Below are 57,671 nucleotides of genomic sequence, written 5' to 3'. Positions count from 1 at the left end.
TTTTCTGACTTTGCGGTGTACTGACCTCGACCTCTTTGCCCCGCATCTTCAGCTCGCTGACAATCACCGCCGCCACGATCAGCGCCGCGCCGAACAAGGCAATTGCCGGCAGCCGCTCGCCCGCCAGGCGTCCGGCGATGCCGGCCCACACCGGTTCGCCGGCGTAGATCAGCGTGGCGCGGGTGGGCGAGACGCTTTTCTGCGCCCAGTTCATCGCCACCTGGATTGCCGCGCTGGCCGCTCCCAGGCCGACGGCGCTGGCGAGTAGCAACCAGGAAAAATCCGGGATCGTTTCCTGGGTCGGTACCACCATCAGGAACGCCAATACGGCGGTGCTTGCCAGTTGTACCACGGTGACGCGGCGCACATCGACCTGGCCGGCGTAGGCGCTGATGAGGATGATTTCGGCGGCAATTGCAATGGCGCTGACCAGCGTGGCGATTTCACCGGCGCTGAAATTCAGCGACGCCCCGGCCGGTCCCGACACGAGCATCAGGCCGGTGAACGCCAGCATGATGCCGAGGCTGGGCATCAAGCCTGGCCGACGGCCCAGCACCAGCCATTGCAGCAGCGGCACGAAGGGCACGTAGAGCGCGGTGATGAACGCCGACTGGCTGCTGGGGATGGTTTGCAGGCCGACGGTCTGCAAGCCATAGCCGAGCATGATCGCCACGCCGATGAAGGCGCCGGCCTTGAGTTCGAATAGGGTCAACTCCCGCAGGTGGCGCCAGGAGAACAGCGCGACGAACGCGGCTGCGGCGGCGAAGCGCAAGCCGACGAAAAACATCGGTCCACTGACGGTCATGGCGTGCTGGACCAGGAGGAAGGTGCCGCCCCAGATCATGGTGATCAGCACCAGCACGCATTCGGCTTTGCTGAATCGGGAGAAATGAGGGGAAACCTGGGGGGAGTTCGCCGATGTCATGACCTTGCGCGCCAATTGAGGCGGACGCACAATGCGCCCGAATAGAAGTTGGGCAGTATAATGCGCAACCCCAACCTGTGAGCAATATAGTGCACAAAGAAAACGGCCAGCGGGCCTCCGTCCTGCAACACGTCAGCCAGAATGTCCGGCGCCTGCGTCACGCCGCGCAGCTCAGCCAGAGCGCGTTGGCGGAGCTTTCCGGGGTCAGCCGGCGGATGCTGGTGGCCATCGAGGCGGGGGAGAAGAACGTCAGCCTGACCACCCTGGACCGCGTGGCCGAAGCCCTGGACGTGGCCTTCAGTGATTTGATCCAGGCCCCCGACGCCCGTGATCCGAGCCGCATCAATGAACTGGCCTGGGCTGGGACGATTGCTGGCAGTAAAGCCGTGTTACTGGCCAAGGCCACCGCCAGCCGCGAAGTGGAGCTCTGGGAGTGGCGCCTGGAACCCGGCGAGCATTACTCTTCGGAACCTGACAACGATGGCTGGAGCGAACAGCTCTACGTATTCGAAGGCTGCCTGACCCTGCTGCTGGGCAGTGAGGAACGGCGGATCGCTGCCGGCGAGTTCTTCATGTTCGCCAGCAACCAGCCCCATGCCTATCGCAACGATGGCCCGCTGGCGACGAGATTCGTGCGCAACGTGGTGATTTGATTCCTGGAGAGCGGTATGGAGGCAACGTTGGATCGACAAGGAGACGGCACCACTCGTGAGGCCGATGTGCTGATCATCGGCGGTGGCCTGAGCGGCGCGATGCTGGCGGCACAGTTGCTGCGCCTGCCGGGGCGACGCGAGGTGCTGGTTGTCGAGCCGCGCAGCGAATTGGGCCGGGGCGAGGCCTACAGTGCCGTGGAGCTTGGTCACACGTTGAACGGCAACGCGGCGCGGATGAGCGTCGATCCCGACAACGCCGATGACCTGACCCAATGGCTCACCGCGTTCATCGAGGCCGGTCACTGGCCCGAGTCGGCCCAGCAGTCGGTGCCGATCAGCGAGTTGTTTCCACCCCGGGGAATGTTTGGCCTGTATGTGCAGCAACGTCTGGCCGAGGCTCGTGAGTGGGGAGCACAAAACGGTTCGACGGCCGAGCACGTGCGCGCGCAAGTCGTGGACCTGCGGTTTTGCGACGATGCCGTGGTGCTGACGTTGGACGACGGCCAACGCTTGCGTGGCTGTTTCGCCGTGCTGGCCACCGGCATGTTCGCGGCGGCGCGAACCCCGCAAACCCAATCCAGCGGCTTGAATGCCGCGGCCCTGGATCCCTGGGATGTGGCCGCGATGCGCCAGCTCGATCCGCAGGCCACGGTGCTGATCATCGGCTCGGGGTTGACCATGGTCGACGCCGTGGTGTCGTTGGAACAGGCCGGGCACCGCGGGCCGATCGAAGTGTTTTCCCGCCATGGCCTGTTGCCCCACGTGCGCCGCCAGCCGCCTGCCTGGGTGGATTTTCTGGCCGAGGATCACAGCCTGCGTTCACCCCGCCAGTTAATGCGGGCCTTGCGCGAGCAGTGCCGCCAGGCCCAGGCCCAGGGCATCGATTGGCAGGCGCCGCTGGACACGGTGCGTGCACACATCGGGCGTTTGTGGAGCCAGGCCAGCGACGTGCAACGCCGGCAGTTCGTGCGGCATGTGCGGCCCTGGTGGGAGAGTCATCACCATCGCTCGCCACCGTTGAGCGCCGAACTGGTGGCGCGTCTGCATGAAGAGGGGCGATTGCGGATTCACGCGGCGTCGTTCAAGGGGCTGGCAGCGTCCGAACAGGGAACGTTGAGTATCAGCATTCGACGACGGGGCGAAAGCGGGCTGACGGTGGTGCAGGGCGCTGCGCTGATCAACTCCAGCGGCATTGAATATGACTGGCGGCGGGTGGCGCGACCCTTGCCACAACAATTGTTGGCCCGCGGCCTAGTCCAGCCCGGCCCATTGGCCCTGGGCATCGCCGCGCGTCCCGACGGCGCGGTGCTGGATGCCCGGGGCGAGCCCTCCAGTCGCTTGTTCGCCATGGGCCCGCCGCTGCGCGGGATGTGGTGGGAAAGCACCGCCGTGACTGATGTGGCAAGCCAGGCCAAGGCGCTGGCGGCGCGGTTGGTTGAATTGCAAACCCAATCTTGAGCTTTGGGGTGAAGGCAAGATGGCCATCGCGAGCAAGCTTTGCTCCCTCAGCGGGCCAAACTGGATGCCTGATTTGCGGACAGTGGCAACCCTGTGTGGGAGCAAAGCTTGCTCGCGATGACACCAGTCCAGGCACCGCAAATCCCATGGCGAGGGAGCGCTAGACGTTACAGCTCATTGATGGTCACCCACCGCGCCTCCCGCGCCGCCAGCCGAATCGCCGCCGCCAGGCGCTCGACTTCCCAGGCTTCTTCGAAATCCGTTCCACCGCCACCCTCACCAGCGAGGGCCATGACCAGTTCCTGTACTTCGAGTGTCTTCAGTTCGTTGTACCCCAGCTGATGCCCGGCCGCCGGGCTGAACGCGGCGTAGCCCGGTAGCTCCGGGCCGGCCAGCAGACGCTGGAAACCCGGCTGGCCGGCGCGACACAGACGCAGCTCATTGAGGCGTTCCTGATCGAACGCCAGCGTACCCAGGGTGCCGCTGATTTCGAAACTCAAGTGATTCTTGTAGCCGTGCTTGAGCCAACTGCTGCTCACCGTACCCCGGGCGCCATGGGTGAAGCGCAGCAGGGCGTGGACCTGGTCGTCCACGACAATCGCGCGTCGCTCGGGATTGCCAACGCTGACGGGGCGTTGGTTATGCACGGTCTGGCTGTCGGCGCACACTGCCTCGACATCACCCACCAGGTGCCGGGCCATGGCCAGTAGGTGGCTGCCTAGGTCCGCCAGTGCGCCACCGGCGTGGGCCGCTTCGCAGCGCCAGGACCACGGCGAGGTCGGGTCGGCCATGAAGTCTTCGCTGAATTCGCCTTGGAAGCTGATGATCCGCCCCAGCTCCCCACGCTGGATCATCTCCCGCGCCAATTGGATGATGGGGTTGTGCTGGTAGTTGTAGCCGACCCGGGTCACCGCCCCGGCAGCCTTGGCCGCTTGGCGCATCCGCTCGGCTTGTTCCAGGGACACCGCCAGGGGCTTTTCGCAATACACCGGTTTGCCCGCTGCCAGCGCCGCCATGGCCATCGGAAAGTGCAGGTGGTTGGGCGTAGTGATGGCGATCAGGTTGACCTGTGGGTCGTCGATCAACCGTTGCCAGTCGCTGTGGGCCGTTTCGAACCCCCAGCTTTGCGCGCATTGCCGGGCCCGTTGCGGATCGGCGTCGGCCAGGGCCGCGAGCTTCAGGTTCAGGGGAAGGTCGAACACCGCTTTGGCATGGTGGAACGCCAAGGCATGGGCACGGCCCATGAAGCCGGTGCCAATCAGACCGATGCCGAGTTCGCGCATGAGAAAGAGCCCTTTGAAATTCTGTTTTCAGGAGGATTATTTATGGAATAAATATTCCCAAAATACAAGTTATGGAATAAATATTCATTTATGGGGCTGAAGTGAATACCGGCTGTTTTCGCGGAGTGCCACCTGGTGCTGGTAAGCAATCCCCTACGCCGCTGCGATATTTGCCCAGGCCAATATAGGCCTGGGCCGATGGTGCCGAAATCAGGAATGAGGCAGTCTGCCACCACTCTGTGCAGGAGCGGTTCACTGCGAGTTGTCTGTCAAATTGCGACAGATAATCCGCCGGTTTGAGCTTATGCAGCACACTGACATCGGCCCCCTGAAGCAGGATGGATCCGAACACCCAGACTTCAGCGCCAAGGCCGAGAGAGTCAAACCCAGACATGCCATCACCGCCCCACGATCCGCCCTCATCCCGGCCTGCCTTGCAGCGCTTGCGGGGATCGCTTTGCGTGTCGGGCCTGTGGTGGGTGTCGCAGGTGGCGGCGGCCCAGGACCTGACCAGCGTCCCGTTCGAGCAATTGCTCGAAACCAAAGTCGTCGGCGCGGCCGAGTTCTCGCAGCAGCTCACCGACGCGCCCTCGGCTGTCTCAGTCATTACGGCCGAGGAAATACGCCGTTTCGGCTACAGGACGCTCGGCGAGATCCTGAACAACATGCGCGGCCTGAATGTCGGTTTCGATGGTGCCTATTACTATCTGGGCGGCCGTGGCTACGGGGCACCAGGCGACTACGCCGGGCGCGTCATGCTGCGGATCGATGGCCAACCCGTCGCCGACAATATCTTCAACCAGCTTTACCTCGGCGAGGACGGTTTGCTCGACACCGAGATGATCGAGCGGGTCGAGTATGCGCCGGGGCCTGGATCGGCTCTGTACGGCAATGGTGCATTCCTCGGCGTGATCAACGTGGTGACGCTCCGGGGGCGCGATCTGAATGGCAGCCAGGTCGCCATGACTGCCGGCTCGAGCCGGGATCGTAAGGTGCGCACCAGCTGGGGCACGCGGCTGGACAACGGTGCCGAGTGGTTGGTTTCAGCTTCGGCATCCCAGGCCGATCTGCCTGATATTCAACTCACCGAGGATGTCCTACGCGATGACATGGGCGCGCACCGGCTGTTTGTCAAAGGCTCGCAAGGCGCCTGGAGCGTCGAGGGAGCATTTGTCGAGCGCAAGCAGCAAGAGCTGACGATCCCGCTGAATGCCGACTTGAATTTCTCCGATCGCAACGACTTCCTCAAACTCGGCCACGACGCCGATTTTGGCAGCTTCCGAACCTCTGTCCGGCTGTCCCATGGCGGCTATGCTTATCGCAACGCCTATCGTGAACCCATCGATGACGGGCGCCACTTCACCGAGGACCTTACTGCCGACGGTCGTTGGTGGGATCTGGAGGGCACCGTCAGCAGTGTTGCCTTCAGCGGACACCGTCTGGTGCTGGGCAGCGAGTATCGCGACGACTACCGCCAGGATCAGCAGATACGCCGGTATTTTCCCCGGCGTGATGAGCATTTCGAGCATCACACCTGGAGTGACTCCCAGACTGTCAGCCTGTATGCCCAGGACGAGATCGCGCTGCGTCACGACCTGAGCCTGAACCTGGGCCTGCGCGCCGACCGGCGCAGTGCCGAGAACTCGCAACTGCGTACCAATCCCCGGACCGCCCTGGTCTATACCGGGCTGGCAAATACCAGCCTGTCGCTGTCCCATGGCAGTGCCACCCGCTTCGCAAGCCGCAACGAGGTGACCTTCAACGAACTCCCAAGCGTCGAGTCGGAGCGTGTGACCACCACCGAGTTCGTGGCCGACCATCGCCGGGGTGATTTTCGTTTGCTCGGCACCCTCTATCGCTACCACATCACTGACCCGATCAAGCGTATCGGGGAACCGGTGCTGGAGCGGATCGATACCCAAGGCGCCGAGCTGGAAGCGCAATGGCAATGGCGTGACGTTGAACTGCGAGGGAGCCATACCTGGCAGCATTCGGAAGATGACCTGGGGCGCGAGCTGATCAATTCACCGCGCAACCTGACCAAGCTGCAGGTATCGGTGCCGATGGTTGGCGAGCGTTTGCGCGCGAGTCTGGCGGCGCGCTACGTGGGCAGGCGTCTGGTCGGCCCCGAGACCCGAGCGGCTGGATATACCCTCACCGACCTGACCTTCACCAGCCAGGAAATCGTGCCGGGTGTGAGTGTCACGGCGGCGGTGCGTAACCTCTTCGACCGCCGCTACAAGGATGCCGCGCTCTTCGCGCTCGAAAACGATGCCGCGTTGTCCGAGCGCGGCGAGCGCAGCGTTTGGCTGACCCTGGGGTACGCGTTCGAATGAAGACCGCCGCCCTCCATCTACTTGTCCTTATCACTCTGTACCTGTCCAGCCCTGTGGCGAGGGCCGATACCGAGGTGGTGGATGAGCGCGCCATGAAGGCGGCCTACCTGTACAACTTTGCCTTGTTTGCCCAGTGGCCGACGCTGCCCGATGCCGATTTCCAATTGTGCGTGCTCGGTACCACGCAATTGGACGCAGAACTTGTCCGCCTGCAGGGCAAGCGTGTCCAGAACGGCCTGCCGATAAAAATGCGCTGGGTGTTGCCCAATGATCCGCTCACCGGTTGCCAGGTGCTCTATATCGACGAGCACAACCGCCGGTTCCTCGATGAGCTGTTGAAACGGCTTGCCGCCACGCCGGTGCTGACCATTACCGACGCGGCGGGCCTTGCCGACCGGGGTGTGATGATCGAGATGCGACGCCAGGAGCAGCGCATCGTCTTCGACATCAACCTGATCGCGGCGCAGCGTGCGCACCTCAATTTCAGCTCGCGGCTGCTCAAGCTCGCCAGCTTCGTGGCCTACAGGTCCTAGGCCCATGCATCGCGTACCCTTCAAGGACCGACCGCTGCGTGACAAGCTCACCCAGACCGGCTTTCTCTTGACCAGCGCCGCGATTGTGCTCCTGTTGATCACATTGCTGGCCTATCAACTGGTGATGCAACGCCGGGCGCTGGCCGAAGAGATGAGCGCCCACGCCATGGTGGTCGGCAGCAATGGTGCCGCGGCGATCATGTTCGGCGATGCTGGCGAGGCCTATGAAACGCTGGCCTCCCTGAAACACATTCCGGACATTACCTGGGCGGCATTCGTGCTGCCCAATGGGCAGGAACTGGCGGTCTATCAGCGTGAGCCGATGGAGCTGGGCGAGAACCATGCCGGCGCCGAAGACATCGGCTGGCGTTCGCTGCTGGTACGTCGGCCAGTGGTGCTCCATGGGCAGCTCATCGGCAGCGTAGCGGTGCACGCCAGCCTGGCATCCCTCTACCATGGGCTGGCGTTGCAGGCCTTGTTCGGTGGCTTTGCCGCCATCGTGGCGTTGTCCTTGTCGCTGGTCTTCTCGCGGCGGATTGCGTTCGGCATCGCGCGACCGTTGTTGAACCTGGTCCACCTGACCGAGCAGGTGCGTTCCGAGCAGGACTTCAGCCTGCGGGCCACGGTCTACGGCAACGACGAGACCGGGCGCCTGGCCCGCAGCTTCAATGACATGATGGTGCAGCTCGAACGTCACGATGTCCGGATCAGCGCCGAGTTGCAGCAGCGGCGGCTGGCCGAACGGCAACTCAATGAGCTGGCCTATCACGACCCGGTCACCGGCCTGTACAACCGGCATTATTTCAAGGAAAAGCTCGAAAGCGCCGTGGCGGTGGCGTTGCGTTACGCCACCTCTTGCGCGGTCATGTTCATTGATCTCGATGACTTCAAGATCGTCAACGACACCCTCGGCCACGAGACCGGCGACCAGTTGCTGGTCCTGGTCGCCGAGCGCCTGCGGGACACCTTGCGCAGCGATGATGTGGTGTGCCGGATCGGCGGCGATGAATTCGCGGTCATCCTGGAAAACGGTCCCGGTGCCACCCAGGCCAAGCGGGTGGCGGCCAATATCGTCGCTGCGTTGTCCAGTCCGTTCAGCATCGACGGGCGACAGATCGGCGTGGGGGCCAGCCTGGGGATCAGCCTGTGCCCCGAGCATGCATCGGACACGGCCAGCTTGCTGCGTAACGCGGACATTGCCATGTATCGCGCCAAAGGCAGCGGCAAGAACAACTACCACCTGTACGAGCCGGAAACGGATAACGCCCACCCGTGATGCCGATCACTCAAGAACCCTGTGGGAGCAAGGCTGTGGGAGCAAGGCTTGCCCGCGATGCAGGTAACGCAGTCCTTCGACAACGGATTGCCTGTATCGCGAGCATGCTTTGCTCCCACGAATCCTTTCGCCTCAGGTGTTATGACAAAGACCCAATCGATGCAGCATAATCGTCTGACTTATTTTGCAACAACTTGCGCCGCTACTCGCTGAGCCGCCGACAAGTCCCTTTCTCCATAAGCCACGATGAGCGGTGCGTAGATGATGCTCTCTATGGAAATGGACGCTTCAACCCCATGGATGGCGCCACCCCGACTGTTCGATGCCACTTTCGACCTGGTGTCTTGTGCTTTGGCCTTGCTGGACGGCGAGGGTCGGATCCTGAAGGTCAATAGGCCGTTCGCCGAGCTGTTTGGCTATGCCTTGGCGGAACTGCCGGGTGTCGCGTTCCAGGGGCTCATGCATGAGGTTGAAGGCGAGGGCCTTGCCGCTTGTTTCGCTGTGCAGCCCCGCAAGCTGCTTTATCGGCGCAAGGACGGCAGTCTGTTACATGGGCGCAGCAAGCTGAAGGCTGTCGACGAACTGCTGCTTGTCGAAGTCGCCCCGTTGGACACCTTCCAATGCCTGGGCAGATGCCTGGAGCAGGATCGATGGTTGCAACGGATCGTCGAAACCTCGCCGGGTATCATCGGCATCTTGCGTCTTGGCGTCGATGGCAAGGTGTCCATGCCTTGGGCGTCGCCGGGTTATGAAGAATACTATGGCGTGACCTCGGCTGAGTTGATGAGCGACGCCACTATCCTGTTCGAGCGCATTCACCCCGAGGATCTCGCGCAGGTCCAGGCCTCCATCAATGCATCGGCCCGTACACTGTCTCCCTGGCAGTGCGAGTACCGGGTGCACCACCCGGTCAAGGGCGAGATCTGGCTGGAAGGACGATCCCGGCCGACGCTGGAGGCGGACGGTTCGATTATCTGGTTCGGCTTTCTGCATGACATCAGCGAGCGCAAACGTATCGAGCAGGACTTGCTGGAAAGCAAGGAGCGTTTGTCCCTGCTGGACTTTGCCCTCAGCCATGTGCATGAAGCGGCTTTCCTGATCGACCGTCAGGCGCGTCTGTGCTACGTCAATGATGAGGCCTGTCGCAGCCTGGGTTTCAGTCGTGCCGAATTGCTGGGCATGACGCTGGAGGAAATTGACCCGGATTGGACCAACGAACAGATACTGGCCGACTGGAACGACGCCCCGGAGCACCCGCCAGAGATCATCGAGAGCCGTCACCAGACCCGGGATGGTCATGTCTTTCCAGTGGAAATCAGCGTCACCTATCTTGAAATCGACGGTCAAAGCTACAGTCTCGAGTTGGCCCGCGACATCACCGAGCGGCGACGTCTGCAAGCGGCTCGTCAGCAAAGCGAAAAGCGCTACCGGGAAGTCTTCGACAATTCTTCGGACTGCCTCTTTCTGCTGGAGGTGGTGGGAAACGATCAGTTCCGCTACATCGAGGTCAACGCCGCATTCGAGCGCTCGTCGGGGCTGGATCGGTGCCAGTTGATCGGTCGCTGCCTCGGCGATGCCGTCCCGGAGGCCGGCAGTAGGGTCATGGCCGAACTCAGGAAATGCCTGGCCCGCGGTGAAATCACCGAAAGCTGGGCCGAGCTCGATTTGCCGGCCGGGCACATCGCCCTGCATTCGACCTTTGTTCCCGTGCGCGACGAGCAGGGCGATATCTACCGCATTGTCGGGATCAGTCGCGACATCAGCGAACGCAAGCACATGGAAAACCGGCTGCTGACCAGCGAGCAGCAGTTCCGCGCGCTGGCGGAGAATTCGCTGAACCTGATCATCCGCTACGACCTCGATTGCCGGCGCATCTATGTCAACCCGGCCTTCGAGCGCGAGAGCGGCATACCGGCGGCCCGCGCCCTGCAGATGCCCTTGGAGGAACGCTGGACCGCGGACATGCCGGTGGCGCAATACAAGGCGCTGTTGCGCCAGGTGATCGTCACCGCAGAGCCGCTGGAAACCGTTCTCGAATGGCCGAACGGCGAGGACGTGGCGGTGCACGCCATCCAGATGATCCCCGAACACGGTGCGGACGGCGCGGTAGTCAGTGTGCTCGCCAAGGGCTACAACATTACCGCGATCAAGCACCATGAGCGGTTGTTGCTCGAGAGTGAGCAACGTTACCGACAGATTTTCGATCACTCACCCGATTGCATGTTCTTGCTGGATGTCACTGAAGACGGCGATTTTCGCATCATCGAAGTCAATCCGGTCCTCGAGCGCAAGCTGAACCGGGGGCGGGCCGAAGTGCTCGGCCGGACGATCGAACAGTTGCTGTCGCCATCTGCCGCCGCTACGTCCATCGCGCTGTATCGCCGGTGCGTGGAAGGTGGGATTGCGATCGATGAGGAAGTCGAGCATGAGCTGCCTACGGGGCGTGAGATTTTTCATGTGACGCTGATTCCGATACGAACGGCTTACGGGCGCATTCAACGGATTGTCGGTATCTGTCGCGACATTACCGAGCGTAAGCACGCGGAGCGTGTACTGCATGCTCGCGAACAGGAGTTTCGCGCCTTGGTGGAAAACACTCCGGATGTCATCGCCCGTTTTGATCCGCAATGCCGCTACCTCTATGTCAACCCGGCGGCGCAATGCATGCTGGGGCGGTCGGTGACCTTTTTACTGGGCAAGACTTCCAGCCAGGCCGCGCCGTTGTCCCAGGCGGCGCGCTCGTTCCAGTGCAAGCTCGAACACGTCCTGCGAACCGGCGAGGCCGTTGAAACGGAATTCGTTCTGGATATGCCGCCAGACCAAGGTGCGCAAGCCGCCTGCTACCAGGTCCGGCTGGTGCCCGAACGCGATCAGTCCGGAGGGCTTGTCAGTATTCTTGCCGTGGGCCGCAACGTCAGTTCCGAGCGGGCCGCCGAGCGGCGTCTGAAAGACTCCCATGCCCAATTGCGCCTGCTCTCCAGTCACCGCGAAACCACGCGGGAGGAGGAGCGCAAACACATTGCCCGGGAAATCCATGACGAACTGGGCCAACAGCTTTCCGCCCTGCGCATGGGGATTTCATTGCTGCGCCTGCAATTTGGCGCTGACCAGCCGCTGCTGGTGGATCGGGTCCAGGCGTTGATGATCCGGGTCGACGAAATCATTCAGGTGGTGCGCAACGTTGCCACCAGCCTGCGTCCCTCCGCGCTCAACATGGGCCTGACCTCGGCCCTTGAATGGCTGGTTTCCGAGTTCAGCCAGAATACCGGCATCGGTTGCCAACTGAGCGCGCCACCGGTTCGATTGTTGCTCGACGATGAGCGCGCCACGGCGATTTTCCGCGTGATCCAGGAATCGCTGACCAACGTCAGCCGCCATGCCCAGGCCAGCCGGGTGGAGATTCATCTGGAACACGATGCCGAGCACCTTCAGATCGAAGTGCGCGACAACGGCAAGGGCTTCGACCCCCGACAGTTGCCCAAAGGTACGCTGGGAATGCTCGGCATGCGCGAGCGCGGGCACATGTTCGGCGGTACGGTTACGATAGACAGCACACCCGGGCAAGGCGCACGCGTGCGGGTGAACATTCCCTTTCAAGCAGGTCCAGCGCTCCTATGATTCGACTGATGATTGCCGATGATCACGCCATTATGCGCGAGGGTCTGAAACAGCTGTTTGCCCTGGCCGGCGACTTGCACGTCGCCGCTGAAGCGGAAAACGGCGCCACGCTGCTCGAACGACTGCGCCAGGGTGGCATCGACCTGTTGCTGCTGGACATGAGCATGCCCGGCATCTGTGGCGACGATCTGGTGGCGCGTATCCGCTCCCACTATCCGCAACTGCCGATCCTGGTGTTGAGCATGCACAATGAAGTGCAGATCGCCCAGCGTGCGTTCAGGTCGGGGGCTTCGGGCTACCTGACCAAGGACCGCGACCCCGAGACACTGCTCGCAGCCATCCGCCGGGTGGCGGCGGGCGGACGATACATCGACGCCGGCCTGGCCGAGCAAATGGCCTTCGCCGCCAGCGGCCTGGGCCCGTACAGCCAGCATGACGGCCTCACCGACCGGGAATTGCAAGTCATGCGGCAGCTCGCCCAGGGCCTCAGCGTCTCGCGGATCGCCACGGAGCTGGCCATCAGCCACAAGACTGTCAGCACCCACAAGGCGCGTCTGATGGAGAAAATGAGGTTCACCAGCACGGCCGATATCGTTCGTTATGCGATGACGCAGGGGCTGCTCTGAACAAGACGCCCATCCCCTGCGGGGCTTGCTCGCGAATGCGCGGACCCAGCCAACACATGACGCAGAGGTCGCTAGCTTTTGCCCCGTGTGGGTGATGGGGTAGGGCGATTCCTACTCGAGTAGGCGTTATTCCTACTTAAAATCAGCCGAAGACCCATGGTTCGCCGCGCCGATGGATTGCATCATCTGTTGGCGTTTTGCCATCGCTGTCCTCGGGCAAGGCGCACTGCTCGATCGATAAGGCCGATCGGCCTGTACGCGCTGGACACCAGCGGTGTGATTCTTTTTGTCATCAAGACCGAACAGGCAAGCGATAAGGCTGCCTCGGATCTCTGCGGGCGAAATTCGCAATTGTAGTCATTTGCCCGGGTGGGAAGGGGAAGTACGCTTGAGTCAGGTCACCTTGGCCATCCCGTCTCTTCGGGATGAGCAAATACAGTTGCGTCAAGGTGGTTTGTATTGGGTAGCCCTTGACCAGCCGAGCGATGCGCAGGTGCTGGCACTGCAATTCCTGGTGGCGTTGTCCGCCCAGCACCGGGCCACGCTGGTGTGGTGCGGCTCAAATCCCGAGGACCGGATCGGCGCCCTGGACGATCAGCAGGGCCCCGGGCAATTGAGGGTGTTCGAAGTCCCCGTGCCCGCCATGCGTTCGGCACTCGAATCGCTGCCTTCGGAGTTGAGGCGCGCGGCGGTGGCGCCTGGCAGTCAGGTGCTGTTGATGCTGCCCGCCACCAGTTGGCAATCTTTCGATACCCTCCAGTTGCAGCAATGGTGTGAGCGCATGAGGCACTGGTTGCGCGAGCGCGGTTGCACCCTGCTGGTGCTGTGCCATGGGCAGGCGTCGTCGTTGCATGCAGAGCTGGTCCGGCTCAATGAATGCCTGTCCGGGTTGGCGCAGTTGTACCGTCATGACGGCGGGATTCGCTATCAATTGCATTTCTGGCACAGCGAACAGGGCGTTTGCGGCGCCCAGGCATTCGAACTCCAGTCGCTGGCCTCGGGCTTTGGCGTGGTCCGTGACGAACAGGCCCGGCCAGTGCCGACACGCACCGATGATCAGCGCCTCTATCTTGCCCAGCGTTCCGTGCTGGAAAGCACCTCGACGCTCTCCCGGCAATGGAAGGTTTTCGAGCGGCGTATCGACCTGCTGCAACAGGCTTCGCTGGCCCGCGCCGCAAGCGTGCTGATCGCGATCGAAAGCGACCAGCAAGTGGAAGTGTTGTCACGGGATCTGTATGCCTTGCGCGAGCGCTGCGGGATGGCGCTGAAAGTCGTCGTGCGGGAAATGGAACCTTGCCTGCGCTATCGCGACGAGCGTCTGTTGATGTCCTGCGGGGCGAATATCATTGTGCCTTTTGGCGTCTCGTTGTCCCGTTTCTTCAGTCTGGTCGACAGCGTGCAGGGGCAGCTCTGGAACCGCGGGCGTTCGGGCAACGACCTGGAATCGCTGCTCAAGCGCCTGCGCGCCCCGACGATGCGCGGTCTGTTGCCCCCGCGGGAGTTCCTGTCGACGCTGGATCAGATTTACGCGGACGCTTGCGGCGAAATCGAGCACCAGTTGCTGCGGTTGCAACCGCCACCCTCGCTGACGATCGAACAGTGCCTGTACCAGGTCACCCTGCGCCGCTTCGGCGATATCGCCACGGTGGTGGAGGGCGTGTGCTACGTCTTTCTTTTCGCCTGCCGCAGCGATGGCCTGGAGTCGGCGTTGGGCAATATCTGTCGCTTGCCATGGCGCAGTCTGTTCAGTGATTGCCAACCCCTTGCCGATCTGGGCGAGTTGCCGCGTGTCGCGTTCCTCCATGCACTCGCGCTGCCGCACGAGTTTCGCCTGGCTCCGGATCGGACCGAGGCCACGCCTCGGGCACGCTCCGACCTGAATGCCTATACGCCACGGCAAACCAGCCCGGCGATCACGGACTATTGCGAATGAGTTATTACGAGTTACTCCAGGTCATTGCCGCGAGCAGTTCGCTGACGCTGGCGCTCGCCTGGCTGCTGCGTACTTTCTGGCGTCGGGCAATGGACGGATTGCAAAGGCTTTTGCCGCCTCGCTACTTGAAGTCACGCTCTGTGCATCGGCGTACTTCCAGGCGCTTACCCGCGAGTACGCCCCATGAGTAGGTTCGAGTCCGAAATCCCCGTGAAAGTCGCGCGGGCCTGGCCGGGCCTGGGCCACTGGAACCTGTACTTCATACTCAAGCTGGCCTTGCACTGGGGCGGCTATCTGAGCATCCAGGTGCTGCCCAATCTGTTGTTCGCGGCCTTTTTGCTGATGCCACTGGGCAGCCGCTTTACGCTCATTGCCCGTCGGTCGATTGCCGTGCCAATGGCTATGGCACTGTTCTATCGAGACACCTGGCTACCTGCGTTGAGTTTCCGGGCGCAATGGCCGTCGGTGACGGAACTTTCCTCCGGCCATCTCTTGGCGCTGGCCGAGCGGCTGATCGATTGGAATTTCTGTGGCTGGCTGCTGGTATTGGTGCTGGCATATGCCTATATCCATCCCTGGTTGCGAATGACCACCTTGAGCCTGGCCGGGCTGCTCTGGTTGGGCTGTACCAATCTGTTGGCACCCCAGCCGGACGATGTATCGGATGCAGCCCGAATCACTGCGCCGGGGCACAGGGGTAGCCAGTCCGGGGTGGCTCTCGACAGTTATCTCCAGCAGTTCTACGCCGTGCAGGCTGAGCGACGAATCGCGTTCGAGCCGTCGACGGCTGCCGCCCAGCCCTTCGATCTGTTGCTGATCAATATCGACTCCATGGCCTGGGACGATCTCGAGCTCAGCGATCTGCGCGAGCATCCGCTGCTGCGGCAGATGGATGTGCTGTTCGACCGCTTCAATTCTGCCGCCTCCGAGCGAGTGCCGGCCACGCTTCGACTGCTACGTGCCGGCTGCGGCCAGACACCTTTGCAGCAGCTCTATGCCCCTGCGAGCGAATCCTGCCTGCTGTTCGATGAGCTGGGTGAACGGGGATTCGTCAGCGCAACCTTGCTCAACCATACGGGCCAGCAAGAGGGCTTTCTCAATGCGGTGCAGAGCCTGGGTTCGGTGCCCGGTCCGCAGACCGATCTCAGCCATTTGCGGCCCGCGCTGTCGGGGCCGGACGGCTCGCCGATATGGCGTGATGGCGAGGTCTTGGACCTGTGGTGGAAGCGACGTCAAGAGCAGCCCGGGTCGCGCGTAGCGCTGTTCTACAACTCGCTGACGTTGCATGAGGGTAACCGGATCGTGACGGCTGATGGCGCTAGCCGTCGCGCCGATTACAAGGCGCGGGCCAAGACGCTGCTGGACGACTTGAGCGGTTTCATCGCGCAACTGGAGTCCAGTGCTCGCCCCGTGGTCGTGGTGATGATTCCGGATCACGGCGCGGCCCTGCGCGGCGACCGCATGCAGTTCCCCGGCATGCATGAGATACCCAGTCCGTCGATTACCCAGGTGCCGGTCGGTATCAAATTGATCGGCATGGGGCGTAATCCTCGTTCCACGCCTTTGCATGTCACCGAACCCAGCAGCTACCTGGCTCTGGCGCAGATCATCGAGCGCCTGTATGCCGCGCCATCCCGGGCCGAAGGCCTGCAACCGGACTGGCAGCCGTTGCTGGCGGACTTGATGCAAACCCCTTTGGTGTCCGAGAGCGAAGGCAGCGTCGTGCTGGACTACGCCGCCACGCCTTATGTACGGATCAAGGAGAAAGACGCATGGCAACCTTACCGGCCGGTGACTCCATGAGCACCCGGTATTCGATGCGCTCGGAACGGGCCGATGACATCGCCCGATTGAAGGCTGAGTTGCAGTTGCCGGCCCTGAAGTACATCGACGTGTCAGTCCAGAGGGCGTTGCGACGAGCCTTGCAGCGCTGGCCCCTGCTGGCCGAGTTCGAGCAGACGCAACAGCCGATCGGTGTGCGGGACTCACAGGTACACCCCGAAGAAACGCAGGTGAGCGCGTGACTACGCTGGGTTTGCACGGCTTGCGTGGCGGCACTGGCAGCAGTTCATTGCTGGCGGCGCTCGGATACGCTCTGCATTCCCTGGAACAGCGCGTGCTGCTGGTGGATATGTGCCCGGACAACTTGCTGCGCCTGCACTTCAATCTGGCGGTCGCGCAGACCGGCGGCTGGGCGCGGGCCTGGCTCGATGGGCAGGACTGGAAAAACGAGTTCTGGGAAGTTGCGCCGAACTTGAGTCTGCTGCCCTACGGTCGCCTCGCCGGCACCGAGCAGGTGCATGTGACGCGAGAGCTTAGCCTCCAGCCTGAGCTCTGGGCCCGCCGTATCGATGCCCTGGCGATGGGTTTTGACTGGATTCTGTTTGATTTGCCCCAGCGCTCGCCCTGGCATGACAGGGCGGTGTCCTGCCAATTGCAGATTCAGGTGATCGAAGCCGATGCGGCCTGCCATGTCCTGTTGCAACAGCAGCAAGCGCGTACGGATTACCTGTTGCTCAATCGTTTTGATCCGGCCAGCCAGATCCAGCGCGATCTGATGCTGGTCTGGCGTCAGCACTATGATGAGCGGCTGTTGCCGGTGATCGTGCACAGTGATGAAGCGATGCGCGAAGCGTTGGCCTGCAAGCAGCCGGTGGGCCGTTATGCACCGCGCAGCCTGGTGGCCCAGGACGTGCTCAGCCTGGCAATCTGGTGCCAGAGCCGGCAAGGGGCGCCGGCATGATCGCGCGCTGGTTCCCCTACCGGTCGTTGCGCGACGATTACGATTGCACGCCTTTGGTCGCGTTTTTCCTGGCCTTGTCGAGTGGCTTGGCCTGGTCGGTGTTGCGCCTGGAGTCGACGACCTGGCGACGGCTGCTGGAGCAGCGACAACGCTGGTATCCGCAGTTGGCCGACAAGAAGCCGAGCCTCGGCGATCCGTTGCGTTATGTCCTGCAAACCGCCTGGTTGCTGCTGATACGCCCCGTCGCGCCAGCACAACGCTCCGGCACCTGGGCGTGGTGGTCGCGCACCGCGACCTCGTATCGAATGTTGCGTAGCCGCCTGAACAAGGTGCTCAGGCAACAGGCCCGACGTATCCGTGATCACTCACGCGTGGATCAGGGGGTCCACTGGTGGAAAGGCCTGGAGCGGCACCGTCAATGGTGGCTCGGCGGCTTTCTGATCGCGCAATTGGTTCTGTTGACAGTGTTGTGCATCACCGAACCGTTCGGCTATCTGGAGCAACTGGTATTCGGGCTCTTGCTCTGGGGACTGGCCATGCTGGTGCGGGGGATCCCCGGTCGTTTCGCGACCCTGTTGATGGTGGTGTTATCCAGCATCGTGTCTTCGCGTTACCTGTGGTGGCGCTACACCTCGACACTGAATTGGGACCAACCCCTGGACCTGCTGTGTGGCCTGGCGCTGCTGGCGGCGGAAACCTATTCCTGGGTCGTGCTGATCTTCGGTTACATCCAGACCTGTTGGCCCCTGAACCGCGAGCCGGCGCAACTGCCGGAGGACAGCCGACACTGGCCCACGGTCGATCTGTTGATCCCCACCTACAACGAGGATCTCTCGGTGGTGCGAGGTACGGTCTATGCCGCCATGGGCATTGACTGGCCGGAGGACAAGCTGCGCATCCATGTTCTCGATGACGGCAAGCGCGAGGCGTTCCGCCAGTTCGCTGCCGAAGTCGGGGTTGGCTACATCATTCGTCCAGACAACCGTCACGCCAAGGCCGGCAACCTGAACCACGCGCTGGGCCAGATAGACGGCGAACTGGTCGCGCTGTTCGATTGCGACCATATGCCGGTTCGCTCGTTCCTGCAGTTGACGGTGGGCTGGTTCCTGCGCGATCCGAAGCTGGCGCTGGTGCAGACGCCCCATCACTTCCTGTCCGCCGATCCGTTCGAGCGTAATCTGGCGGTGTTTCGCAACAGGCCGAACGAGGGTGAGCTGTTCTATGGCCTGATCCAGGACGGCAACGACATGTGGAACGCCGCATTCTTCTGCGGCTCGTGTGCGGTGCTGCGGCGTTCGGCGCTGGATGAAATCGGTGGCTTCGCGGTGCAGACCGTGACCGAGGATGCGCATACCGCGTTGCGCCTGCATCGTGCGGGATGGAATTCGGCCTACATCCGCATTCCCCAGGCGGCCGGCCTGGCCACGGAAAGCCTGTCCGCCCATATCGGCCAGCGCATCCGCTGGGCCAGGGGGATGGCGCAGATTTTTCGTACCGACAATCCGCTGTTGGGCAAGGGCCTGACGGTGTTCCAGCGGATCTGCTACGCGAACGCGATGATGCACTTTCTCGCCGGTTTGCCGCGGCTGATCTTCCTGGTCGCGCCCCTGGCATTCCTCCTGCTGCATGCCTACATCATTTATGCCCCGGCGTTGATGATCCTGTTGTACGTGTTGCCACCGATGCTTCATGCCAGCCTCACCAACTCGCGCATGCAGGGGCGCTTCAGGCAGACGTTCTGGGGCGAGGTCTACGAGACCGTCCTGGCCTGGTACATCGCGCGCCCGACCACGGTGGCGCTTTTCAGCCCGAACAAAGGCACCTTCAATGTCACCTCCAAGGGGGGGCTGATGGAGTACGACCGGTTCGACTGGAAGATCGCCCGCCCGTACCTGATCCTGGCGGGCCTGAACATCCTGGGGCTGGGTTTTGCCTGCTGGCGTTTCTCCACGGGGCCGGCCAATGAAGTCGGCACGGTGCTGGTGAGTTCCCTGTGGGTGATCTACAACCTGTTGATCCTGGGTGCGGCGGTGGCGGTGGCGGCCGAAGTGCGCCAGGTGCGCCAGACGCATCGCGTACAGACCCGGTTGCCGGTGTCGGTGCGCCTGGAGAGTGGGCATTGCTATCCGGGCACGCTGCTCGATTATTCCGATGGCGGCGTTGGCGTCCAGGTCGATGTGCCGTTGTCGTTGCCGGTCGGTGGACGTATTTCGTTGTTGATGCAGCGTGATTCCCGCGAGTTCCTGTTTCCCGGTCTGGTCAGCCGCAGCCACAAGCAATTCGTCGGTATCAACTTCGCCGAGTTGTCCACCCGGCAAAAAATCGATTTCGTGCAGTGCACCTTCGCCCGCGCCGATGCCTGGCTGAACTGGGGCGAGAACTATGTCCCGGACAGGCCCCTGTACAGCCTGATCGATATTTTCAAACTGGGTGCCAAAGGCTACTTCCAGCTCTACGAATACCTGCCGTCGTGGGTCCGGCGTCTGGCCGGACCGCCCCTGCGACTGGTGGGGTGGTTGCTGAGTTACCTGCCACGGATGCCGGCCTCGTTTTTTCCTCTTCCTCTTGGTCATTGAGTGCTCTATGAGTCGCTATTTCAGTAGATCCCTGGTTGCCGGTGTAGCGCTCCTGGTCGTCGGCAGCGCACAGGCACAAGGCCTTGCTACGCCAACCGCGGGCAGCACGCCGCCGCCCGAGGCCATCCCCAGCTGGAGCAATACCTATAACTTCGGGCAGTTGGGGCATGCCAGCGACAGGCTGCTGCTGGGGATTCACGACAGTGAGCAGATCGAGTTTTCATTGCGCCGTGACCGGATCGCCAGCGATGCCAGGTTGCGGTTGGAGTACACCCCGTCTCCGGCGTTGCTGCCCGTGCTGTCACATCTGCGGGTGTATCTCAATGACGTACTCGTCAGCGTGTTACCCATCGAAAAGGAGCAGCTCGGGCACAAGACATTGCGCCAGGTGGCGCTCGATCCTCGCCTGATCACGGACTTCAACCGGGTACGCCTGGAGTTTGTCGGTCACTACACTGACGTTTGCGAAGATCCGGCCAACAATGCGCTGTGGGTCAACGTCGGCGAGCGCAGTGAGATCGAACTGCAGGAGCAGGCGCTGTCGCTGCAGAACGACCTGGCTTATTTTCCCCTGCCATTCTTCGACACACGGGGGCAGGACAAACCAAAAGTGAGCATGGTTTTCGCCGCGTCGCCAACACCGGGCGAACAGCGTGCGGCGGCCGTCCTGGCGTCTTATTTCGGCAGCCAGGCCAATTGGCGCGCAATGCACTTCCCGGTGCTGTTCGATCGTCTGCCAGGCAGTGAAGGCGCGGAGCCGGCCGCGCCTGCCATTGTGTTTGCCACCAACGACCGTCGCCCACCGTTCCTGGCCGACGTGGAGCGGTTTCCAAAGGTCCAGGCACCGGTACTGCAGATCATCGACAACCCGCAGGCGCCTTACAGCAAGGTGTTGCTGGTCCTCGGGCGCGACGAGGAGGATCTGCTCGTCGCGGCGCGTGCGCTGGCGTTGGGTGGGGACCTGTTGCGTGGTCCGCGGGTCACGGTGGACAAGGTCCAGCAACTCAGGCCGCGGCAACCCTACGATGCGCCCAACTGGATTCGCACCGATCGTGCGGTTCGCTTCGCCGAACTGATCGGCTACCCCGAGCAGTTGCAGACGGGTGGGTTACGGCCGGCACCGATCGGTCTCGACCTGAACCTGCCGCCGGACCTGTTCGTCTGGCGCAGCCAGGGCATTCCAGTGCAGCTCAACTATCGCTACACCCCCAGTCTGGTCACCGACGAGTCGCGGCTGAACATCAATCTCAACAATCAATTCATCAGCAGCTTACCGCTGCCCGGCAGCGATGGTTCGAAGCTGCAAAAGCTCAGGCTGGCGGTGTTGTCCACCGACCCGGCCAATCCAGAGGAAAAGGTGTGGGTGCCTGCGCTGAAAGTCGGCGAGCGCAACAACCTGCGCTTTGACTTCAACTTCGCCAGCACCCTGGGCAGCGCTCAACGCGACCATTGCCAGACGACGCTGCCGGCCAGCAACCGGGCGGCCATCGACGAGTCCTCGACCATCGACTTGTCCGGCTTCCATCATTTCATTGCCATGCCGGACCTGAAGGCCTTTGCCCGTAGCGGCTTCCCGTTCAACCGCATGGCCGATCTGTCGGAAACCCTGGTCATGGTGCCGGCCCAGGCCAGCGCTACGCAGATCAGCACATTGCTCGAAACCCTGGCGGCGATCAGCGCACGTTCGGGGGCGCCGGCGCTGAATCTGCAATTGTCCTCCGATTGGAGCGTGGCAGCCCGCGCGGACGCCGACCTGCTGGTGTTGGGTGGAATGGGCGCGGGTGTCGGCGACAGTCCGGACGTGAACCTGATGCTCGATCACCTCCAGGATTGGTTGCTGGAGCCGTCCAGCCAGACGCTCAACGGCTCTGCGGCGCAGGCTGGGCAGCTCGACGATGTCCGCAACCAGCCGGCCCATCGGGTCGAGGTCTCGGCCCAGGCACCGATTGCCGCTTTCGTTGGCCTCAAGTCTCCCTTCCATGAGCAGCGCAGTGTCGTCGCGCTGCTGGCCAACAATGACGGCGCTTATCAACTGCTGCGCGATACGCTCGGCGACAGCCGGAAAATGGAGGCCGTAGCGGGATCCGTGGCCTTGGTACGCAGCAGCGGCGTGGAAAGCAGCCAGGTCGGGGAACAGTACTTCGTGGGGCATCTGCCCTGGTGGCTGTTGCTCTGGTTCCACCTTTCCGAGCATCCGGTGTTGCTGGCGGCCACGGTGGTGTTGATCGTGTTGCTGATCGCCTTCATGTTGTGGCGCTCGCTCAGTTGGATCGCCCAGCGGCGATTGAAGGGCCAGGCATGATTCGGCTGAAAGGTTTCGTTGCGCTGCTGTTGACGCTGACTATCGCGGGCCCGGCCAGTGCGGCGCAGTGCGGCTGGCCGGCGTGGGACAGCTACAGGCAGGCGTTGGTGAGCCCTGACGGCCGCGTGATCGATCCGTCCACCGAGCAGCAGGTCACGACATCGGAAGGGCAGGGCTATGGCCTGTTCTTCGCGCTGCTGGCCAATGATCGGACGACCTTCGCCCGGTTATTGCGCTGGACCCAGGACAACCTGGCCGGCGGCGACCTGTCCCGCCGGCTGCCAGCCTGGCAGTGGGGGCGTGACAAGGACGGGCACTGGCAAGTGCTCGACCCCAACAATGCCAGCGATGCCGACCTGTGGATCGCCTACAGCCTGCTGGAAGCAGGAAGGCTATGGCGCCAACCGGGCTATGAAAAGCTGGGACTGGATCTCCTCTGGCTCAGCGCGGCACACAGCGTGCGCCCGCTGCCAGGCCTGGGCCTGATGCTGCTGCCGGGAGGGCAGGGGTTCGACAACGCCAACGGTTGGCGCCTGAACCCCAGCTACCTGCCGCCGCAGCTGCTGGCACGTTTTGCCTTGGTGGCACCGATCTGGGGTGAACTGGCGAGCAACACTCAACGGTTGTTGATGGAGGGCGCTCCACAAGGGTTCGCGCCTGACTGGTTGCTGTGGCAACGCGGGCAGGGCTGGGCCGTCGATAACGTGACCGGTGCCAAGGGCAGCTACGACGCGATCCGGGTCTACCTATGGCTCGGCATGCTGGCCGAGGACGCGCCGGGCAGGTCTGAATTACTCAAGCATTTCCAGCCTATGGCACAGATGACCGCTCGCCTGGGGGCCGTGCCGGAACGGCTCGACACCCATAGCGGCGCCGATAGCGGAAAAGGCCCCGTGGGCTTCTCGGCGGCGTTGCTCCCCATGCTTGCCAGTGTGTCCGATGGGGCGGACATCTTGAACGCGCAACGTGAACGGTTGCACCGGGAACCGCCCGCGCCCGACGCCTATTACAACCGTTCGCTGCTGTTGTTCGGCCAAGGTTGGGATGAGCGCCGGTATCGCTTCGACAGAAACGGACGGTTGCTACCGGTTTGGGCACCTGCATGCAAAAAATAACCGGATGGACGCTGTTGTTGGGATGCCTGTGTGGGCCCGCCCTGGGCCAGTCGGCGAGCCAGGTCGACCAGCAACAGCGGTTCCTGGAGCAGATGCGTGTCGGCGAAGCACTTTACCGCGAGGACCTGGTCCGTGGTGCGTTGGCACGGCTGAACCTGATCGCCCCGGATCTGCCGCAAGTGTTGGTCGCGGGGATCCGTCAGGCCCTGCTGCAGCAGGATCGGGTGCAGGCCGAGCGGCTATTGGAAAAACTGCAAAACCAGGCGCCGGATTCCCCGCAGTTATTCCAGGCACGAAGCCTGATGAAGCTGCAAAGCGCGCAGGGGCAGAAAGATTTGCAGCAGGCGCGGGTACTGGCGCAAGCGGGAAAAGCCCAGGACGCCGTCGGGGTGTATCGGCAACTCTTCGGCGATGCGCCGCCGGATCTTGCCAGCGCCCTGGAGTATTGGCAGGCTCGCGGTGCCCTGGCCGGGCAGCAGGCAACGGCCATCGAACAGTTGCGGCTATTGGATCGTCAGTATCCGGGAAATGTGGGGCTGCAAGTGGTGCTTGCCAACCTGCTGTTCAGCGAGAAAAAAGACACCGAAGGCCTGGCGATCCTGCATCGCCTGGCCAGCGATCCACTGGCGCGCGATGCCGCCGTCGAGCAGGAATACCACTACCTGAGTCGCCAGCCGGTTGGCCCGGCTGGCGTGAAGGGTTGGCAGGATTTTCTCGCTCGATACCCCGATTCGTCCCTCAGGGACAAAGCCGCCGGGCAGCTACAGCTTCAGCAACAGCGATTGGCCGACCCGACGTTGCGGGCCACGGTCAAGCCCCGGCCATACGTCGACCCTTACTGGCATCTGTTGCGCCAGGGCGATCAGGCCATGCACCGCAAAGACTGGGTCAGTGCAGAGAAGGCGTACAGGCAAGCCGGCAAGCTGAAACCCAAGGAGGTCTGGGCGTGGGTCCGGCTGTCTACCGTTGCCCAGGCCAAGACGGATGACCTTGCTGCCGAGGCCCTGCTGTTGCAGGCGCACCGATTGCAACCGGCGAACGCGCCGGTGTCCCAGGCGCTGGTGGGGTTCTACCAGGCACGTGCGCCGCAAAAGCTTGAAGCCTTCCTGGATACGCTGCCGCCTGCCCGACAGAGTGAGTTCGGCGCGTTGCGCCAACGCCTGGTCCTTGCGCGCTTGAGCGATCAGGCCGATGTGGCTGCGCAGCGCGGCGATTGGATGCAGGTCAGCGATCTATTGCTCAAGGCCCGGACGCTCGACCCCAACGATCCCTGGCTGGCCTTCCGGTTGGCCAAGGCTCAGCAAGCACTGGGTCAGGCTGGTGCGGCAGACGCCACCATGAGCGACCTCATGCAGCGCCAGGCGCATAATCCCGAGGCGCTTTATGCCCATGCGCTGTACCTGTCTGTCACGGACCGCGACGGGGCGGCGCTGGACACGCTGAAGCGCATTGCGAAATCGGCCTGGAATCAGTCCATGGGCGATCTGGACGGCCAGATACGACACCGCCAGGCACTGCAACAGGCCGAAGCGCAATTGGGCGCGATTGAAATGTTGATCGTCAACGGCCAGACGCGCTCGGCCCAGCAGAAGCTGGAGCGACTGGCAGAGCCACCCGCAGAGCCCGACTACCGGCGGCGACTCGCCAACGCCTGGGCCGCCGTCGGCCAATCGGAAAAAGCCAAGGCGTTGTTCGATCAGCTGTTGAGTTCTCCCCAGACCGATCCGCTGGTGTACCGCGACGGCGCCCGGCTGCTGGCCGAAGAACAACCGCAACGGGCGTTGGATCATTACGCCCATGCGATGGCGGCGGCCGGGTTGCTTTCACCCGCTCAGGCCGAGCCGCGGGACGACCGCGCGCTGACCCGCGCCAGTCGCAAGAACGACGCCGACGATGGGGTGTCGGGCAGCCTGCGCAGTGAGGTCGACACGCTGTACCAGCAGCAGAATCCGACCGTGAATCTCTACCATGACTTTACCTGGCGCACCGACGACAACACACCGGGGCTCTCCGACCTGACGACCCAAACCACCTTCCTGCGCATCGATGCCCCCATCGGCGCGGGCCAGGGCTTTGTCCAGGCGGAAACTGTCGCGCTCGAGGCCGGTGCTTTCGACACCGATGCCGACGGCTTGCACCGTCAGCCCTTCGGCACCTGTGCGATCCGCTTGCGCAACCGCACCACGGGCGCGGTGCAGCCCAACGGTTGTCCGGGTGATACGCAAAGCGCACAGGGCAACGGCTTGGCGCTTGGCTGGCACGACGATCATTGGACGCTGGACGTCGGTCATTCTCCCGAGGGCTTCGAGGTTTCCAATTGGCTGGGCGGCGTCAGTTTCGCCAACACCTGGAATACCCTGGGCTGGAAGCTGACGGCGTCCCGTCGACCACTGGGCAATTCGTTGTTGTCCTATGCCGGGGCGGTCGATCCGGTCACCGGCATTCGCTGGGGCGGCGTCACCGCCAATGGCCTGACCCTCGATCTGAGTCATGACACCGGTGAGGTGGACGGTGTCTGGGCCAGCCTCGGTGCCCATTGGCTGCGAGGCGAAAACGTCGCCGACAACCAGCGGCGTTCGGCGCTGGCCGGTTATTACTACAAGCTGATCGAGCGCGCCGACGAACAACTGCGCACCGGCCTGACCGTCATGTACTGGGGCTATGACAAGGACCTCGGTGGCTACACCTTGGGACAAGGCGGCTACTACAGTCCGCAGCACTATTATTCGATAGGCGTTCCGCTCAATTACGCCTGGCGCAATGCCCAGTGGTCGGTGCGGCTGGAAAGCTCGCTTGGCTGGTCCTACGCGAAGACCAGCGCCAGCGAACGCTACCCGCTGGAGGGCGAGGCAATGCAATGGTTGAACCGTGTCGAACAGGCCGGTTTCGAGATCGCCGATGACCGTACCCAGGGTGCCACCGTCACCAGTGGCGCCAACGTGCGCTTGAAAGGTTTCGTCGAGCGGCGGCTCTCGGATCATCTGGTACTGGGCGGCGGCTTGACCTGGCAGCACAGCGAAGACTACGCGCCGAGCCGCGCCCTGTTGTATCTGCGCTATGCCTTCGACCCATGGCAGGGCAACCTGCCGTTACCGGTCGAACCGCCATCGCCCTATGCGGATTGGCGTTGAACGCAGGGCCGTCAAGAACGTTGAAAGATGAGGATGTGGGTAGTCATTTGCCTACCCGTCATGGCGCTTGCCTACCTAAAAACCAGCAGGCCCTGATAGCTGGGCTCAGTAGCGACATGCCAACCTGAAACCCGTTTGTCTCTGTCGCCACCCGGTTCGTCCAGTCAACGCGTGCATCATCCATGACCAAGAAAATCCGTCTGCTGATTGCCGATGACCACGCCATCATGCGCGAAGGGCTGAAGCAACTTTTTGCCCTGGCGGACGACCTGCAGGTCGTGGCCGAAGCCGAAAACGGTGTCATGGTGCTGGAGCGGTTGCAGCGCGGTGGCGTCGACCTGTTGCTGCTCGATATGAACATGCCCGGCGTCAGCGGCGCCGATCTGGTAGCGCTGATCCATGCGCAATACCCTCATCAGAAGATGCTGGTGCTGAGCGTGCACAACGAACCGCAGATCGCCCAGCACACCCTAAGGGCCGGGGCGACCGGGTATTTGTGCAAGATGTGCTCGTTGCCGACCCTGCTGGATGCGATCCGCCGTGTGGCCGGCGGCTTGCGCTTCATCGATCCGCAGATCGCCGAACGCATCGCCCTTGAAGTCAGCGGGCTGAAACAGCAGCCCCATCAGAACACCCTTACCGAGCGCGAATTCCAGATCCTGCTCCTGTTCGCCCGTGGCGCCAGTGTGACCCGCATCGCCGAAACGCTGAGCATCAGCCACAAGACCGTCAGTACCCATAAATCGCGGCTGATGGAAAAAATGGGGTTTTCCAGCAATGCCGAGATCGTGCGGTTCGCGGTGAGCCAACGCCTGATCGAGTAAGGACGCTTGCAAACCCTTGTGGCGAGCGTCCTTGGACGGCCCGTTCTGTCGCGGTCACTTCAATACGCGCTACTTCATCAAGTAGGGCGAAGCCTACACAGGACACCGGAGTGCCTACCAGAAAACCAGCAATGCCCGATGGTTGCTGTCGCACCTGCCCGGCATCATCGGCGAATGGCATTTTGATGCCGGTTTCTTTGACGCAAGACTTTTGACGCAAGACTGCTGGCGTCCGCCTCTGCCAGCAGGGCCGGTCACGGACGGAGACTTTACCTTGAGCGCAACAATCGAAACCCCCAATCCTGGCCTGCCCGTTGCTTTCCTGGCCTTGTCGATCCTGGGGGCCACCAGCGTACTGATGGTCGGCGCAACGGATGCCGTGTCCATAGGGCTTGTCGTTCTGCTTCTGGCAACGGGCGCGGCTGCCGCCTTCTATTGTCGTTCGCATCATCGAGTTCTGCGCCGGGCTCTGGAACTGGCCGGCAAGCAACCACAGGCATCGGCTGCCCACGGTGAAGCATCCGCCAGCGGCGGCCTGGAATCGGTATGCCGGGGGGGTGTTGCCGGTCTGGTCGGGGCAGATCGAAGTTGCCCGCAGCCTGACCGAAGACTCCATCACCTCGCTGGCCGCGCGTTTTGCCGACATTTCCCAGCGGGTCGAACGCGCAGTGTCGAGCACCCGTAACGATGCCGACGAGGAGGGCGGGCTGGTCGAGCTGTTCGGTGCCAGTCAGCGCGAACTGGATGCCATCGTCGCTTCGCTGCGTGCCGCCCTGACGACCAAGGAAACGCTGCTGCACGAGGTCATGGTGCTTGCCGGTCTCACCGAGCAATTGCAATCGATGGCCCAGGATGTCGGCAATATTGCCAAGCAAACCAACCTGGTGGCCCTCAATGCCGCCATCGAGGCCGCCCGTGCCGGTGAGATCGGTCGCGGCTTCGCCGTGGTAGCCGATGAGATTCGCAAGCTGTCCAGCCTCTCCGGTGACACCGGCAAACGCATCGCGGAAACCGTGGACACGGTGAGTGCGGCCATTACCAGCACCCTGGCGATTTCCCGTCAGTATGCCGAGCAGGACGAGGCCACCGTGAGCCATTCCAGCCAGGTCATCGAGCAGGTGATCCAGCGCTTTCGCAGCGCCACCACCGAACTCTTCGATTCCTCCCATGAGCTGCGCCAGGAAAGCCAGTCCGTTGGCCGGGAAATCGCCCAGGTACTGGTCGACCTGCAATTCCAGGATCGCGTCAGCCAGGTGTTGAGCCTGGTGCGCAACGATCTGGAAAAACTGCACGACAGCCTTGCCCAAGGGCAGCGCGACCGCGAGGCCGGGCGCCCGTCGAGTGCGCTCGACGCCGACGCCTGGCTGGAGCAACTGGCCCGCACTTACACCATGCCCGAACTGCATGACGTGCACCGTGGCAACGCCCAGAACACCGCCAGCCAAGAATCCGAAATCACCTTTTTCTAGGAGCCCCCATGGCCAAGACCATCATGATCGTCGATAACTCCGCCTCCCTGCGCCAGGTTGTCAGCATCGCCCTCAAAGGCGCCGGCTACGACACTGTCGAAGCCTGCGACGGCAAAGACGCCCTGAACAAACTCGACGGTCGCAAGCTGCACCTGATCATCAGCGACGTGAACATGCCGAACATGGATGGCCTGTCCTTCGTTCGCGCCGCCAAGCAATTGCCGGCCTACAAGTTCACCCCGGTGATCATGCTCACCACCGAAGTCAGCGACGCCAAGAAACAGGAAGGCCAGGCGGCAGGCGCCAAGGCCTGGGTGGTCAAGCCTTTCCAGCCGGCACAGATGCTGACGGCGGTTTCCAAACTCGTGCTGCCATAAGCCGATCCGGGGTCCGAAGCCAATGAACACCGCCGTTCATCAGCGTATCGCCATCGAGGGCGAGCTGAGCATCTACACCGCAGTCCAATGGAAGAAACGCCTGGACGAGCTGATCAGCGAGGGCGCCAGCCTGGAACTGGACCTCAGTGCCGTGCAGGAGCTGGATACCGCCGGCTTGCAGCTGTTGATCATGGCCAAGAAAACCGTCGCCGCCCGCAGCGGCCAGTTGCGCCTGAGCAATCACAGCCATGCGGTGCTGGAAGTGTTCGAGCTGTGCGGCATGGCCGCGTTCTTCGGCGACGCGATTGCGCCGCAACCGAATCGCTTGTGAGTAGGCCGCGACCATGAACCTGGATGATGCCCAACAGACTTTCATCATTGAAAGCCTCGAACTGCTGCAACAGATGGAAGATGCGCTGTTGTACATCGAGAACGCCCCGGACGACCCCGATACCATCAATGCGATTTTCCGTGCGGCGCATACCATCAAAGGCTCTGCCGGCCTGTTCGGCCTGGACGACATCGTCGCCTTCACCCATGTGGCCGAAAGCGTGCTGGACCGCGTGCGCGACCGGCAGTTGCACTTCGATAAAGCCTTGACCGCGTTGTTCCTGCAAGTGTGCGATCACATCGGCGTGTTGGTGAAGCTGGCCGCCGACCACACTCGGGCAGAGCCGGCCGTGCAGGGCAATGGTGTCCATCTGCTGGGCGAACTGCGCGCTCTGCTGGGCGCTGTAACCGACTCGACACCGGGCAACACGGGTGAGCCTCAGGGCTCGCCGTCCCGGTTACATGAACCTGATGACGAGCGTAGTGGCGATCCGTTGGAAAGCGATCACTGGCACATTTCCTTGCGCTTCGGCCGTGACCTGCTGCGCAACGGCATGGACCCGCTGTCGTTCATTCGCTACCTGACGACGCTGGGGCGTATCTGCAACATCGCCACCCTCACCGACAACCTGCCGGATGCCGGGGAGATGGACCCGGAGAGCTGCTACCTGGGCTTTGAGATCGGTCTGCACAGCGATGCCGACCAGGCCACCATCGAGGGCGCCTTCGAGTTCATTCGCGAAGACAGCCAGGTGCACATCCTGCCGCCGCGCAGCAACACCGAGCAGTACCGGCAACTGATTCAAGCGTTGCCGGAGGAGAACCTGCGCCTGGGCGAGATTCTGCTCATTCGCTGCGGCACGCTCTCGGTCGCTGAACAGGACGATGTCACCCACGAACCGGCCGTGGCGTCGTTGCCGATCGCAGCGGCGCCCGTGCGTGCGCCGGTGGTCGAGGCCGCGTCGAACGCGCAATCACCGACCAAGGACAGCGGCAGGAAGGACAACAATCTGATCCGTGTCGACGCCGGCAAGCTCGACCAGTTGATCAACCTGATCGGCGAATTGATCATCGCCGGTGCCGGTGCCAACCTGGCGGCCCGCAATGCCGGTGCCAGCGACCTGGTAGAAGCCACTGCCGTTCTCGCTCGCCTGGTGGAAGAAGTACGCGACTCGGCACTGACCCTGCGCATGGTGCAGATCGGTTCCACCTTCAACCGTTTTCAGCGCGTGGTGCGCGACGTTTCCAAGGAGCTGGGCAAGGACATTCGCCTGGACATCAGCGGCGGTGAAACCGAACTCGACAAGACGGTGGTCGAGCGCATCGGCGATCCACTCACGCACCTGGTGCGCAACGCCATGGACCATGGCATCGAGCCCGCCGAAATCCGCGTGGCCCAGGGCAAACCGGCCCAAGGCACGTTGAGCCTGAACGCCTACCACGATGCCGGCAGCATCGTGATCGAGGTCGCCGACGACGGTGGTGGCCTGAACAAGACCAGGATCCTCGCCAAGGCCGTCGAGCGCGGCCTGGTCAGCGAGGGCCAGCACTTGGCCGACAAGGACATCTTCAACCTGATCTTCGAACCCGGCTTCTCCACCGCGCAACAGATCAGCAACCTCTCCGGTCGCGGCGTCGGCATGGACGTGGTCAAGCGCAACATCACCGCCCTGCGCGGTAGCGTCGAGCTGGACAGCGTCGAGGGACAGGGCACCACGCTGCGCATCCGCCTGCCGCTGACCCTGGCAATCATCGACGGTTTCATGGTCGGCGTCGGCAGCGCCAGCTACGTGATTCCCCAGGACATGGTGGTGGAGTGCATCGAGTTGCCTGCCAACGACGGTCTCGATTACCTCAACCTGCGTGGCGAGGTACTGCCGTTCATTCGCTTGCGCGAGTTGTTTGCCGTCGACGGCGTTCCGCCCCGTCGGGAGAACGTGGTGGTGGTGCAGTTCGGTGGGCAGCGCGCCGGGTTCGTGGTGGATCGCCTGTTGGGTGAGTTCCAGACCGTGATCAAGCCGCTGGGCAAGGTTTTCGGGCAGATCGGCGGGATAGGGGGGTTCACCATTCTTGGCAGCGGCGAAGTAGCGTTGATCCTGGATGTCTCGGGACTGATCAGGCAGGTCGTCGGTAGGCGACAGCGGGCCGTCACTGATGGTTGGCGTTCGTGAGTGACTCCACAGGTATCGATCTCCCCCAGCGTTCCAATAAAAAGAGAATCCAATAATGAGCACTTCTTCCGGTATGAAGGTCGGCACCAAACTGGGTTTGGGCTATGCCGGTATGCTTTTGATGATGTTGATGCTGGCTCTCAGCAGCATGAGCGGTCTGTTCAACGTGCACATGATCGTGGACGACATCACCGGCAATGCCTATCCGAAGGTCCAGGTCAGCAACGAACTGAACAACGGCATGATCGATACCAGCACCACGCTGCGTGACCTGATCCTCAAGACCGACGAACAACAGCTCAAGCCGCTGCGCGATCGTTATCTGGCGATCCGCAAGGAGCAGTCCGGGCGGATGGACACCCTGGAAAAACTGTTGGACAACCGCCAGGAACAGGACCTGTTCCGCGATATAAAAAGCGCCCGTGTGAGCTATAACCAGAACGTGGATCGCCTTGTGGAGCTGGCATTCGCCAACCAGAAGGGGCAGGCCACCGAGGTACTTTATGGAGACCTGGAGCGGGCACAAGCGGATTACGCCAAGCTGATCAGCGACATGATCGAGCTGCAGGAAGCCTCCTTCTCGGATAACGATAAACAGGAGCAAAGCGAATACGACCGCACGCGCCTCATTTCTTTTACCCTGCTCGGCGGGGCGTTGATCTTTGGCATTGCGCTGGCTCTCTGGATAACCCGCAGCCTGGTCCGGCAGTTGGGCGGTGAGCCGCAATTCGCCGCCGACATTACCCAGCGTATTGCCGATGGCGACCTCAGTGTGGTGATTCCGTTGCGCCCTAACGATAGCGGCAGCTTGCTCGCCGCCATGAAAAGCATGGTCGACAAGCTGTCGCAGATCATCGGTGAGGTCCGTGGTTCGGCCAATGCCTTGAGCAGCGCCTCGGAGGAGGTCTCCGCCACCGCGCAATCGATGAGCCAGGCCACCAGTGAACAGGCCGCCAGCGTCGAAGAAACCTCCGCATCGGTGGAGCAGATGTCCGCTTCCATCAAGCAGAATACCGAGAACGCCAAAGTCACCGACGGCATGGCCGGCAACGCCGCCAGACAGGCCCGCGAAGGTGGCGAGGCGGTCAAGGACACGGTGGTGGCGATGAAGAGCATCGCCGAGAAGATCGGCATCATCGACGACATCGCCTACCAGACCAATCTGCTGGCGCTCAACGCCGCCATCGAAGCCGCCCGCGCCGGCGAGCACGGCAAGGGCTTTGCCGTGGTCGCCGCCGAGGTGCGCAAGCTGGCCGAGCGCAGCCAGGTCGCGGCCCAGGAAATCGGCGAAGTCGCCAAGAACTCGGTGGCGTTGGCCGAACGCGCCGGCAGCCTGCTCGACGAAATCGTGCCCGGTATCGCCAAGACCAGCGACCTGGTGCAGGAAATCGCCGCTGCCTCCGAAGAGCAGTCCAGCGGGGCCAGCCAGATCAATACGGCGATGAATCAGCTCAACCAGATCACCCAGCAGAACGCCTCGGCTTCCGAGGAACTGGCCGCCACCGCCGAAGAGATGAGCGGCCAGGCCGAGCAGCTGCAACAACTGATGAGCTTCTTCAGCCTCGCTGGCAATGGCGAAAGCGAGCGCAACAACCGCAGCAAGCCGACCGCGATTGCGTCTGCGTCGGTGCCGGGCAAGGCGACCGCCCACCTGCGCGAAGCGGCCGTGCCGGCCGGCTTCGTCCGTTTCCAGGAGTGATGCCATGAGCCTCTCGAACAAGATGAAAAGCCCCGACAACGTGCCGGAAACCCGGCAGTACCTGACCTTCACCCTGGCCGGCGAAACATTCGCCGTGGGGACGCTCAGCGTCAAGGAAATCATCGAGTACGGCCAGCTCACTGGCGTGCCGATGATGCCGCCGAGCATCCGTGGCGTGATCAACCTGCGTGGCGCGGTGGTGCCAGTGATCGATCTCGGTGCGCGCTTCGGTGGCCGGCAGACCGAAGTCGGCCGACGCACCTGCATTGTCATCCTGGAAGTGGACCACGCCGATGAACAACAGGTGATCGGTGTGCTGGTGGACGCGGTGAACGAGGTGCTGGAAATCGCCCCGGCGCAGATCGAGCCGCCGCCGGCCTTCGGCGCCCATATCCGGACCGATTTCATCCAGGGCATGGGCAAGGTCGGCGGCCGCTTCGTCATCCTGCTGGACATCGGCCGGGTGCTTTCGGTTGACGAACTCGCCGTGCTGGCCCAGGTCGCCGAAAGCCCGACACCCAACGAGTAAGGCGACACCCCGTTAGCGTTTCCTGCCACTTAGAAATGGAATGACCATGTTCAAGAATATGCGTGTCGGCGTTCGTCTGACCCTGGGTTTCACCGCTGTGCTGATCCTTACCGCCATGCTCGCCTATATGGGTATCCAGAGCATGCAAGACATCAAGAGCGACCTCGACGAAGTTTCCAGCCTGCGCATGAACCGCATCCTGCAGGTCTCCACGCTGCGCAACCAGATGAACATCGTCGCCCGTACCAGCCGCGACATCATTCTGACCCGCGATCCGCAGCGTATCCTCAACGACAACGAACGCCTGCGGGTCGCCCGCGGTACGTTCGACAAGGTGCTCGGTGAAATGGAAGGCGACGTGTCCACGGACGAAGCCAAACAGATCTCGGCCGAGATCCGTGCGCGGTTCCAGAGTGCGGTGCCGCTGCTGGACAAGGCCTTGAAACTGGCTGCCGAGAACCAGCATGAAGAGGCCGTCAACGTCCTGACAGGCGAGGTGACGGCGGCGCAGGATGAGCTGTTCAGGACGCTCGACGCGATGATGGCTTACCAGCAACGCAAAACCGAGGAGGTCGTCGGACAGTCCGCGCACAACTACAGCCGCAGCGTCCAGGTGATGCTCGCCCTGCTGGGGTCTGTCATCGTGCTGGGCGGCTTGATCGCGTTCATCATCACTCGCTCGATCACCCGCCCGCTGCACGAGGTCATGAGTGCCGCCAATCGCCTCGCCGATGGCAATTTGAGCAAGGGCAGCAGCAGTGACCGTCGTGACGAGACCGGTTTGCTGAACAACGCCATCCAGCGCGCCTGCACGGGGTTGCAGACCCTGATGGCCGAAATGAACCGGATGTCCGCCGAACACGACAAGGGCGATATCGATGTGATGGTCGATGCCACCCAGTACCGCGGTGCCTACAAGGACATGGCCGAAGGCGTCAACACCATGGTGCGCGGCCACATCGCCGCCAAGCAGAAGGCCATGCAATGCGTCAAGGAACTGGGCAACGGTAACCTCGATGTGTTCCTGGAACAGTTGCCCGGCAAGAAGGCTTTCATCAACGAGGCCATCGAAACCACGCGTCAGCAGTTGAAGAGCGCCGCTGCCGCCGCCGATGTCGCGACCAACCTCAAGACCACCCTGGACAATGCGTCGGTCAACGTGATGATGGCCGACAACGACGGCATCATCCGCTACATGAACCGTTCCACCGAAGCCCTGATGCGCTCATCCGAAGCCAACATGCGCAAGGTGCTGCCGCAGTTCAGCGCCGACAGGATCATCGGCGCGAACTTCGACATCTTCCACAAGAACCCCAGCCATCAGCGCAACCTCTTGAGCAGCTTGCGCGGCACCCACGTCGCCCAGGTGCCGGTCGGCGACATGGTTTTCAGGCTCAGCGCCAGCCCGATCTACAACCCTGCCGGCGAGCGTCTGGGCACAGTGTTGGAATGGATCGACCGGACTTCGGAAGTGAACGCCGAACAGGAAATCGTCAAGGTGGTCGCGGCCGCGGCCGCGGGTGACTTCTCGGGCCGGGTGGCCAGTGAGGACAAGAGCGGTTTCTACAAGCTGGTCGCCGAAGGCATGAACCAGATCGTGAGCACCGCCGACAATGCCCTCAAGGATGTACTGCGCGTGCTCAATGGCCTGGAACGGGGGGATCTGACCCAGGGGATCGACAAGGAGTATCAGGGCACGTTCGAAGCCCTCAAGAGCGCGGTCAATAACACCATCGCCACGCTCTCGAGCATCATCGGCGAGGTCAACAGCACCACCGGCCATATCGCGTCGGCCAGTGAGGAGGTCAGCTCCACTGCACTGTCCATGAGTCAGGCTGCCAGCGAGCAGGCTGTCAGTGTCGAGGAAACCTCCGCGTCGGTGGAGCAGATGTCCGCCTCCATCGAACAGAACAGCGAGAACGCGCGGGTCACTGACGGCATGGCCGGCAATGCCGCGCGGCAGGCGGTCGAAGGCGGGGAGGCGGTCAAGGACACGGTCAGTGCGATGAAGAGCATCGCCGAGAAGATCGGCATCATCGACGACATCGCCTACCAGACCAACCTGCTGGCGCTCAACGCCGCCATCGAAGCCGCCCGCGCTGGTGAGCACGGCAAGGGCTTTGCCGTGGTTGCCGCCGAGGTACGCAAGCTGGCCGAGCGCAGCCAGGTCGCGGCCCAGGAAATCGGCGAAGTGGCCAAGGGCTCGGTGGCGCTGGCCGAACGCGCCGGCAGCCTGCTCGACGAAATCGTGCCCGGCATCGCCAAGACCAGCGATCTGGTGCAGGAAATTTCCGCAGCCTCCGAGGAGCAGTCCACCGGCGTCAACCAGATCAACACGGCGATGAACCAGCTCAACCAGATCACCCAGCAGAACGCCTCGGCTTCCGAGGAACTGGCCGCCACCGCCGAGCAGATGCGCGGTCAGGCCGAGCAACTGCAACAGCGGATGAGCTTCTTCAGCCTGACGAATCAGGATGACGACGAGCGTATGGCCGCACCTGCCGCGACCCTGAACAAACCCGTCACCGCCGCGGCGGTCGGCAGGGTGCTCGGCACGCGTGGTGTGACCCTGCCCGCGGGCTTCGTGCGCTTTCAGGAATAATCAAGGTGTACATCTGCAATGAAGCGTTTTAAAGACCTGACGCCGGGTGCCAGATTCGGCTGGGGTTGTGCCACGCTGGTGCTGCTGGTTGCACCGGCTGTACTCATCGATTGGATTGGATTGCCGTACTGGCTATGGCTGGCGTGGGTGCCCTGTATCGTGATGCTGGTCATTCTGGTACTGACCCCGGCAGCCATCGACATCCGCCCGAGTACGCTGGTCGAGCCACCGGCCGAGGTTGCCTGCCTCGAGCCAGAGCCGCTGCACAACTCGTCCATCGAGGCGAAACACAACGCGAGCCGGACGCAGGATTTTGCCCAACTCGCGGACAAGATGCAGCACCTGGCGGATTTGACCACGCACATGCTGGAGAGAAGCCAGGCGCTCACCCATGCCGTCGTCGATTCGCCGTTGGCGATCAACGATACGACACTCGACAGCCAGTACCTTTCGCTGGTTGTCGACGGCACGGCGTTCGCGGTGAGCATGTTGAATGTGCACACGCTCATGGAGGCCACCCAGCTCATGCCCAGACCAGGCCAGTCATTACCGGCGCGTAGGGCGATCAGGTTGGGCAGTTCCCTGGTGCCGGTGATTGACCTGGGGCTCCACTTCGGCGGACGCCCCGTCAAGATCGGGGCAAGCACCCATATCATCATCGTCGAAGTACCGGTAGGTGATCATTGGCAAAGGGTCGGCCTGGTGCCCGATGCGGTCGGCAGGATCCTCGACATTCCCTGGGGGCAGATAGAAGCGCCTGCAACCTCGGGCGCCGGGTTCATTCTGGGGACCACCCTGGTCAGCAGCCATCGAGTGATGTTGCTGGACATCGAGCGGCTCCTGCTGGCAAGCGGGTCCGTGGGGCTGCGTACGCAACCGCGTCCTGTCGAACAGCAAGAGGTGCCGACATGAGTATTCGCCACCGCCGAGGAAATGAGCGGCCAGGCTGAGCAACTGCAACAACTGATGAGCTTCTTCACCCTGCACAGCGCTGCGGGTCCAAGCCCTGCGAATTCCCTCCAAATGCGCCGAGAGGCCACCTATGCAAGTACTTGATCGATTGTCTTTACCCGGCAAGTTCTCGATGCTGGCGTTATTGTGCCTGGTGCTGATCGCTGCACCGACCACCCTGTATGTGTCAGGCGCCTTGAATCAGAGCCGCCAGGCCGTGCAGGAGTTTCGCGGTATGCAACCGGTGCAGGATTTATTGCAACTGGTGCAGTTGACCCAACAGCACAGTGGTCTTTCCTCCGCCGTGCTGGGGGGCAACCGTGCGTTGCTCGAGACACGGCAGAAAAAACAGGCCGAGGTGGAGCGGGCCTTCGAGCAAACCGAACGTGCATTGCAGGAGTCCCAGGTGCCCGCCAGCCTTGTGACGGCCTTTGGGCAGGTGCGCCGGCAATGGGACGAGCTGGCCAGGCAGGTCTCAAGCGCAGGTATCGACGGCACCCAGAGCCTGGCGGCGCATGTGCGCTTGATCGCGGCCGCGCTGCAGGTCGAGGACGGGTTGCTCGATCATTTCGAGCTGTCGCTGGACCCGATCTTCGAAACCTATTACCTGATCACTGGTGCGCTGGTCGAACTGCCGCAGACCGGCGCATTGCTGGGCCAATTGAGTGCGACCGGCGCCCTGCATCTGGCGCAAGGGCGGATCGAGCCGGAGCAACGTGCGGCCCTGACCGGTCTGACGACCCAGGCCCTGAACAGTTTCGACAAGCTGACCCGCGCTTTCATCAAGGTCAACACCGCCAGCCCAGCGTTCAATGCTCAGCTGAGCGGCCCCCTGGCGACCCTGGGGCCCCAGGTCGAGCAAGCGCTGAAGCTGACGGACACCCAACTGATCGCGACCGCTGCGCCCAACTACCCGGTGGCCGACTACATCGCGACCTATGCCCGGACCGTCGATGCCTTGTACGCCTTCAACCGGCCGGCGCTGGCCGCCCTTGCCGATGCCCTCGAGGCTCGTCGCGACAGCGCCTGGCAGGACATCCTGCTGATGTCTGGCGGCTTGCTGGTGGCGTTGCTGTTGGGGGCCACGCTGGCGACCTTGATGGTGCTGCGGTTGCTCAAGCAAATGAATCTGGCGCTGAAGGCCGCCGAACGTATCACGGCAGGCGATCTGAGCCATGCTGTCGACTCGTCTGGTACGGATGAGCCGGCCCGCTTGTTGCTGGCCTTGCAACATATGCAGAAAGGGCTGCGCGATACTGTCCAGCGCATCATGAGTTCTGCCAGGCACCTGGCATCGACGGCTGCCCAGTTGAGTGCCGCGACCCATGATGCCAGCCACGGCCTGACGCGCCAGAGCGGTGAACTGGATCAGGCCGCCACCGCCGTCACCGAACTGACCAGCGCCATCGAGGACGTGGCACGCAATGCCGTTTCGGCGTCCCAGGTGTCCGAGTCTGCCGACCAGCGTTCCCGCCAGGGCCAGGAGAGCGTGGGGCGCACCGTGGGCGCCATCGAGGTGCTGGCCGGCGATATCGAACACACCACCGATGCCTTGCAGACCCTCGCCGGGAATATCGGTGGTATCACGTCCGTGCTGGATGTCATTCGCGGCATCGCCGAACAGACCAACATGCTGGCCTTGAACGCAGCGATCGAAGCGGCGCGGGCCGGCGAAAGTGGGCGCGGTTTCGCCGTGGTGGCGGACGAAGTCCGGGGGCTGGCGCAGCGAACCCAGGAATCGACCCGGCAGATTGAGAGCATCATTGACTCGGTCAGGACCGGCAGCGAACAAGCCCTCGGTTCCATGCGCAACAGCAACGGCAAGACCCGGGAAACCCTCGAAGTCGCACGCGAAGCGGGTGCCGCGCTGGAAGCGATCGCCCAGGCCATCGTGCAGATCAACGAGCGCAACCAGAGCATTGCCAGTTCCACCCAGGAGCAGTCTCATGTGGCCCGCGAAGTCGACAGTAACCTGCTCAGCATCCGTGATGTGTCGACACAGGCCAGCGGCGTTGCGAACCAGACCCACGCGTCGAGCCGGGAGTTGGCGCAGTTGGCCGACGAGCTGGATGCCATGGTCAAGCACTTCATTGTCTGAGCACATCATGAGCCGCCTGCGAGGAACCCGTCGGGATGAATAATCTGGTGCTCTGCGATAAGGAGTTCGCGCAGTTTCGCGACTTGATCTTCGAGATCGCCGGTATCCGCATGTCCGATGCCAAGAAGCCGCTGGTCAGCGGCCGCCTGGCCAAACGTGTCCGCGCGCAGGGATTGTTCAGCTATGGCGATTATTTTCGCCTGCTGCTGAACGAGCGCACGGAGTTGCAGGTGGCGGTGGATCTGTTGACCACCAACGAAACCTATTTTTTCCGTGAGCCCAAGCATTTCGCCTTCCTGCGCGAGCAGATTCTGCCGGAACCGGGCAATCGCTCCAGCGTGCGAGTCTGGAGTGGTGCCTGCTCCTCCGGCGAGGAACCCTACAGCATCGCCATGACCCTCGCCGAAGTGCTGGGCAACCGACCCTGGGAGGTGCTTGCCTCGGACCTCAGCCTGCGGGTGCTGGAAAAGGCCCGTAGCGGCCTGTACCGCATGGTCGATGCCGAGGATATCCCGCGACCGCTGTTGACCCGGTATTGCCTCAAGGGGATCGGCGAGAACAGCGGCAGCCTGCTGATCGACCCGGCCCTGCGCAACCGCGTGAGCTTTCGCCAGATCAACCTGAACACGGCGTTGCCGGACCTGGGGCAGTTCGAGGTGATTTTCCTGCGTAACGTCATGATCTATTTCGACCTTGAGACCAAGCGTCAGGTGATGCAGCGCATGCTGCCGTCGTTGAAGCCAGGCGGCTATTTCATCGTCAGCCATTCCGAAAGCCTGAACGGCGTCTGTGACGAATTGAAAGTCGTTTCCCCCTCCATTTATCGGAAACCCCATGCGTAGACCCGAGAGCATCATCGAGATTTTCCTGCAACCCGGGGAACTGTATTTCGGCGATCGTCATACGCGTATCCACACCCTGCTGGGGTCCTGCGTGTCCCTGGTGTGCTGGCATCCCACGCGGCTGATCGGCGGCATGTGCCATTTCATGCTGCCGACCCGGCCACACCTGCCGGCCGGCGGGTTGAACGGCCGTTATGGCGACGAGGCTATCGAACTGATGTTGCGCCAGGCCCGTCGCCATGGCATTTCACCCATGGAGTTTCGTATTCACCTGTTCGGCGGCGGCAACATGTTCCCCGCGATAGATCGGCAAAAGGACAATCGGGTGGGCCGCAAGAACGTCGACGCCGCCAGGCAATTGCTGCTGGCCCACGGCCTGAACTGCAGCGGTGCCCATGTGGAGGGCGCCGGGCATCGGAGCCTGATCTTCGACCTGTGGAACGGCCAGATCGCTATCAGGCATATTCCGCCTACGCTGGAGATACGCCAGGGTAGACGCGCATGAAAGCCATCAAGGTAATGATCGTCGATGATTCCGCCGTCGTGCGTCAGGTGCTTTCGGCCATGCTCGCCGAACACCCGCAGATCGAGGTGATCGGGGTGGCCGCCGATCCACTGTTCGCGTTGGAAAAAATGCAGCGCCAGTGGCCCGATGTACTGGTATTGGACGTGGAAATGCCGCGCATGGATGGCATCACGTTCCTGAAAAAACTCATGGCCGAACGGCCGACGCCGGTGGTGATCTGTTCCACGCTCACCGAGGCCGGTGCACAGACCACCTTGCAAGCGTTGGCGCAGGGGGCGGTCGGTATCGTCTGCAAGCCCCGACTGGGGCTCAAACAGTTCCTTCACGACGCCGCCGATGAGCTGGTCCGGGCGATCCAGAGCGCGGCACGGGCCAATTTGCGGCGCCTGGCGCCCCAACCTGTGGTCAAGACGCCCGCCGCCGACGTGCTGCCGGCCGTCGGCCACGCCATGACACAGACCACCGAGAACCTGGTCGCCATCGGCACCTCCACCGGCGGCACCCAGGCGCTGGAGGCGATCCTCACGCGTCTGCCACGGGTGTGCCCGGGGCTGGTCATCGTCCAGCACATGCCGGAGCGCTTCACGGCGGCGTTTGCCGAACGCCTGAATCAGCTGTGCCAGATCGAGGTGCTCGAAGCGCGTAATGGCGACCGGGTCATGCCGGGGCGGGCGCTGATCGCTCCCGGCGGTCGACACATGCAGCTCACGCGCAGCGGTGCCCAGTATCAGGTGGAGGTGCGCGACGGCCCCCTGGTCAGTCGCCATCGCCCTTCGGTCGACGTGCTGTTGCGTTCCACGGCCCGTGTGGCCGGCGCCAATGCCCTGGGCATCATCATGACCGGCATGGGCGACGACGGTGCCCGTGGCCTGAAGGACATGCGCGATGCCGGCGCCCGCACCGTGGCCCAGGACGAAGACAGTTGCGTGGTCTTCGGCATGCCGAAAGAGGCCATCAAGCTGGGCGCGGCAGAACGGGTGCTGGCGCTCCATGACATTCCCGCGGCGATCCTCTCCAGCATGACCGGCTGGCGCTGAAGATGGTCCTGTACCCAACCGATCTGGAAAGCGTTTATCAAGTGCGACAACTGTCTTATCAGGAAAACCGAGGTGGCGAACATGAATGAACAGCTGCCCTTGAACCACTCACTCGATGCCGGTGTGCCTGACGGGCAAGGCCATGCCGATGAAGAACCGTCCCTCAATGATCAGTCGGCCTTTCGTACCCTGGCCGAGAATACGCCGGATACCATTGCCCGCTATGACCGCCAATGCTTGCGTGTCTATGCCAATCCGGCCTTCGCCCGCATGGCCGGGGTCTCGGTGGCGACCCTGCTTGGCAAGAAACCCAGTGACATGAACCATTCACCTCAAGTGCTGGCGTATGAGGCAGTGTTGATGAAGGTGCTGCACAGCGGCCAGCCCGACGATTACGAACTGGCCTGGCTGGGAGCCGATGGCCACCTGATCACCAGCCATATCCGCATCGTTCCCGAGTGCACGGCCGATGGCGAGGTGGTCAGCGTGCTGGCGGTGGGGCGCGATATCACGCCACTGCGTCGTACTGAACAGGAACTGCGGATCCGGGAGCAGGAGTTCCGCACCCTGGTGGAGAACTCGCCGGACGTCATCGTGCGCTACGACCTGGAAGGCCGGCGCGTCTACATCAACCCCGCTTACGAGCGGTTGTATGGCATTCCCGCCGAAGAGGTGCTGGGCACCCTCAGCACCCATAGGAGTCCGCTGCCGGACGGCGTGTCGATGCGTTATCACGACGGCCTCCTGAACGTCCTGCGCGGCGCCCGTCCCGAAGCGGTGGAGGCAACCTGGACCAAGGCCAATGGGGAGCAGATCGTCCAGCATGTCCAGGCCGTGCCCGAGTTCGACCAGCATGGCCAGGTCATCAGCGTACTCACCATTGCCCGCGACATCTCCGCGCTCAAGGATACCGAGCAGCGTCTGGAACAGGCCGAGGCCATGGCTCGCCTGGGCCATTGGCAACTGGATTTCCAGCGCGGAACCCTGCGCTTGTCGGCAGAGCTGTGCCGCATGCTCGATCAGCCGCGCGGCTGGGCACCTTGCCCGAAAAGGATTCTTGCACTCATTGTCCTTGAGGATCGCGGGCGAGTGCTCAGGCGTATTCATCAAGCCTTGTCCGAGCGCAGCACCGCCCTGGTGCTGGAGTACTGCGTCGCGGTCGGCGAAGAGCGCCTGCACCTGCATTCGCGCCTGAGCGTGGAATACGCCGCTGACGGTACGCCTTTGCAGATGCTCGGCACCGCCCAGGATGTCAGCGAACTGAAGGCATACCAGACACGCCTGCACACGCTGGCTTTCTACGATGCGCTGACCGGCCTGCCCAACCGTGAACTGTTCAAGGAGCACCTGCAACATGCGCTGCTCCAGGCCGAGCGCAGTGGCCGTCAGGTGGCGGTGGGGATTCTCGACCTCGATAACTTCAAGGTGATCAATGACACCCTCGGTCACGGCGCCGGTGACGAACTGCTGCGCGAAGCCGCCAGACGCCTGCGTGACTTGCTGCCTGCCACCGATACCCTGGCCCGCCTCGGTGGGGACGAGTTTGCCCTGATCCTGCCGCAACTCGCCGGCACCACCGACCTGGACGATCTCGGCAGGAAAATCCTGCAATCGATCACCGGTATCTATCAGATCCAGAGCCGTGAAATTTTCGTCTCCGGCAGCCTCGGTATCGCTCGTTATCCCGTGGATGCCGACAATATCGTCGAGCTTCTGCGCTATGCCGACTCGGCCATGTACTACGTCAAGGCCCGTGGGCGCAACAACGTCCAGCTCTACTCGGCGCGCCTGGCCCAGCAGACCACCGAGCGCCTGGCCATGGCTGCGAGCCTGCGCCATGCCCAGCAGAACGGCGAACTGACATTGCACTATCAACCACAGATCGATCTCGCCAGTGGACGCCTGGTCGGCGCCGAGGCGCTGCTGCGCTGGAGCCATCCGCAGCACGGACAGGTTGCGCCGGACACCTTCATCCCCATTGCCGAGGACACCGGGTTGATTGTCGGTATCGGCGAATGGGTGCTGGAAAATGCCTGCCGCCGCGCTGTCGCCTGGAACCGCGACGGTCGCAGCCCACCGCTGAAAATAGCCGTCAACCTGTCGCCACGGCAGTTCCAGATGAACGACCTGCTGGCCTCGATCCGCAGGATTCTGCAAGAGACCGGTTGTGCACCGACCTGGTTGGAACTGGAAATCACCGAAGGCTTGCTGCTGGACAACAACATCCTCGTCCAGGACACCCTGGAACAACTCGATGCCATGGGTATCTCCATCGCCATTGACGATTTCGGCACCGGCTATTCGGCGCTCAGCTACCTGAGTCGCCTGCCCATCGGCACGCTGAAGATCGATCGCTCCTTTATCCACGACATCGAACACAACCGCGACAGCGCCGAGCTGGTCAAGGCGATCATCTCCATGGCCCACAGTTTGCGCCTGTCGCTGGTTGCCGAGGGGGTCGAGGAGACGTCCCAGCAAGCGTTCCTGCAACGCTACGGCTGCCACAGCGCGCAGGGCTGGCTGTACGGCAAACCCATGCCGCAGGAGGATTTCGGCCACCTGCTGACGCACCTTCCGGGCGATACAAACGTCTGATCCCGATGAAATAACCTAACGAAAAAATGAGAGTCGCACCCTTAAGATGAAGAGTTTTCGCAATATGCCCATCAGTCGCCGTCTGTGGATGGTTCTCCTGCTCGCCATGACCATGCTGGCTCTACTTGGCCTGCTGATGCTGCGTCAGATCTATATCGAGGAGTATGGCGCCAAGGTCGGCAAGACCCGGGATGTGGTTGAAACCACGATGAGCGTGCTCAAGTATTACAACGGCCTGGAGAAGGCCGGGGTGCTGAGCCGCGAAGAGGCGCAGAAACAGGCCCTGGTGATTGTTCGCGAGCTGCGGTACGAAGGTAACAACTATTTCTGGATCAACGATCTTGCCCCCAGGATGCTCATGCACCCGACCAATCCCAAGCTCGATGGGCAGGATATTTCCGGCTTCAAGGACCCGGACGGCAAGGCGCTGTTCCTGGACATGGTCGCCGTCGCCAAGAGCCAGGGAGGCGGCGTGGTGGCGTATCGCTGGCCGAAGCCTGGCGCCGCCGAACCGGTTGAAAAAATCTCCTATGTGGAGCTGTTCCAGCCCTGGGGATGGGTGCTCGGTTCCGGCACCTACATCGATGACGTGAAGGCTGCCTTTCGCGCCCAGCTCTGGAGAGCTGCCGGCATGCTCCTGGGGATTGGCCTGCTGATGGGATCGTTGGTGGTGTTCATCAGCAAGAGCATTACCCGGCCACTGAACGAAACCGTGCGGGCCATGGCCGACATCGCCGGTGGCGAAGGCGACCTTACGCGCCAACTGGACGCTCGGGGCAAGGATGAGCTGGCGGCGCTGGCCGCTCATTTCAATGATTTCACCGCCAGGCTGCGCAATGTCATCGGCCAGTCGCTGCAGGCGGCCAAGGCGTTGAACCAGGCCTCCGTTTCGCTGGACGCCATCGCCAGTGAAGGCCAGGGACACAGCCAGAAGCAATCCCAGCAGATGGACCTGGTGGCCATCGCCATCAATGAAATTACCTTCGGCGTTCAGGATGTTGCCAGGAGCGCCGAAACGGCGACCAGTGAGGTACGCGACGCCGACGAGCGTACTCAGCGCGGCCAAAGCAACATCGGTAACTGTTCGCGCCAGGTCGAACAGCTCTCTGGAACCATCCAGCAAGCGGTAGACGTCATCCAGACCCTGGCCAAGGAAAGTACCCGCATCGGTGGCGTGCTGGAGGTGATCCGCTCCATCGCCGAGCAGACCAACCTGCTTGCTCTCAACGCCGCCATCGAAGCGGCGAGGGCCGGGGAACAAGGGCGGGGATTCGCCGTGGTGGCGGATGAAGTCCGTATACTGGCCCAGCGTACCCAGCAATCGACCACTGAAATCCACGGCATGATCGAGACCCTGCAACGCAACTCAGAAGCCGCCGTCAGTGTGATCACCGAAAGCAGCAAGGGCTCGCAACTGACCATGGAACAGGCCGGCCTCGCCAGCCAAAGCATGGACCAGATCGGCCAGGCCCTGCGCAATCTCGCCGGCCTGAATGCTTCCATCGCCGGCGCCACGCTGCAACAGTCACAGGTGGTCGAAGACATCAATCGCAACATCACCCAGGCCGCGGGCCTTGCACAGAACAACGTCCAGGCTTGCGAGCGGACCAGCACGGCCAGTCAGAGCTTGCGACAACTGGCTGATCAGTTGAATGGGTTGTTGCTACAGTTCAGGATCTAAGGAGCGGGCAGCCTAAAAATCACTGGATGAAGGCAGCAAAAACTCCCACAGCTCTTGGCAGTGCAAATTTCTGAAGGGACTCCCGCAGTTCAATCTAGACTGCGCGTCCCTTCCAGTCAGAACCATCGCGGATCATCGCGTTGAGGCGTATCAGCAAAACGCGCATACAAGCGATGAGAGCCACTTTGGCGCATTTGCCTTTCTCGCGAAGCGCTTTGTACCGCGCATTGAAGTCAGGCTGAAACCTGATCACTGACCAGCAGGCCATGTACAAAGAACGCCTGGCGGCGAATCTGCCGCCGGGGATGGCGGACTTGCCCGCGATGGCGGTGGCAGCTTCGATACAGCTGGCACCGTCGCGAGCAAGCTCAGTTCCCACGCAGAAGGAGCTATCGCGTCAGGAAAGGAACCCCCCATCCACATTCAGCGCCACACCCGTGGTGTAGCTCGACGCATCGCTGGCCAGGTACAGCACCGCGCCGGCCATTTCGCTCGGGTCGGCCACGCGCTTGAGCGGGATCTGCGCCAGGGCGGTTTTCAGGATCGCGTCGTTCTTGACCAGCGCCGAGGCGAACTTGGTGTCGGTCAGGCCCGGCAGCAGGGCGTTGCAGCGGATGCCGAACTGCGCGCACTCCTTGGCGAACACCTTGGTCATGTTGATCACCGCGGCCTTGGTCACCGAATAGATGCCCTGGAAGATCCCCGGCGAGATGCCGTTGATCGACGCCACGTTGATGATGCTGCCGCCGCCGTTCTCGCGCATCAGCTTGCCGGCTTCCACCGACATGAAGAAGTAGCCGCGAATGTTCACGTCGACGGTTTTCTGGAACGCCCCCAGGTCGGTGTCCAGCACGTTGCAGAATTGCGGGTTGGTGGCGGCGTTGTTCACCAGGATGTCCAGGCGCCCGAACTGCTCGCGAATGCCGGCGAAGACCTGGCTGATCTGCTCCATTTCACCGATGTGGCAGGCGATGGCGGTGGCCTTGCCGCCAGCAGCGATGATCGCATCGGCCACGTGCTGGCAACCGTCGAGCTTGCGGCTGGAGACGATCACGTGGGCGCCTTGCTGGGCCAGCAGTTTGGCGATGGCCTCGCCGATGCCACGGCTGGCGCCGGAAACGAAAGCGATTTTACCGTCGAGGTCGAACAACTGGGTCTTGGACATGCTGTTTCCTTGTGAAGGCGCTCAGAGCGTGGATTGGCCGATGACCTGCAGGCTCATTTGCTCCAGCAGCTTGTTCATCTGAACGAACTGCGCAAAGCGTTTGTCCTGGGTCTGGCCGTGGAAGAAGCGGTAGTAGATCTGCTGCACGATGCCAGCCAGGCGGAACAAGCCGTAGGTGTAGTAGAAGTCGAAATTGTCGATGCGGATCCCGGCGCGTTCGGCGTAGTAATCCACGAATTCGCGACGGGTCAGCATGCCGGGCGCGTGGCTCGGCTGGCGGCGCATCAGCTGCACCGGCGCCGGGTCGGCGGCCTCGATCCAGTAGGCGAGGCTGTTGCCCAGGTCCATCAACGGGTCGCCAATGGTCGTCAGTTCCCAGTCCAGCACCCCGATGATCTGCATCGGGTTGTCCGGGTCGAGGATCACGTTGTCGAAGCGGTAGTCGTTGTGGACGATGCTCGAAGTCGGGTGGTCGGCGGGCATCTTGTCGTTGAGCCAGGCCTTGACCGCTTCCCACTTGGGCGCGTCGGGGGTCAGGGCTTTCTCGTAGCGGTCGCTCCAGCCACGGATCTGCCGGGCCACGTAGCCTTCGGGCTTGCCCAGGTCGGCCAGGCCGCAGGCGTGGTAATCGACTTGGTGCAATTCGACGAGCCGGTCGATGAAGCTCTTGCACAGCGCCTCGGTGCGGGCGGCGTCGAAACCCAGTTCCGGTGGCAGGTCGGAGCGCAGGATGATGCCCTTGACCCGTTCCATCACATAGAACTCGGCACCCATCACCGACTCGTCGGTGCAGTGCACGTAGGCTTTGGGGCAGTACGGGAAACCGTCGCGCAATTGGTTGAGGATGCGGAATTCACGACCCATGTCATGGGCGGACTTGGCCTTGTGGCCGAACGGCGGGCGGCGCAGGACGAATTCCTGTTCGGGGTATTCCAGCAGGTAGGTCAGGTTCGACGCGCCACCGGGAAACTGGCTGATCTGCGGCTTGCCGGTCAGGCCGGGAATGTGGGCCTTGAGGTACGGGTCGATCAGGTTGGCATCGAGTTCTTCACCGTCGCGCACGCGGGTGGACTGATCAGTAAACGCCATGCTTATCCCTTCTGCTTATTCTGGAGGCCATCGATCAAAGCCTAATGGCGCGTGGGAGGCGTCACAAGCACGCCCGGGTCTTATAGGTTAGCGTGTTGCCGGATAATCAGCGGGCTTGATGTGCTCGGGTGAGCTATGGTTTCAGGGTCGCTCTTGAAGGAGGAGTCACGGCGATGGGATGCCCGCAAGTCTGTAGCACCGCGACCTTGCAATGCAGCTTCGGCGTCGCCCCGGCGGTGCTCAATGTGCTGCCGGTCAATCGGATGCTGACCGGTGGAATGCCGGCGGCGAACATCATGGACCACATTCCTCTGGTGAACATCACCACCTTCGGCATGTGCCAGAGCCTGGCGAACCCGACCGTGGCCGCCGCCACTGCCGCCGCACTGGGGGTGCTGACTCCCATGCCCTGCATCCCGGCCACCGCCGCGCCGTGGATTCCTGGCGGTGCGCCGACCCTGCTACTGGGCAACATGCCGGCCATCGATGCCAACAGTACCTTGATGTGCACCTGGGCCGGGGTGATCAAGATCGTCGTGCCGGGGCAGGTGCAGATGTTGATTCCCTGACTGGGCGGACCAGGATCTTGTTGACCGAGTGCATATCCATTGCTGCGGTAATGGCTGCTTAGGGTTCCGCCCTGACGGCGGGTCACTTTTGAAAAGCGCAAAAGTAACCAAAACGCTCTTGCCCCACCACTCGGCACCTCGCCTAGGCGAGGTGTTCCCTCACTCCGGCATTGCTCCGTGGGCCCGCCGCGAAGGGCCCTCCATGGCCCAGCGCGGCTATCCCGGCCTCCATGCCGGGATGCCCACTACGCAATGCCTGCGTTCGGCCAGCGTGGTTTAACGGGGCGCCCAACAGCAAAAGCAAAAGCAAAAGCAAAAGCGAAAACAAAAAGTTAGGCGGCCTTACAGCCGACCTGGTTCTCCCGGTTATATATCGATCCCACAGGGAGTTCCGGTGGCTTCAGGTCTTGTGTCCGCGCAAAGTCCAGCAGAAGCAAGGAGCTCAGGCCTGCGCCGGATCATTCCAACGCCTGAACCACCAGCGCACCCGGGAGATCGGTTTGCCTTCGGCGTCCAGCGGGCGGCCGTCGTCGGCGTAGGCCTGGGCCGGTTCGAGCAATTGACCGTTGAGGTAGCGTGCCTCGACGGCGGGCTTGCCGTTGGGATGCAGGCGGCGGTAATGGCCGTCGCGCACGCCGTCGCGATAGCACTCGGTTTCGGCCAGTTGCCCATCGGGGAAGTAATTGTTGGCCTCGCCGTGGAGTAACCCGCCGCGATAGGACGCCTGGCGCTGCAAGCCCCCTTCGACCGAGTAGAAGCTCGCCACGCCGTGCAATTTGCCTTTCATGAATGGCAACACCGCCGAGACTTTGCCATTGGGGTGATACAAGGTGCTGGTGCCTTGCAGTTCACCCTGGCCGTAGTGGAGCTTCGCTTGCGGGCGCTGTGCCTCGTCGATCTGCAACGGGCCGTCGAGCCTGCCGTCGACCAGTTGCCCGTCGAGCCGGCTGTCGCCACGTTCCAGGTCCAGTCTTTTTGAGGCCATCGCCGCGCTCCTGTCAGTTGACCTTCACCAGGCCGCCCTTGATGGTCAGCATGCCGCCGCCGTCCACGGTCTGTTCGGCGGCGGCCTTGTTCACCAGGCTGATACCGGCGTCGTTGGTCAGGGTGGTGCCGGCCTTGTTTTCCAGCGACGTACCCGCCTGGTTGTTCAAGGCCGTGCCGGCTTTCTGGCTGATGGAGGTGCCGGCCTGGGCGGCCAGGTCGGCGTCGCTCTTGATCGAGAAACTGCCGCCACTTTGCAGGGTCAAGGTGCCGCTGACCTTGATGGTCAGGTTGCCGTCCACGGTCAGGTCGTAGTTGCCGGTGACCTTGTGCGTGTAATTGCCGCCAGTGCTGTGGGTCTGGTCCGAGCCCACGGTAACGGTGCGGGTGTCCTTCACATCGAGGCTGTCGCTGCCGGTCTGGATGGTGACGCTGCGCTTGCCTTTTTCCAGGGTGACGGTCTCGTCGCCTTCCTTGACCGTGCGGGTGCGGGCGTTCTGCACCGTGAGGGTTTCATCGTGGCCGACGGTGGCGGTGGTGTCGTTGAGCACGTTGATGTTGAAGTCCTTCTGGGCCTGGAGAAACACCTCCTCGGCGTCCTTCTTGTCTTCGAAGCGCAACTCGTTGAAACCGCCGCCGCCCTTGGACGAGTTGGTCTTGATTCCGGACTGGGTCTGGTTCGCCGGTAGGGCGTAGGGCAGGGCGTTGTCACCGTTGTAGACGCAACCGGTGACCAATGGGCGATCGGGGTCGCCGTCGATGAAGGTGACGATGACTTCCTGGCCGATGCGCGGCACGAACTGCATGCCAAAGCCCTTGCCGCTCCAGGGCAGGACCACTCGTACCCAACAGGATGAGGTCTCGTCGTTCTTGCCGGTGCGGTCCCAGGGAAACTGTAACTTGATCCGGCCGTACTCGTCGGTCCAGATCTCTTCGCCGGCCTTGCCCACCACCAGCGCCGTCTGGGTGTGCATGCGCGGTTTGGGCGTGAGGCGGGCCGGTCGATAAGCGGTGGCCTTGGGGATCGCTTCGAAGCGATTGCGGTAACTGTCGTGACTGACTTCGTGGCTGACCGAAGTCACCACCCAGTCGATGTTCAGCGTCGTGTCTTCATGGCCGGCGAGGGTGAACCAATACCCCGGCACCAGCCAGCGGCAATCGCTTTCGCCGACAAAGCGCTTTTCCTGGCTGCGCAGGCCGTCCACCCGTTGCTTGGTCAGCGCATCACCCTGGGCCTTGGCGGTGTAGCCGCCCGGATGTTCGTACATCGAACTCGGCCCGGCCACGGCCTCGGCCTGGCTGAAGAGCGAAGTCGTCGGCGTGGTGAATTCGTAATCGGTGGCCTGGTAAACCCCGGCTACCGCTTGCAGGCACACCTGCCCGGAGCGGATACCGTGCAGTTCCCGCTCGCCCAGTTTCTGCCCGAGGTAATTCACTGTCGGTCCATTGGGAATGGGGAGGAAGGCGTCGTTGCTGTCGGCCAGGACCAAGGTGTGCTTGCCGTCTTCGTGGCCGAAGAACCAGAAGATCCCGTCCTCTTCCATCAAGCGCGAAACGAAGGCCAGATCGGTTTCGCCGTACTGCACGCAGTACTCCCTCGGCGTGTAGCTGCCAGTGAGCTTGAGCTGGAAATCGGTGAAACCGTGAGTCTGGAAAATCGTGGTGACGATGTCCGACGTGGCGAGGTTCTGAAACACCCGGTTGTTGCTGGCCAGGCTCAGCCACCAGAGCCAGGGCCGGAGCAGCAGCTGATAGCGCTCGGCGGTGGCGTCGGCGGGGAGTTGGCGGATCTCGGCGACGAGCCAGTCCAGTGGGCGCAACAAGGCGTCCTTGTGCAGCGTGGCGGTGACATGGCTGGCGACGGCTGTGGTGAGGTCCAGCGAGACGCCATCGTTGATGCCGTTGAGGATGTGCGAGCCCAGGGCGTTGAGGCGTTCTTCACCGGACAGTGAATCAGGGTACAGCGCCGACAATGCGGTGGCGGTGAGGGAGAGGGTGGTGTTGCTGTCGGTGGAGCGGGCCATGGATCAGCTAAACCCCCAGAAGCGATAGCTTGTCGACAAACCCTGCTTGTAAGCCGTCGCGACCGCACTCAGGCAACGGCTGATGCCTTCGCTCCCCTCCAGTTTGAACTCACCGAAGTTCGGGTCGAAAAATACGCAACTGCTGCTTTTTCCGATCAGCACCCAGGGCCGGTAGAAGGCCACCGAATGACCGCCCAAGACACCCTTGATGGAGAGGATGGAATAACGATAACCCGACGTCAGCACCAGTTGGCCGATGGCGGCACCGTCGTCGCCAAAGCCTTGGTGGGAGCGCGCTTTCCTTTCTCCCAGGCTGCCCAGGCCTCCCGTTTTCAGGGCCGACACCGTTGCTTCGGAGGGGGAGTCGGGCGAATCGCCCTTGACGTCCCGATACTCGGTCTGGAAATCCGAAGCTTGGCGTGCGGTCCGTTGCCCATGTAGTAGTCCGGTGGTGACAACCGGGTTCACGATTTCCTTAAGGTAGTCGTTTCCGTTTTTCTTTGCGATCAACCACGCCGTGCAAACACCGCGACAGATGCCTTCCCTGTTCTTGCCAACGAGGTTGATAAAACTGGATTGGCCGAAATTGTAGACCCCTTCGCCATGTCCATTGACGGCTTTGCAGATCGCTTCGTAGCTCATGATGCCTCCCTGGTCCGATCCGGTCCTATTCCAACACCCACTCCGCCAACTTCCCCGTCACCTGCGTCATCAACACGTTTTCGACATCCCGCGCTCCGGCCGCGCTGCACTTGGCAAGCACGGCCTTGACGATCCCGGCATCGAACTCGAACTGCTTGCCCGTCGCCGCCTTGTAGCGCCCGCGCAATTTCTCCAGCTTCGCCAGCACGATCCCTTCCAGCGTTGCCTCATCCAACGGCCGGTACGCCACCACCGTCATGCGCGCCAGGAATGCCGGGCGAAACGCCGTGAGCAGGACCTTGTGCAAGGCTTCGTTGAAGGCATCACTGCCCACTTGCGCGGCCGGGGTGTCCAGCAGCAGTTCGGCGCCGACGTTGCTGGTGGCGAGCATCACGGTGTTCTTGAAATCCACTACCAGGCCGGTGCCGTCCTCCATCAGGCCCTTGTCGAAGACGTTGTAGAACGCTTCGAGCACATCCGGGTGGGCCTTTTCGATTTCGTCCAGCAGCACCACCGAATAGGGTTTGCGCCGCACCGCTTCGGTGAGCACGCCGCCGCTGCCGTAGCCGACGTAGCCGGGTGGGGCGCCCTTGAGTTGGCTGACGGTGTGGGCTTCCTGGTATTCCGAGAGGTTGATGCTGATCAGGTTGCGTTCGCCGCCGTACAAGGCGTCGGCCAGGGCATAGGCGGTTTCGGTCTTGCCCACGCCTGTAGGGCCCACCAGCAGGAACACGCCGACCGGTTTCTGCGGGTCGGTGAGGCCGGCGCGGTAGGCTTGCAGGCGCTGGGCAATGGTGTTCAACGCGGTGCCCTGGCCCATGACCCGCTGGCCCATGCGTTGGCCGACGGTGCGCACGGCATGGGCTTCGTCGGCGAGCATCTTGCCGACCGGGATGCCGGTCCAGCCCGCGATTACCGCGGCGACAGTCTTGCTGTCGACCTGTTCCGGCACCAGCGGATCGTCCTGGCGGATGGCATCGAGGCCGGCTTCCAGGCGCAGCAGTTCGGCGGCCAGGTGGTCGATGCGGTTGTCGATCTCGGTGTCGGGTTTTTCGCCGTCGGCGCGCTCACTCAAGGTGAGCAGTTCGCGGCGGGTGTCGAGCAGCTCGCGTACGGCCTCGCGCTCTTCGCCCCAACGGGTTTCCAGCTCGCGGATGGCCTGCACGTTTTCGGTGGATTCGCTTTCCAGCAGAGTGATGCGTTCGCGATGATCCAGGCCGGTGGCTTGTTCCCGGCGCAGGCGTTCGACTTCGTCCTTGAGGCTGTTCTGTCGGTGGCGCAGGCTTTCCAGCGGTGGCGGCACGTCGTGCTGGCCGAGGGCGACGCGGGCGCAGGCGGTGTCGAGCACGCTGATGGCCTTGTCCGGCAGTTGTCGCCCGGAAATGTAGCGGTGGGACAGTTTCACCGCTTCATGGATGGCCGCGTCGAGCACCTGCACGCCGTGGTGCTGTTCCAGTTTGCTCGCCACGCCACGGAGCATTTCCACGGCGGTGAGTTCGTCCGGTTCCTCGACCTGCACCAACTGGAAGCGGCGGGTCAGGGCCGGGTCTTTCTCGAAGTACTTCTTATATTCCAGCCACGTGGTGGCGGCCAGGGTGCGCAACTCGCCCCGGGCCAGGGCAGGCTTGAGCAGGTTCGCCGCATCGCTGCCACCCTCGGCACCGCCAGCGCCAATCAAGGTGTGGGCTTCGTCGATGAACAGGATGATCGGTTTTTCGGCGTTGCGTACCGCGTCGATCACGCCCTTGAGACGTTGCTCGAATTCGCCCTTGACCCCGGCACCGGCCTGCAACAGGCCCAGGTCCAGCACCCGCAGCGTCACCTCTTGCAACGACGGTGGCACATCCCCGGCGGCGATGCGCAGGGCCAGGCCTTCGACCACGGCGGTCTTGCCGACGCCGGGCGCGCCTACCAGGATCGGGTTGTTCTGCCGCCGCCGGAGCAGGATGTCGATGCACTGGCGAATCTCACCGTCGCGACCGACGATGGGGTCGATGCGACCGTCCCGGGCGTCGGCGGTCAGGTCCTGGGTGTATTGGTCCAGCACCGGGTCCTGTTTCTGCGGCGCCTCGCCGGGCTTGGCCGGGCGCACGCCAGCGACGTGCTCACGGGAGTTTTCGGTCCATTCCAGCAGGTGGCTGCGCAGGGCGTCCCGGGGAATGCGCAGCAGCGACGAGGCGCTGTTGAGCAACAGGCTGCGACGTTCGTCCCGGTCGAGCAGGGCCAGCAGCAACAGGCCGGAGCGGATGCTGTCCAGGCCCAGTACGCTGGCCTGGACCACGGCGTCTTCCAACAGGCCGATGGTTTGCGCCGACAGCGCCGGGGTACGGGTGCTGCCGGATTTGAACAGCTCGAGGGCCTTGTTGATTTCCGCCGTCACCGCGTCGCGCTCCAGGCCGAAGCGCGGCAGCAGGCAGGCGAAGTCGCCGCCCTCGATGTCGAGCAGTTCCAGCAGCAGGTGTTCGATTTCCACGTAATGGTGGCTGCGCTGCATGCAGCGTTGCGCGGCCCGTTCCAGGGCACGACGGTTGTCCGGGTTGAGGCGACCGATCAGGCTGGCCAGTTCCATGTCAGGCGATCTCCGGCTGGCGAAGGCGGGTTTCGATCCGCTGCAGGGTGAGGGTGGGCTGGCGTTGCAGGCCGCCGTTCCAGTTCAGTCGCGGCGCGGCTTGCTGGCCCAGTTGCAGCGGGCCGGCACCGCGGACCAGCAGCACCAGGGTGCAATCCAGGTCGGGGCCGAAATACAGGGCGTACAGGCTGGCGAGCAGCAGATGGGTGTCACCGGTGGGCAGCAGGCCGTTGGCTTGGTTTGCGCTGAGCGGGCCCAGGGTCAGGCGCACACCGGCATGTTCGTCCCAGACCCGGGTGCCGGCCACCGCGCTGCGACCCAGGCGCAAGTTGCGACCGCCCGGCTGCAAGCGGCTGCGGCTGGCGGGTGGGATTTTACGCCAGCCACCTTCGTAGGCGCTCAGTTCCACCGGCAGCCCGAATTGTTCGCGCACGATCGCCGCGAATCCGGCCAGGGACCGCCGACCGTCTGCGTACAGCGCGGTGCAGGTTAGGACGGCTGAGTCAGGTATGGCCTGGCGTTCTTGCAGGGCCTTGGGCAGCAGGCCGGTCAAGGCTCGCAGCTGCGCCTGGACCGCCGAGGCGCCGGGCGCCGTGAAGCCCAGGGCGATGCGGTGTTTGCGCATCACTTTGTAGAGCAGGCTGAGCAGGCGATGCTGGAACAGGTCGAGGAATTCCGCGGGGGCGTGGTCCCGGGCTCGGGCCCTTTGCTGCAACCATTCCTGGTAGGCGTAGGGCAGGGGGCCGTCAGGGCCGCCGAGGCCGAAAATCGGTGTGGTCAGTACCGGTGCCGAGTCGGGCGGCTGGCTCAGGCTTTCGATTTCGCTGGCGGCGAACAGCGGCATCAACGGTCCGCGCAGGCGCAAGGCTTCGGCTTGGGGCGCGGTGCCGCTGCCCAGTGTCTCGGCCTGGGGGTGTTCACGTTCCAGCAACAGCAGCGCCTGGAGCCACTCGAAGCGTTGCGGATCGCGCCGCAAGCGCTGGCTCAGGGTCAGAGCGACAGGGGTTTGCCGGCTTGGGGTTGCCATGTCTTGACCTCCTTGTCGGACTGGACCAGAACGGTGCGCACGAAGCGATTGGCGGTGGCGTAGAGCGAGAAAAATTGCGCCAGCACTCCAGAGAACAGCACGGCACTGCTGCCGATGAAGTGCTGGGGATCGAGTTGCAGGCGCACTTCCAGCCCGTTGCGCCAGCCGCGCCAGGCGTCTTCGCCGACATGGGCGATGACCCGTTCGCAGCCCAATCCCAGCACGCCTTCGATCTGGCGTCGGGCACTGGGTTCGTCGCGCAAGTTGTGCAGTTCGAGAATTTCCTGCAACGCGTCCAAGGCCTGGGGACCTTCCACCAACGAGAGGTGATTGAGCGTCAATTGCGACACCAGTCGCCAGCGCGATTCACCGTCCAGGCGCGGCAGGCTCTGGGGGCTGGGCGGGTTGCGCAGGCGGGCCCAGGCCACCGGCCCGGGGCGTTCGAAACCCAGCGCAGTGCCGGCGGGCAGGCTCTGGGCCAGGTGGCGATTGGTACACAGCAGTTCGGCGGTGAGGCTGTAGTCGTGGACATCGCTCAACGGATCGAGCCGGGTATCCACCAGGCTGACCATCAGGTCGGTGCCCAGCCGGTTCGGGCTCAGGCCACTCACGCGTCGCGCATGCCAGTACAGCGTCTGGTCGCTGCCGTGCTGGCTGCCGTAGTAGGCCGGCACCGGCTGCACGCCCAGGCCGGAGCTGGCGCGCATGGCGCGGATACTGTGGATCTCGACGCTGTTTTCGCGATGACTGTCGGCCACCAGCCGATACTCGCTGCGGGTGCCGTCTGGGCGCAGCGGCTCGGAAGTCCTGGGAAACAGATTGATTGCCGGGGCGCAGCCCAGGGCGATGTCGCTGGCTTGCAGCGGCAGGCGGCTGGGCGGAGCCCGGTCGAAAACGAGGTACAGGTACAACGACGGAATGTCGCTAGTGGCCCCGGCCAGCGGCAGGTCGAAGAAACCGAATTTGTCCGGGAAGGCGAAGTACTCGGCCAGCAGGCGCATGCCTGGGTGCACGCCATCCTCGTCCGGCAACAAGGCCTGGTCGCTGGCAAAACCGACGATCTGCGGCAGGCCCTTCAGCGGCTCGGGCACGCTGCCCGGCGGACCGGCGAGGACCTTGACCGTGTGGGCGCCGAGCAAGTCGTACAGCCAGGCGTTGATCATCGGCGAGGCCGCCAGGTGCACCCGCAGGGTGTCGATTCCCAGTGTCGACCATTGGCTTTGCCCCAGGCAGCGCAGGTTCAGGCGCAAGGCCGAACGAGCCTGGACCACACCCGTCAGCGCCTGGGCTTCGTCGCTGCCCAGCAGCAGCGCTTCGCTGATTTCCAGCGGCCACAGGTGCACGGCGGCGGTGGTACGGAAAT

Annotated in this window: 40 protein-coding genes and 5 pseudogenes (2 of these 45 cut by a window edge); 34 read left to right on the top strand and 11 right to left on the bottom strand. The window is 62.9% G+C overall.

Annotated features, from left to right (window positions below):
• Positions 1 to 1,020: pseudogene (locus N4Q37_RS01250) on the bottom strand (DMT family transporter); it reaches 17 nt to the left of the window's first position.
• Here N4Q37_RS01250 and N4Q37_RS01245 point away from each other — a divergent pair.
• Together N4Q37_RS01245 and N4Q37_RS01240 are read left to right on the top strand one after the other, a co-directional pair.
• A complete protein-coding gene (locus tag N4Q37_RS01245) occupies positions 1,015 to 1,578 on the top strand; it encodes a helix-turn-helix domain-containing protein (RefSeq protein ID WP_260954633.1) in 564 nt (187 codons plus the stop codon). The pseudogene N4Q37_RS01250 and the gene N4Q37_RS01245 overlap by 6 nt on opposite strands.
• A gap of 15 nt (positions 1,579 to 1,593) precedes the next feature.
• Positions 1,594 to 3,036 (top strand): FAD/NAD(P)-binding protein, encoded by a 1,443-nt coding sequence (locus N4Q37_RS01240; protein WP_260954632.1) that lies wholly within the window; start codon positions 1,594 to 1,596, stop codon positions 3,034 to 3,036.
• A gap of 167 nt (positions 3,037 to 3,203) precedes the next feature.
• Here the strand turns inward: N4Q37_RS01240 and N4Q37_RS01235 are convergent, their stop codons facing one another.
• Positions 3,204 to 4,319, bottom strand: a complete 1,116-nt coding sequence (locus N4Q37_RS01235) for a Gfo/Idh/MocA family protein (RefSeq protein WP_260954630.1) — start codon at positions 4,317 to 4,319, stop codon at positions 3,204 to 3,206.
• Between the two features lie 392 nt (positions 4,320 to 4,711).
• Between N4Q37_RS01235 and N4Q37_RS01230 the strand changes: the two genes are divergently transcribed.
• The 31 genes and pseudogenes from N4Q37_RS01230 to N4Q37_RS28025 all read left to right on the top strand — a co-directional run bounded on the left by N4Q37_RS01230 (position 4,712) and on the right by N4Q37_RS28025 (position 46,239).
• Positions 4,712 to 6,655: a TonB-dependent receptor plug domain-containing protein gene (locus N4Q37_RS01230; protein ID WP_260954629.1), complete on the top strand. Its 1,944-nt coding sequence runs from the start codon at positions 4,712 to 4,714 to the stop codon at positions 6,653 to 6,655.
• Entirely contained in the window at positions 6,652 to 7,188 is a 537-nt protein-coding gene (locus N4Q37_RS01225; protein WP_260954628.1) for a YfiR family protein, read from the top strand. The genes N4Q37_RS01230 and N4Q37_RS01225 overlap by 4 nt, the downstream gene beginning before the upstream one ends.
• Before the next feature lie 4 nt (positions 7,189 to 7,192).
• Entirely contained in the window at positions 7,193 to 8,464 is a 1,272-nt protein-coding gene (locus N4Q37_RS01220; RefSeq protein ID WP_260954627.1) for a sensor domain-containing diguanylate cyclase, read from the top strand.
• 261 nt (positions 8,465 to 8,725) lie between these two features.
• Entirely contained in the window at positions 8,726 to 12,082 is a 3,357-nt protein-coding gene (locus tag N4Q37_RS01215; protein ID WP_260954625.1) for a PAS domain S-box protein, read from the top strand.
• Positions 12,079 to 12,708, top strand: coding sequence for a response regulator transcription factor (locus N4Q37_RS01210; protein ID WP_260954624.1), 630 nt, complete (start codon positions 12,079 to 12,081; stop codon positions 12,706 to 12,708). The genes N4Q37_RS01215 and N4Q37_RS01210 overlap by 4 nt, the downstream gene beginning before the upstream one ends.
• Before the next feature lie 388 nt (positions 12,709 to 13,096).
• Positions 13,097 to 14,641 (top strand): cellulose biosynthesis protein BcsE, encoded by a 1,545-nt coding sequence (bcsE, locus tag N4Q37_RS01205; RefSeq protein WP_260954622.1) that lies wholly within the window; start codon positions 13,097 to 13,099, stop codon positions 14,639 to 14,641.
• Positions 14,638 to 14,832 (top strand): cellulose biosynthesis protein BcsF, encoded by a 195-nt coding sequence (gene bcsF, locus N4Q37_RS01200; RefSeq protein WP_260954621.1) that lies wholly within the window; start codon positions 14,638 to 14,640, stop codon positions 14,830 to 14,832. The genes bcsE and bcsF overlap by 4 nt, the downstream gene beginning before the upstream one ends.
• Positions 14,825 to 16,444 (top strand): cellulose biosynthesis protein BcsG, encoded by a 1,620-nt coding sequence (gene bcsG / locus N4Q37_RS01195; RefSeq protein WP_260954620.1) that lies wholly within the window; start codon positions 14,825 to 14,827, stop codon positions 16,442 to 16,444. The genes bcsF and bcsG overlap by 8 nt, the downstream gene beginning before the upstream one ends.
• Positions 16,414 to 16,665, top strand: a complete 252-nt coding sequence (bcsR, locus tag N4Q37_RS01190; protein WP_260954619.1) for a cellulose biosynthesis protein BcsR — start codon at positions 16,414 to 16,416, stop codon at positions 16,663 to 16,665. The genes bcsG and bcsR overlap by 31 nt, the downstream gene beginning before the upstream one ends.
• Complete coding sequence (gene bcsQ, locus N4Q37_RS01185; RefSeq protein WP_260954617.1) at positions 16,662 to 17,384, top strand: cellulose biosynthesis protein BcsQ; 723 nt, start codon at positions 16,662 to 16,664, stop codon at positions 17,382 to 17,384. Before bcsR ends, bcsQ begins: the two co-directional genes overlap by 4 nt.
• A complete protein-coding gene (bcsA, locus tag N4Q37_RS01180) occupies positions 17,381 to 19,960 on the top strand; it encodes a UDP-forming cellulose synthase catalytic subunit (RefSeq protein ID WP_260954616.1) in 2,580 nt (859 codons plus the stop codon). The genes bcsQ and bcsA overlap by 4 nt, the downstream gene beginning before the upstream one ends.
• A gap of 7 nt (positions 19,961 to 19,967) precedes the next feature.
• Complete coding sequence (bcsB, locus tag N4Q37_RS01175) at positions 19,968 to 22,262, top strand: cellulose biosynthesis cyclic di-GMP-binding regulatory protein BcsB (protein WP_260954614.1); 2,295 nt, start codon at positions 19,968 to 19,970, stop codon at positions 22,260 to 22,262.
• 5 nt (positions 22,263 to 22,267) lie between these two features.
• Entirely contained in the window at positions 22,268 to 23,377 is a 1,110-nt protein-coding gene (bcsZ, locus tag N4Q37_RS01170; RefSeq protein WP_390897882.1) for a cellulose synthase complex periplasmic endoglucanase BcsZ, read from the top strand.
• Positions 23,365 to 26,508, top strand: coding sequence for a cellulose synthase subunit BcsC-related outer membrane protein (locus tag N4Q37_RS01165; RefSeq protein WP_260954611.1), 3,144 nt, complete (start codon positions 23,365 to 23,367; stop codon positions 26,506 to 26,508). Before bcsZ ends, N4Q37_RS01165 begins: the two co-directional genes overlap by 13 nt.
• Positions 26,509 to 26,690: 182 nt before the next feature.
• Positions 26,691 to 27,332 (top strand): response regulator, encoded by a 642-nt coding sequence (locus tag N4Q37_RS01160; protein ID WP_260954610.1) that lies wholly within the window; start codon positions 26,691 to 26,693, stop codon positions 27,330 to 27,332.
• Between the two features lie 512 nt (positions 27,333 to 27,844).
• Entirely contained in the window at positions 27,845 to 28,801 is a 957-nt protein-coding gene (locus N4Q37_RS01155) for a methyl-accepting chemotaxis protein (RefSeq protein WP_390897881.1), read from the top strand.
• Between the two features lie 8 nt (positions 28,802 to 28,809).
• A complete protein-coding gene (locus tag N4Q37_RS01150; RefSeq protein ID WP_260954608.1) occupies positions 28,810 to 29,178 on the top strand; it encodes a response regulator in 369 nt (122 codons plus the stop codon).
• A gap of 22 nt (positions 29,179 to 29,200) precedes the next feature.
• Positions 29,201 to 29,509, top strand: coding sequence for an STAS domain-containing protein (locus tag N4Q37_RS01145; RefSeq protein WP_260954607.1), 309 nt, complete (start codon positions 29,201 to 29,203; stop codon positions 29,507 to 29,509).
• A gap of 13 nt (positions 29,510 to 29,522) precedes the next feature.
• Positions 29,523 to 31,679, top strand: coding sequence for a chemotaxis protein CheA (locus N4Q37_RS01140; RefSeq protein ID WP_260954606.1), 2,157 nt, complete (start codon positions 29,523 to 29,525; stop codon positions 31,677 to 31,679).
• Between the two features lie 55 nt (positions 31,680 to 31,734).
• Positions 31,735 to 33,378, top strand: coding sequence for a methyl-accepting chemotaxis protein (locus tag N4Q37_RS27665; protein WP_313958306.1), 1,644 nt, complete (start codon positions 31,735 to 31,737; stop codon positions 33,376 to 33,378).
• Between the two features lie 4 nt (positions 33,379 to 33,382).
• On the top strand, positions 33,383 to 33,907 hold the full coding sequence (locus tag N4Q37_RS01125) for a chemotaxis protein CheW (RefSeq protein ID WP_260954604.1): 525 nt from the start codon (positions 33,383 to 33,385) through the stop codon (positions 33,905 to 33,907).
• Positions 33,908 to 33,947: 40 nt separating this feature from the next.
• Positions 33,948 to 35,594, top strand: a pseudogene (locus tag N4Q37_RS28040) (MCP four helix bundle domain-containing protein); the annotation flags it as partial.
• Between the two features lie 54 nt (positions 35,595 to 35,648).
• A pseudogene (locus tag N4Q37_RS28035) lies at positions 35,649 to 36,509 on the top strand (methyl-accepting chemotaxis protein); the annotation flags it as partial.
• Positions 36,510 to 36,527: 18 nt separating this feature from the next.
• A complete protein-coding gene (locus N4Q37_RS01110) occupies positions 36,528 to 37,421 on the top strand; it encodes a chemotaxis protein CheW (RefSeq protein ID WP_260954603.1) in 894 nt (297 codons plus the stop codon).
• 130 nt (positions 37,422 to 37,551) lie between these two features.
• Positions 37,552 to 39,558: a methyl-accepting chemotaxis protein gene (locus tag N4Q37_RS01105; RefSeq protein WP_260954602.1), complete on the top strand. Its 2,007-nt coding sequence runs from the start codon at positions 37,552 to 37,554 to the stop codon at positions 39,556 to 39,558.
• Positions 39,559 to 39,593: 35 nt separating this feature from the next.
• Positions 39,594 to 40,400: a CheR family methyltransferase gene (locus tag N4Q37_RS01100; RefSeq protein ID WP_260954601.1), complete on the top strand. Its 807-nt coding sequence runs from the start codon at positions 39,594 to 39,596 to the stop codon at positions 40,398 to 40,400.
• Entirely contained in the window at positions 40,393 to 40,905 is a 513-nt protein-coding gene (locus N4Q37_RS01095) for a chemotaxis protein CheD (protein WP_260954600.1), read from the top strand. Before N4Q37_RS01100 ends, N4Q37_RS01095 begins: the two co-directional genes overlap by 8 nt.
• A complete protein-coding gene (locus N4Q37_RS01090; protein WP_260954599.1) occupies positions 40,902 to 41,963 on the top strand; it encodes a protein-glutamate methylesterase/protein-glutamine glutaminase in 1,062 nt (353 codons plus the stop codon). Before N4Q37_RS01095 ends, N4Q37_RS01090 begins: the two co-directional genes overlap by 4 nt.
• 81 nt (positions 41,964 to 42,044) lie before the next feature.
• On the top strand, positions 42,045 to 44,558 hold the full coding sequence (locus tag N4Q37_RS01085) for a bifunctional diguanylate cyclase/phosphodiesterase (RefSeq protein WP_260954598.1): 2,514 nt from the start codon (positions 42,045 to 42,047) through the stop codon (positions 44,556 to 44,558).
• Positions 44,559 to 44,604: 46 nt separating this feature from the next.
• Positions 44,605 to 45,381: pseudogene (locus N4Q37_RS28030) on the top strand (cache domain-containing protein); the annotation flags it as partial.
• Between the two features lie 123 nt (positions 45,382 to 45,504).
• Positions 45,505 to 46,239 carry a methyl-accepting chemotaxis protein gene (locus N4Q37_RS28025; RefSeq protein ID WP_449301159.1) on the top strand — a complete coding sequence of 245 codons (735 nt, stop codon included), beginning with the start codon at positions 45,505 to 45,507 and terminating at the stop codon, positions 46,237 to 46,239.
• A 94-nt stretch (positions 46,240 to 46,333) separates the two neighbouring features.
• Here N4Q37_RS28025 and N4Q37_RS28020 read toward each other — a convergent pair.
• The 3 genes and pseudogenes from N4Q37_RS28020 to N4Q37_RS01070 form a co-directional block, all read right to left on the bottom strand.
• Positions 46,334 to 46,558: pseudogene (locus N4Q37_RS28020) on the bottom strand (IS110 family transposase); the annotation flags it as partial.
• Positions 46,559 to 46,636: 78 nt separating this feature from the next.
• The gene (locus N4Q37_RS01075; RefSeq protein WP_003180553.1) at positions 46,637 to 47,404 is read right to left on the bottom strand and encodes an SDR family oxidoreductase; all 768 of its coding nucleotides are present in this window, start codon (positions 47,402 to 47,404) and stop codon (positions 46,637 to 46,639) included.
• Positions 47,405 to 47,425: 21 nt separating this feature from the next.
• Complete coding sequence (locus N4Q37_RS01070) at positions 47,426 to 48,493, bottom strand: phosphotransferase family protein (protein ID WP_260954590.1); 1,068 nt, start codon at positions 48,491 to 48,493, stop codon at positions 47,426 to 47,428.
• A gap of 173 nt (positions 48,494 to 48,666) precedes the next feature.
• On the opposite strand from N4Q37_RS01070, the gene N4Q37_RS01065 reads away from it, so the two are divergent.
• Complete coding sequence (locus N4Q37_RS01065) at positions 48,667 to 49,062, top strand: DUF4280 domain-containing protein (protein WP_260954589.1); 396 nt, start codon at positions 48,667 to 48,669, stop codon at positions 49,060 to 49,062.
• 442 nt (positions 49,063 to 49,504) lie between these two features.
• Here the strand turns inward: N4Q37_RS01065 and N4Q37_RS01060 are convergent, their stop codons facing one another.
• The 6 genes in view from N4Q37_RS01060 to tssF are tightly spaced (at most 25 nt apart) and all read right to left on the bottom strand, a layout consistent with a single transcriptional unit that may run on beyond the window.
• Positions 49,505 to 50,047, bottom strand: a complete 543-nt coding sequence (locus N4Q37_RS01060; RefSeq protein WP_260954588.1) for a toxin-antitoxin system YwqK family antitoxin — start codon at positions 50,045 to 50,047, stop codon at positions 49,505 to 49,507.
• 13 nt (positions 50,048 to 50,060) lie between these two features.
• Positions 50,061 to 52,070 carry a type VI secretion system tip protein TssI/VgrG gene (gene tssI / locus N4Q37_RS01055; protein WP_260954587.1) on the bottom strand — a complete coding sequence of 670 codons (2,010 nt, stop codon included), beginning with the start codon at positions 52,068 to 52,070 and terminating at the stop codon, positions 50,061 to 50,063.
• Positions 52,071 to 52,073: 3 nt separating this feature from the next.
• A complete protein-coding gene (locus N4Q37_RS01050; RefSeq protein WP_260954585.1) occupies positions 52,074 to 52,712 on the bottom strand; it encodes a C58 family peptidase in 639 nt (212 codons plus the stop codon).
• Between the two features lie 25 nt (positions 52,713 to 52,737).
• On the bottom strand, positions 52,738 to 55,281 hold the full coding sequence (tssH, locus tag N4Q37_RS01045; protein WP_260954584.1) for a type VI secretion system ATPase TssH: 2,544 nt from the start codon (positions 55,279 to 55,281) through the stop codon (positions 52,738 to 52,740).
• Between the two features lies 1 nt (position 55,282).
• Positions 55,283 to 56,308 carry a type VI secretion system baseplate subunit TssG gene (tssG, locus tag N4Q37_RS01040; RefSeq protein WP_260954583.1) on the bottom strand — a complete coding sequence of 342 codons (1,026 nt, stop codon included), beginning with the start codon at positions 56,306 to 56,308 and terminating at the stop codon, positions 55,283 to 55,285.
• Positions 56,272 to 57,671, bottom strand: the 3' portion of a protein-coding gene (tssF, locus tag N4Q37_RS01035; RefSeq protein ID WP_260954581.1) for a type VI secretion system baseplate subunit TssF. The gene runs 391 nt beyond the window's last position; 1,400 of the gene's 1,791 nt are visible here — the last part of the coding sequence; its start codon lies off the right edge, out of view; the stop codon is at positions 56,272 to 56,274. The genes tssG and tssF overlap by 37 nt, the downstream gene beginning before the upstream one ends.

The organism is Pseudomonas citri, assembly GCF_025336485.1.
Taxonomy (GTDB): domain Bacteria; phylum Pseudomonadota; class Gammaproteobacteria; order Pseudomonadales; family Pseudomonadaceae; genus Aquipseudomonas; species Aquipseudomonas citri.
This window is presented reverse-complemented; position numbering and strand designations above follow the sequence as displayed.

Coding starts and splice junctions, on each gene's coding strand:
- bcsR (WP_260954619.1), top strand. CDS start 16,414: ATGGCAACCTTACCGGCCGGTGACTCCATGAGCACCCGGTATTCGATG.
- N4Q37_RS01150 (WP_260954608.1), top strand. CDS start 28,810: ATGGCCAAGACCATCATGATCGTCGATAACTCCGCCTCCCTGCGCCAG.
- N4Q37_RS01230 (WP_260954629.1), top strand. CDS start 4,712: ATGCCATCACCGCCCCACGATCCGCCCTCATCCCGGCCTGCCTTGCAG.
- N4Q37_RS01065 (WP_260954589.1), top strand. CDS start 48,667: ATGGGATGCCCGCAAGTCTGTAGCACCGCGACCTTGCAATGCAGCTTC.
- N4Q37_RS01060 (WP_260954588.1), bottom strand. CDS start 50,047: ATGGCCTCAAAAAGACTGGACCTGGAACGTGGCGACAGCCGGCTCGAC.
- N4Q37_RS28025 (WP_449301159.1), top strand. CDS start 45,505: ATGGACCTGGTGGCCATCGCCATCAATGAAATTACCTTCGGCGTTCAG.
- N4Q37_RS01140 (WP_260954606.1), top strand. CDS start 29,523: ATGAACCTGGATGATGCCCAACAGACTTTCATCATTGAAAGCCTCGAA.
- tssI (WP_260954587.1), bottom strand. CDS start 52,070: ATGGCCCGCTCCACCGACAGCAACACCACCCTCTCCCTCACCGCCACC.
- N4Q37_RS01100 (WP_260954601.1), top strand. CDS start 39,594: ATGAATAATCTGGTGCTCTGCGATAAGGAGTTCGCGCAGTTTCGCGAC.
- N4Q37_RS01095 (WP_260954600.1), top strand. CDS start 40,393: ATGCGTAGACCCGAGAGCATCATCGAGATTTTCCTGCAACCCGGGGAA.
- N4Q37_RS01070 (WP_260954590.1), bottom strand. CDS start 48,493: ATGGCGTTTACTGATCAGTCCACCCGCGTGCGCGACGGTGAAGAACTC.
- N4Q37_RS01160 (WP_260954610.1), top strand. CDS start 26,691: ATGACCAAGAAAATCCGTCTGCTGATTGCCGATGACCACGCCATCATG.
- N4Q37_RS27665 (WP_313958306.1), top strand. CDS start 31,735: ATGAGCACTTCTTCCGGTATGAAGGTCGGCACCAAACTGGGTTTGGGC.
- bcsG (WP_260954620.1), top strand. CDS start 14,825: ATGAGTAGGTTCGAGTCCGAAATCCCCGTGAAAGTCGCGCGGGCCTGG.
- N4Q37_RS01105 (WP_260954602.1), top strand. CDS start 37,552: ATGCAAGTACTTGATCGATTGTCTTTACCCGGCAAGTTCTCGATGCTG.
- N4Q37_RS01240 (WP_260954632.1), top strand. CDS start 1,594: ATGGAGGCAACGTTGGATCGACAAGGAGACGGCACCACTCGTGAGGCC.
- N4Q37_RS01220 (WP_260954627.1), top strand. CDS start 7,193: ATGCATCGCGTACCCTTCAAGGACCGACCGCTGCGTGACAAGCTCACC.
- N4Q37_RS01050 (WP_260954585.1), bottom strand. CDS start 52,712: ATGAGCTACGAAGCGATCTGCAAAGCCGTCAATGGACATGGCGAAGGG.
- bcsB (WP_260954614.1), top strand. CDS start 19,968: ATGAGTCGCTATTTCAGTAGATCCCTGGTTGCCGGTGTAGCGCTCCTG.
- tssH (WP_260954584.1), bottom strand. CDS start 55,281: ATGGAACTGGCCAGCCTGATCGGTCGCCTCAACCCGGACAACCGTCGT.
- N4Q37_RS01210 (WP_260954624.1), top strand. CDS start 12,079: ATGATTCGACTGATGATTGCCGATGATCACGCCATTATGCGCGAGGGT.
- tssG (WP_260954583.1), bottom strand. CDS start 56,308: ATGGCAACCCCAAGCCGGCAAACCCCTGTCGCTCTGACCCTGAGCCAG.
- N4Q37_RS01235 (WP_260954630.1), bottom strand. CDS start 4,319: ATGCGCGAACTCGGCATCGGTCTGATTGGCACCGGCTTCATGGGCCGT.
- N4Q37_RS01075 (WP_003180553.1), bottom strand. CDS start 47,404: ATGTCCAAGACCCAGTTGTTCGACCTCGACGGTAAAATCGCTTTCGTT.
- N4Q37_RS01165 (WP_260954611.1), top strand. CDS start 23,365: ATGCAAAAAATAACCGGATGGACGCTGTTGTTGGGATGCCTGTGTGGG.
- N4Q37_RS01215 (WP_260954625.1), top strand. CDS start 8,726: ATGATGCTCTCTATGGAAATGGACGCTTCAACCCCATGGATGGCGCCA.
- N4Q37_RS01145 (WP_260954607.1), top strand. CDS start 29,201: ATGAACACCGCCGTTCATCAGCGTATCGCCATCGAGGGCGAGCTGAGC.
- bcsF (WP_260954621.1), top strand. CDS start 14,638: ATGAGTTATTACGAGTTACTCCAGGTCATTGCCGCGAGCAGTTCGCTG.
- N4Q37_RS01125 (WP_260954604.1), top strand. CDS start 33,383: ATGAGCCTCTCGAACAAGATGAAAAGCCCCGACAACGTGCCGGAAACC.
- N4Q37_RS01090 (WP_260954599.1), top strand. CDS start 40,902: ATGAAAGCCATCAAGGTAATGATCGTCGATGATTCCGCCGTCGTGCGT.
- N4Q37_RS01085 (WP_260954598.1), top strand. CDS start 42,045: ATGAATGAACAGCTGCCCTTGAACCACTCACTCGATGCCGGTGTGCCT.
- bcsA (WP_260954616.1), top strand. CDS start 17,381: ATGATCGCGCGCTGGTTCCCCTACCGGTCGTTGCGCGACGATTACGAT.
- N4Q37_RS01110 (WP_260954603.1), top strand. CDS start 36,528: ATGAAGCGTTTTAAAGACCTGACGCCGGGTGCCAGATTCGGCTGGGGT.
- N4Q37_RS01225 (WP_260954628.1), top strand. CDS start 6,652: ATGAAGACCGCCGCCCTCCATCTACTTGTCCTTATCACTCTGTACCTG.